The following is a 55,908-nucleotide window of genomic DNA, read 5'->3' as shown; positions in this document are numbered from 1 at the left end:
CGCTGGGCCGCGCTCGCCGGCGCGGTCGATTCGTCGCTGCTGGTCGGGCGGATGGAGGTCGACGGCCCGGAGCAGGCCGGCGCGGCGTTCGCCGCCGCGCTCGACGCCGGGCAGGAGGGCGTGGTGGTCAAGGCGCCGGACGCCCCCTACGACGCCGGCCGGCGCGGCGCCGCCTGGGTCAAGGTCAAACCCCGGCACACCCTCGACCTGGTGGTGCTCGCCGTCGAGTGGGGCAGCGGCCGGCGCAAGGGCTGGTTGTCCAACCTGCATCTGGGCGCCCGTGACCCGCGCACCGGCGACTTCGTCATGCTCGGCAAGACGTTCAAGGGGCTCACCGACGAGTTGCTGCGGTGGCAGACCGAGCGTTTCCTCGACCTCGCCGTGGAGCGGGGCGACTGGGTGGTCCGGGTCCGCCCGGAGCAGGTCGTGGAGATCGCCTTCGACGGGGTGCAGACGAGCACCCGCTACCCGGGTGGGATGGCGCTGCGGTTCGCCCGCGTGGTGCGCTACCGCGACGACAAGTCCGCCGCCGAGGCGGACACCATCGACGCGGTCCGCGCCATCCACGCCGGCCGGCGCAGCGGTTGAGCAGGCAGAGTCAGGCGGACGCGCTCGGCGTCGGCTCGGCCGCCCGGTCCAGCGGGGCCGTCGCTCCGTCGAGACCAGCGGCCCGGCGTGCCTCGCGGCGGGCCACCCAGCCGTAGCCGAAGAGCGCCATCGCGGCGAACAGCCACCACTGCACGACGTAGCCGAAGTTCTGCCAGTTGTTCGTGTGCCCGACCGGCACGGCCTTGAACACCGCGTCGGCGGCCGGGGTCTGGTCGTCCAGCAGCAGGTAGCCGCCGTAGACCGGGTAGGGCAGCTCGCGGGCCAGGCGCGGCACGGCGATCCGCCGCGTCTCCAGCCGGCCGCCGCGGCGATCCACCGTGCCGGCGCCGCTCTCGGTCTCGTGCAACCGGCCGCTGACAGTCACGTCGCCGCCCGGCGGGGTGGGCACCGACGGCTGGGCTGTCGCCCCGCCCGGCGCGGGCGGGATCCAGCCCCGGTCCACCAGCAGCGCGCTGCCGTCGGCGAGCACCAGCGGGGTGAGCACCTCGAAGCCGACCCGGCTGTCGACGGTCCGACCACGGACCAGGACCGTGTTCGACGGGTCGTACCGGCCGGTGGCGGTGATCCGGGTCCAGACCCTGTCCTTCGCGGGGGCCGGACCGGCGGTCCCGGGGCCACCGGTGGGCGCGCGGAACGCGTCGGCCAGGGGCACCGGGGACATCCGCTCGCCCGCGTCGATCCGCTCGTTGATCTCGGTACGGCCTCGGTAGCGGTCCAGCTGCCAGTTGCCCAACCACACCATGACGGCGGAGGCGACCAGGGTAAGCGCGAGGGCGCCCAACCAGCGTGGGCTCAGCAGGAACCGGTACACGGCACCGAGGCTACCCGTATGACCGGGGCCACTCACCGCGACCGGGCCGAGACGGTGCGCGCGGCCCCGGTTGGCGGTGCTCGCGCGTCGGGCCGGGCGGGTATCGTCACGCCGACGGATCGACCCCGGTCGGCCGTCGCGTCCCCGCCGCCGCCCGCGAGGAGTCGATGATGACCGTCGTGCCGCGCCTGGTGCTCAGCGCGCCGTCCTCCGGGCACGGAAAGAACGCGCTGGCGATCGGGCTGCTCGCCGCCCTGGCCGAGCGGGGTGTCGACGTCGCCGGGTTCAAGCTGGGCCCGGACCACGTCGACGCCGCGTACCTCGGTCTCGCCGCCGGCCGGCCCGGCCGGGTGATCGATCCCCGGCTGGTCGGCGTCGACCGGCTCGCCCCGCTCGTCGCACACGGCGCCGCGGGGGCCGCGCTCGCCGTCGTGCAGGGCAGCATGGGCCTGTACGACTCCGTCGGTGGCCGCCCGGAGCAGGAGTCCACGGCCGCCGCGGCCACCGCGCTGCGCAGTCCGGTGGTGCTGGTGGTCGACGTCGCGGCGATGGGGCAGTCGGTGGCCGCCCTGGTGCACGGTTTCCGCTCGTACGACGAGCAGTTGTGGCTGGGTGGGGTGATCCTCAACCGGGTGGCGTCGTCGCGGCACGAGGCGATGCTGCGCGAGGCGCTTGACGACGTGGGAGTGCCGGTCTACGGCGCGCTGCGTCGCCAGGACCTGCCGGCCGTGCTGCCGTCCCGCCGGCACGGGGTGGCGCCGGTGGTCGATGCCTCGGCCGACGCGGTTCGTGCGGTGCGCCGGTTGGGCGAGGCGGTCGCCGCCACAGTCGATCTGGAGCGGCTGCTCGGGCTGGCCCGTTCCGCTCCGCCACTGCCGGCGGTGGCCTGGTCGCCGCAGGAGGCGCTCGGCGAGCTTGTCGTTCCGGCGCAGCGCCCGCTGGTGGCCCTTGCCGGTGGGCCGGGCGGCAGCTTCAGCCACCCGGAGACCGCCGAGCTGCTGTCCGCCGCCGGCGCCGAGGTGGTGACAGTCGATCCGTTGCGCGACGAGGCGTTGCCTGTCGGCACCCGCGCGCTTGTCGTCGGGGGTGCGCTGCCCGAGTCGTACGCCGAGCAGTTGTCGGCCAACCGGCGGCTCTGCATCGCGGTGGCCGAGCTGGCCCGCACCGGTCGGCCGGTGGTCGCCGAGGGCGCCGGCCTGCTGTGGCTGGCCCGTGAGCTGGACGGGCTGCCGATGTGCGGTGTGCTGGACGCGGTGGGCGTGAGCCGCGACGGTCTCGTGGTGGGCTATCGGGAGGCGACTGCCCAGACCGACAGCGTGGTCGCCGCGCAGGGCACTGTGGTCGTCGGGCACAAGGAGCACCGGTCGGTGCTCACCCCGCGCGCCGGTCAGCGGCCGGCGTGGAGCTGGGACGGCGGCACTCCTGAGGGTTTCGTGTGGCGCAACGTGCACGCCTCGCAACTCACCCTGCACTGGGCGGGGCACGCGGCGACCGCCGCCCGGGTGGTTGCCGCGGCGGTCAGCGAGCCGGCCGCTGCCGAGGCGGCGCCCGCACAGCCTCCCGTGGTGCCCGCGTGATCGGTGAGTTGGCGGTCCGCCGGTTTCCGGCGTTGACAGTCTCCACCCCGCGTACTGAGGTGCGTCGGCTGACGGCGGCGGACGCGTCGGCGGCCGGGGAGATCTTCGCCGACAAGCTGACCCGGCGGTGGCTGCCGCTGGCCGACGACTCCGGCCCGATCGACGGGCACGCCTGGTGCACGGATCTGGCCCGGCAGCGGCGCGACAGCGGCGAGGGCGACCACTACGCGGTGGTCCGCCGGGAGGACGACCAGGTGGTCGGCTCCCTCTGGACGCGGCGTACCGACTGGGGCGCCCGGCTCACCGAGGTCTCCTACGCGATGGCACCCCACGCGCGGGGCTTCGGCCTGGCCGCCGAGGCGGTGGACGCGGTGGCCATCGCGCTGATCCTGGAGCACGGCTTCCAGCGGGTCGAGCTGCGGGTGGCCCCCGGCAACCTGGCGTCGCGCCGGGTCGCCGAGAAGGCCGGCTTCAGCTACGAGGGGCTGCTCCGCAACGCGGGTTTCGTCGGCGGTGGCCGGGTCGACCTCGAACTCTGGTCGTTCGTGGCGGCGGATCTGCGCTGACCCGCGCCGTCATCCGACGATGGCGTCCGACGGTGGCGTGAACTCACGGGTCGGCGTGCCCTTCAGGCCGTCGCGCAGGGTCTCGGCGACCGCCGCGATCGGGATCTGGGACTGCCCGTCACCGACGGCGTTGAACGGATTGTCCGGATCGGAGATGAAGCTCGCCGCTGCCAGCTCCGGCGTGTAGCCGACGAACCAGGCGGACCTGGTGCTGTCGGTGGTGCCGGTCTTGCCGGCGACCGGGCGGCCGACCGTACCCCGGACGCTGTCGGCTGTCGACCAGCCGCCGCAGCCGCCGCGTGCCGGCCGGTCGCCGGTCGGGCAGCGGGCGGCGTCGGTGGCCGCTCGGGCGGCGTCGGCGCTGACCACCTGGCGGCAGCGCGGCTTGGCGACCTCCCGGTGCAGACCGCCCGGAGTGGCGTACGTGGCAGGCGTGCCGTCCCGGTTCATGATCGCCTGCACGGGGATCGCCTCGCAGTAGCGGCCGTCGGCCGCGACGGCGGCGTAGGCGTTCGCCATCTCCAGCGGCGTCGCGTCGGAGACGCCCAGGGTGAACGCGCCCCATTTCTTGGCCTTGCCCGGGGACGCCTGCTCCCGGTCGACGTCGGTACGCCAGCGCAGTCCGAGCTGTTCGGCGAGCCGGACCGCCCGGTCCGCGCCCACCTTCTCCTCAAGCCACACGAAGTACGTGTTGACGGACTTGCCGAAGCCTGACCACATGGTCTGCTGGCCGGTCATCGCGCCGCTGGCGTTTGAGGGCGCCCACCCGTCGTAGACGTTCGACTTGTAGCGGTACGGGGCGTTGAACGAGGTGGACAGCGTCATCCCCGAGTCCAGCGCGGCAAGCATCGGGAACATCTTGAACGTCGATCCGGCCTGGTAGCCCGGCAGGTCACCACCGCCGAGCAGCGGCGCCACCGTGTTCGGGTAGTTGGCCTTCACCTTCGGCCCGGCCTCGGGGTTGGAGCTGGGCGGGTTGTCGGCCAGATCCAGGGAGTAGTTCCGGTTCACCGCCATCGCCTTCACCCGCCCGGTGCCCGGTTCGGAGACCACGATGCCGTTGGCGAACGGGCTGCCGGTGCCCTCCTTGGCGCCGACGTTCTTCTCCGCCGCGGCCTGGATCTTCGGGTCGACGCTGAGCACGATGCGGTAGCCGCCCCGGCGCAGCTTGTCCATCCGCTCCAGCCGGTTCGCCCCGAACGCGGGCTGTGCACTCCACCAGTTCTTCAGGTAGTCGCAGGCGAAGCCCCAGCTGTTGTACTTCTCGATGATCGAGGCGCAGTCGTTCGGCGGGTTGGTCAGCTTCAGCCGGATCGGCTCGGTCTTCGCCGCGGCCGCCGAGTCGGGGGAGAGGTAGCCGAGCTGGCTCATCCGGTCCAGCACGTAGTTGCGTCGCCCGGTGGCCTCCTTCTGGTCGGAGTCGGCCGGGTCGTACTCGGAGGGGGACTTGACCAGTCCGGCGAGGGTGGCCGCCTCGACCGGGGTGAGGTCCTTCGGGGTCTTGGAGAAGAAGATCTCGCTGGCCGCGTAGATGCCGTACGCGCGGTGACCGAAGTACGCCGAGTTCAGGTACCGCTCCATGATCTGTTCCTTGCTCATCTCCTTCTCCAGGTCCAGCGCCATCCGCATCTCCTTGACCTTGCGAATGCTTGTCTGCTGGGTGGCCTCCTGGACCTCCTTGGGCGTGGTCGCGCTGTCCCGCAGGGCCATCCGGACGTACTGCATGGTCAGCGTCGACGCGCCCTGGGAGCCGCCGGAGCGGGCGTTTGCCACGAAGGCGCGGGCCACGCCCTTCGGGTCGACGCCGTGGTGCTGGTAGAAGCGGGAGTCCTCGGCGGCGACGATCGCCTGCTGGATGTTCGGCGACATGTCCGACAGCTTCGTGTACTGCCGGTACTCCTCGTAGAACATGGTCAGCACGGTCTTGCCGTCGGCGGCGTAGACGTACGAGGTCTCGGCGGGCAGGGCGGTGGTCAGCAGTCTGGTCTTCTGTTCCACTGCGTGCGCGGTGGCCTTCGCTCCGAGCCCGGTGAAGGCGACAAGCGGGTACGCGGCGGCGGCGATCACGATGCCGGCGATGAGACCGGCGCGGAGTAGAGGAACGAGTCGACCAGCGGCAGCAAGGGGTCGGTTGCTCACGTGGCCAAGTTATGACATTTCCGATTCATACATGAGAAGAACTCATAAACCCGTGAGGTGGTGACATGGCTTACGCCGACATCGACTGTCCCGCCGGCCACCTTCCCGGCAGGATCGCGGACATGCGTGATCAGCCGAGCGGGCCGTCCCCGCTCGCCGTGGCCGAGCGGACGGCCACCGAGGAGCCGGATCTGGCGCACCACGGCGATTCCGAGGTGGGCGTCGGGCTTATCGACCTCGCCGTCAACGTCCGCCAGGCGCCGCCGCCGGCCTGGCTTGCCGGCCCGATCGCCGCCACCCTCACCGACCTGGCCCGCTACCCCGACCCGACGCCGGCCCGCGCCGCCGTCGCCGCCCGGCACCGGCGTCACCCGGACGAGGTACTGCTCACCGCAGGCGCCGCCGAGGGCTTCGTGCTGATCGCCCAGGCCCTGCGGGGCGTCCGCCGACCCGTGGTGGTGCACCCGCAGTTCACCGAGCCGGAGGCGGCGCTACGAGCCGCCGGCCACCGCGTCGAGCGGGTGCTGCTGGACCCGGCCGACGGGTTCCGGCTGGATCCGTCCCTGGTGCCCGTCGACGCGGACCTGGTGATGATCGGCAACCCGACGAATCCCACGTCCGTGCTGCACCCCGCGCGGACCGTGGCCGCGCTCGCCCGTCCGGGCCGGATACTTGTGGTCGACGAGGCGTTCGCCGACACCACCGCCGGGCACACCGGCGAGCCGGAGTCGCTGGCGCAGCGGCGGGACCTGCCCGGCCTGGTCGTCCTGCGCAGCCTCACCAAGACGTGGGGCCTGGCCGGGCTGCGGATCGGCTACCTGCTCGGCGCACCGGAGCTGCTGTCCCGCCTGGCCGCCGTCCAGCCGCTCTGGGCCGTCTCCACGCCCGCACTGGCCGCCGCCGCGGCCTGCGCCACTCCAGTCGCGGTCGAGGCCGAACGCGCGATCGCCGCCGACCTCGCCGCCGACCGCGACCACCTGGTCGCGCGCCTGACCGACCTGCCCGGTGTACGCGTCGCGGGCCGCCCGGCCAGCGCGTTCGTCCTGCTGCACCTGCCCGGTGCGAACCGGATCCGGGAGGCCCTGCGCGACAGGGGCTGGGCGGTACGCCGGGGCGACACCTTCCCCGGCCTCGGCCCGGACTGGCTGCGGGTGGCGGTACGCGACCGAGACACCACAGACGCGTTCATCGAGGTGCTGCGCGAGATCATGGAGGCATGATGCTGGAGACCACGATGTCGGCCATCCGGCCACTGGACGAGGCGTCCATGGCCGCCGCCCGTGAGCTGCACGGCCGGCTGACCAAGCCGGCGGGCTCGCTGGGCCTGTTGGAGGACCTGTCGGTACGCCTCGCCGGGCTGGCCGGGGCCTGCCCGCCGCCGATCCCCGAGCCGGCCGCCGTGGCGATCTTCGCGGGCGACCACGGGGTGCACGCCCAGGGGGTCAGTCCATGGCCGCAGGAGGTCACCGCCCAGATGATCGGCAACTTCCTGGCCGGCGGCGCGGTCGTCAACGCGTTCGCCCGGCAGGCCGGCGCCTCGGTCACCGTGGTCGACGTCGGGGTGGCGACCCCGCTGCCCGTCGCCGAGGTCCCCGGTCCGGCCGACCCGTCCGCGCCCCGACTGGTCGCCGCCTCCGTACGCCGGGGCACCCGGGACCTCACGGTGACCGCCGCGCTCACCCGCGACGAGGCCCTGGCGGCGGTGGAGACCGGCATCCGGATCGCCGACGAGCTGATCGACGCCGGGGCCGGCATCTTGCTCACCGGGGACATGGGCATCGGCAACACCACCCCGGCGGCGGCGCTGATCGCCGCGTTCACCGGCGCCGACCCGCTCGACACCACCGGCCGGGGCACCGGGATCGACGACCCGACGTACGCCCGTAAGGTGGCCGTGGTGCGGGCCGCGCTGGCCCGGCACACACTCGATCCGGCCGACCCGCTTGGCGTGCTCGCCGCCGTCGGTGGCCTGGAGCACGCCGCGCTGGCCGGACTGATCCTGGGCGCCGCGGCCCGCCGGACGCCGGTCCTGCTGGACGGCGTGATCGCGGTGTCCGCGGCGCTCGCCGCCGCCGCGTTCGCACCGGACGCGGTCGCGGCAATGGTCGCCGGACACCGTTCGGCCGAGCCCGGCGCGACGGTGGCGCTGCGCCACCTCGGCCTCGACCCGCTTATCGACCTTGGCCTGCGCCTCGGCGAGGGCACCGGCGCCCTGTTGGCGCTGCCGGTCGTCACCGGCGCCGTCCGCGTGCTGCACGACGTGGCCACCTTCGACTCCGCCGGGGTGGCCGAGAAGTGACCGCGCCCAGCGAACGCCCCGGTGGTGCGGCGTGAGCGCCAGCCCGTACCCCCTCGGTCTGCGGCTCGACGGGCGGCGCGTGGTCGTGGTGGGCGGGGGCGCGGTCGCCACCCGGCGGGTGCCGGCGCTGCTGGACGCCGGCGCGGACGTCCTGCTGGTGTCGCCGGAGCTGACCCCGGCGTTGCAGGCCCGGGTGGACGCGGGTCGGCTGCACTGGGTGCCGCGCCGGTTCGCGCCGGAGGACCTGGACGGGGCGTGGCTGGTCCAGGTGGCGATCGACGACCCGATGGCTGCGGCCGCGGTGAGCGCCGTCGCCGCCGAGCGGCGGATCTTCTGCGTCCGGGCCGACGACCGGACCGCCGCCACGGCCTGGACCCCGGCGGTGACCCGACACGGCCCAGTCACCGTGGCCGTGTTCGGCGGCGGGGATCCCCGGCGGGCGATGACCGTCCGCGACGCCGTCCGTGACCTGCTCGCGGCCCGCCTCGCTCCGGGCAGAGCCGCTCCGGGCGGTGTCGCTCCGGGCGGTGTCGCTCCGGCGCAGGGCGGGCCCAATGCTTCGACCGGGACGACCCGGACGACCGGGACGACCGGGACGACCGGCGGGCGGCAGGTCGGGCGGGTGGCGCTGGTCGGGGCGGGGCCGGGTGATCCGGAGCTGATCACCGTGCGGGGTTGGCGGTTGCTCACCGAGGCCGACGTGGTGGTGGCCGACCGGCTGGTGCCCGGCCTGCTCCTGGACGAGCTGCGCGCCGACGTCGAGCTGGTGGACGCCTCGAAAATCCCCTACGGCCCGTCCCGAGCCCAGGAGGAGATCAACCGGATCCTGGTCGACCGGGCCCTGGCCGGCGCCGTCGTGGTCCGGCTCAAGGGCGGCGACCCGTACGTCTTCGGTCGCGGCGGCGAGGAGCTGCTGGCCTGCGCCGAGGCCGGCGTGCCGGTGACCGTGGTCCCCGGGGTGACCAGCTCGATCGCCGCTCCGGCCGCGGCCGGTATCCCGGTCACCCACCGGGGGGTGGCGCACGAGTTCACAGTGGTCTCCGGGCACGTGGCACCCGACGCGCCGGCCTCGCTGGTGCGCTGGGACGCCCTCGCGGGCCTGCGCGGCACGTTGGTGATCCTGATGGGGCTGAAGAACCTCGCCGCCATCACGGCCACCCTGATCGCCCACGGCCGGTCGCCGCAGACACCCGCCGCCGTGGTCCAGGAGGGCACGACGGGCACCCAGCGGGTGCTGCGGTCCACGCTCGACGCGGTGGCCGCCGACGTGCTCACGGCGGAGGTGCGACCGCCGGCCGTGGTCGTGGTGGGCGACGTGGTGGGCGCGCTCGACGGGTGAGACAGCGGGCGCGTGCGGGTACCCGGCCGGCGTGATCCACTCCAGGTCGGCGATGTGGCGGTGTCTGGGCGGCGGGATGGCGCCACTTCGCGGATATCGTGTGGATCAGGACGGGGCCGGAAGCGCAAGCGCCTCCGGCCCCGGACGGTGCGGTGGTCCTACTGCTTGAGCATGTTGTCCAGCAGCAGGGCGCAGCGGATCAGCCCCAGGTGGCTGTACGCCTGCGGGTGGTTGCCCAGGCCGCGCTCGGCGAGCGGGTCGTACTGCTCGGGGAGCAGGCCGGTCGGGCCGGCGGTGAGCACCATCTGCGCGAACAGCTCCTCGGCGTCGGTGCGGCGGCCGGTGCGCAGGTACGCCTCGATCAGCCACGCCGTGCAGATGTGGAAGCCGCCCTCGCGGCCGGGCAGGCCGTCGTCCCAGTGGTAGCGGTAGACGACCGGGCCGCTGCGCAGGTCCGCCTCGATCTTCAGGACGGTGGACAGGAAGCGCGGGTCGTCGCCGGGGAGCAGGCCGGACAGCCCGATCCAGAGCGACGAGGCGTCCATGTCCTCATCCCCGTACGCGACGCTGTAGGCCTCGACATCGTCGTGCCAGCCGTGCTCCAACACGTTGGCGCCGATCCGGTCGCGCAGGTCCTTCCACTCCGACCGGTCCTCGCCGCCGTGCTGGCGCATCACGTGCAGCGCCCGGTCGACTGTCATCCAGCACATCACCTTGGAGAAGACGTGGTGCCGGGGTGGCAGCCGGGCCTCCCAGATGCCGTGGTCGGGCTCGTGCCAGCGGCGGCGGACCGCCTCGACCATGTTCTCCAGGACCCGCCACTCGTCGTCACGGACCGAGCCCCGCGCGTCGGCGACGGCCGCGATCAGGTCGGCGATCGGGCCGAACACGTCGAGTTGGAGCTGGTGGTTGGCGAGGTTGCCGACCCGGACCGGCCGGGAGCCGGCGTACCCGGGCAGCGTGTCGATGACCGCCTCGGCGCCCAGCTCGTACCCGTCGATGGTGTAGAGCGGGTGCAGCCGCTCCGGGTGGCCGCCGGTGCGCTCGATGCAGCCGTCGACCCAGCGCAGGAACGCCTCGGCCTCCTCGATTGACCCGAGGTCGACGAGCGCGCGGGCGGTCAGCGCGGCGTCGCGCAGCCAGCAGTAGCGGTAGTCCCAGTTGCGGACGCCGCCCAACTCCTCGGGGAGCGAGGTGGTGGCCGCGGCCAGGATCGAACCGGTGGCCTCGTGGCAGAGGCCGCGCAGGGTGAGAGCGCTGCGGGCCACCAGGTCGCGGGAGGTGGAGGGCAGCCGTAGCGACGCCACCCAGTCCTTCCACGGCTGCTCGGCGGCGGCCTGCCGCTCGTGGATCGGCACCCGGTGGTGCTCCAGGCTGTGCGTGCCGAAGCGCAGTTCCAGCACGACCTGCCCGCCGGCGGCGGAGAGGTCGACGACCGCCTTGGCGGTCTCGTACCCGCCGTCGTTGTTGACCTGCCACTCGACCCCGGGGGAGTAGAGGGCGACCGGCTCGTTGGAGCCGAGCACCAGCAGGCCGTCGCCGAGCGGCTGCATCTGCACGGCGACCTGACCGAACTCGGGTCGGGGCGCGAACTCCAGCCGCACCCGGCCGCTGCCGGTGAGCACCCGGACCAGTGTCGAGTCGCCGGTGATGACCGCCGGGCTGTCGTCCGGAGTGGTCTCCCGGGCCGGCTTGTCCAGCCAGTCGGTGACGGTGAGCCCGGACCACCGGGTCTCGACTGTCATCGTGCCGGAGCGGTAGCGCTGGCCCAGCGGGATGCCACCGCGCTCCGGGGCGACGCTGAAGTGTCCGGCCGGGCTGCCGCCGACCAGGTCGGCGAAGATCGCCGCCGAGTCCGGCTTGGGGTGGCAGAGCCAGCTGACCTTGGCCTCGGGCGTGAGCAGCGCGACCGTACGACCGTTGGCAAGCATGGAGTGCCGCTCGATGGGCACCGCCCGCTCGCCGAAGAGCCAGTGTCGGCGGGTCTCCAGCAGCAGCCCGAGCGCGCGGGCGGCCTCGATGGGCTCGGCCACCCGGAAGCCGGCCTTGGTCTCGCCAGTGCCGATCTTGATGCCGAGGTCCGGACCGTGCAGGTTGCCGAAGGCGTTCTCGTCGGTGACGTCGTCGCCGATGAAGAGCACCGCGCTGGCGGAGAGCTGGGTCCGGAGCTGGTCGACGGCGGTGCCCTTGTGGGTGGCCACCACGGACAGCTCGATGACCTCCTTGCCCTGCGTCACGGTGACGCCGTCGAAGCTGGCCGGACCGTTGCGGACCGCCTCGATGGCCGCGGCGGCGATGCGCGGGTCGACGCCCCGGGTGTGCACGGCGACGCTTGCCGGCTTGCGTTCCAGCCTGATGCCCGGGTGCTCGGCGGCGATCTCCCGCAGCGCGTTGCGCACCTGGGTGCGCACGGCGACCAGCTCGGGGGAGAGGCGCTCGACGAAGCCGATGTCGAACTCGGAGCCGTGACTGCCGACGAGGTGCACCTCGCTGGGCAGCCGGGAGAGCGCGGCCAGGTCCCGCAGCGCCCGACCGGAGACCACTGCCACGCTCGTCTGCGGCAGCGCGGCGAGCGCGCGGATCGCCGCCACCGACTCGGGCAGGGGTACGGCGGTGCTCGGGTCCTCCACGATCGGCGCGAGTGTGCCGTCGTAGTCGCAGGCGATCAGGAGCTGCGGAACCCGGGCGATCCGGCCGATGGCGGAGCGCAGCTCGGGGTCCAGCACCCCGGTGGCGATCGCCGCTCCGTCGCTGACGGATGTGTTCACGCGTCCTCCGCCTCGGGAACTCCGAGTTCGGAGAGGAAAGACTTGGCCCAGTGCCCCACGTCGTGGGTACGCAGGTGACGTTGCATTGTCCGCATCCGGCGGCGTGCCTCGGTTTTCTCCACGTGCACGGCCCGGAGCAGGGCGTCCTTGACCGCGTCCGGGTCGTGCGGGTTACACAGGAAGGCCTGGCGCAGCTCCGTTGCGGCGCCGGCGAACTCGCTGAGCACGAGCGCACCGCCCTGGTCGGCACGGGATGCGACGTACTCCTTGGCTACCAGATTCATACCGTCTCGCAGCGGGGTCACCATCATCACGTCCGCAGCAACGTACATCGCGGCGAGTTCACTGCGACTGTACGACTGATGGAGGTAATGCACGGCAGGCACGCCGACTCGGCCGAATTCGCCATTAATCCGACCAACTTCGCGCTCGACCTTGACCCGAAGTGCCTGGTAGTGCTCGACGCGCTCGCGGCTCGGCGTGGCCACCTGCACCATAACGGCGTCCGGAACTGTCAACTTTCCGTCAGCGAGCAACTCGCGGAACGCCTTGAGCCGCAACTCGATGCCCTTGGTGTAATCCAGCCGGTCGACGCCCAGGATGATCGTCTTCGGGTCGCCCAGCTCGGCGCGGATCTGCTTGGCCCGCGCCTGGATCGCGGGGTCGGCGGCCATCCGCTCCATCTCCTGGGTGTCGATGGAGATGGGGAAGGCGCCCGCCTTCACCTGCCGACCGTCGACCTGGATCATCTGCCCCTCGTAGCGCAGCCCGAGCAGGTGCCGGGCCAGCCGGACGAAGTTCTGTGCGGCCAGCCGCTGCTGGAAGCCCACCAGGTCCGCGCCGAGCAGACCGCGCAGGATCTCGGTGCGGAACGGCATCTGCATGAACAGCTCGATCGGCGGGAAGGGAATGTGCAGGAAGAACCCGATCCGCAGGTCCGGACGAAGCTCACGGAGCATCGCCGGGACCAACTGGAGCTGGTAGTCCTGCACCCAGACCGTCGCGCCCTCGGCCGCGACGTCCGCCGCGGCCTCCGCGAACCGGGCGTTGACCAGGCGGTACGCCTCCCGCCAACGCCGCTTGTACGCAGGTGTCTCCACGGCGTCGTGGTAGAGCGGCCAGATCGTCGCGTTGGACTGGCCCTCGTAGTAGCGCTCCAACTCCTCGGCGCTGAGCGGGACCGGATGCAGCCGGATGCCCTCCAGGTCGAACGGCTCGGGGGCGGCGCCGGTGCCGCCGGCCCAGCCGACCCAGGTGCCCTGGTGTTCGGCGAGCACGGGATGCAGCGCGGTGACGAGCCCGCCGGGGCTGCGTCGCCACTGCCGTCCCTCGGGTGTGCTCACCTCGTCGACCGGCAGACGGTTCGCCACTACGACAAAGGAGCTACGGACGGTCACGATCGGCCACCTCCGGGTACTGACGGGTCCACCGCGATGAGCGTACTGAGCGTAGCTGCGGCGTCTTGTGCCCCGTGCCGGAGTCTCCTACCCGCCTCGTACGCGCCGAAATCCCGAGGGTGATCTTGTCGACAGCCGCGCCCGCGTACTCCTGGGGCGGGGTGATGTGGGCGAAGCGCGCCGTACCTGTCAGGATTGACGATGGCGTGCGCGCGGCCGGCTTCCGGCCGGCGGCGGCGGGTGCAGGTCCCAGCCCGCGCCGCGCCGCCGACTCAGGCGACAGCAATCCGACGGAGGTAGCCCGCACCGTGGCCCAGTACATCTACGTCCTGGAAAAGGCGCGCAAGGCGCACGGCGACAAGGTCGTGCTCGACAACGTGACGCTGAGCTTCCTGCCGGGGGCCAAGATCGGTGTGGTCGGCCCGAACGGCGCCGGTAAGTCCAGCCTCCTCAAGATCATGGCAGGGCTGGACAAGCCGAGCAACGGCGAGGCCCGGCTGATGCCCGGCTACACAGTCGGCATGCTCGCCCAGGAGCCCCCGCTCAACGACGCCAAGACCGTCCTCGGCAACGTCGAGGAGGCGGTCGCCGAGACCAAGGCCAAGCTGGAGCGGTTCAACAAGATCGCCGAGCAGATGGCTACCGACTACTCCGACGAGCTGATGGAGGAGATGGGCAAGCTCCAGGAGGAGCTTGACCACGCCGACGCGTGGGACATCGACTCCAAGCTCGAACTCGCCATGGACGCGCTGCGCTGCCCGCCGCCGGACGCCGACGTGACCCAGCTCTCCGGCGGTGAGCGCCGCCGCGTCGCGCTCTGCAAGCTGCTGCTGGAGGCGCCCGACCTGCTGCTGCTCGACGAGCCCACCAACCACCTGGACGCGGAGAGCGTCTCCTGGCTGGAGCAGCACCTGGCCAAGTACGCCGGCACCGTCATGGCGATCACCCACGACCGGTACTTCCTGGACAAGGTGGCCGGCTGGATCCTGGAGCTGGACCGCGGCCGGGCGATCGGGTATGAGGGCAACTACTCCACCTACCTGGAGAAGAAGGCCGCCCGGCTGGCCGTCGAGGGTCGTCGCGACGCCAAGATGAAGAAGCGCCTCACCGAGGAGCTGGAGTGGGTCCGCTCCAACGCCAAGGCCCGGCAGACCAAGTCCAAGGCCCGCCTGGACCGGTACGACGAGATGGCCAACGAGGCGGAGAAGACCCGCAAGCTGGACTTCGAGGAGATCCAGATCCCGCCGGGCCCGCGCCTGGGCAGCACGGTGATCGAGGCGCAGGTCCTCAGCAAGGGCTTCGGCGACCGGCTGCTGATCGACAACCTGTCGTTCTCGCTGCCGCGTAACGGCATCGTCGGCATCATCGGTCCGAACGGCGTCGGCAAGACCACGCTGTTCAAGACCATCGTCGGGCTGGAGGAGCCGACCGGCGGCGAGGTCCGCGTCGGCCCCACCGTCTCGCTGTCGTACGTCGACCAGAACCGGCAGGGCCTCGACGGCGACAAGACCGTCTGGGAGGTCGTCTCCGACGGGCTGGACTACCTGATGGTCGGCAAGGTCGAGATGCCCTCGCGGGCGTACATCGCCGCGTTCGGGTTCAAGGGTCCGGACCAGCAGAAGCCGACAAAGGTGCTCTCCGGCGGTGAGCGCAACCGGCTCAACCTGGCGCTGACCCTGAAGATCGGCGGCAACGTCATCCTGCTCGACGAGCCGACCAACGACCTGGACGTGGAGACGCTCTCCAGCCTGGAGAACGCCCTGCTGGAGTTCCCCGGCTGCGCCGTGGTCATCTCCCACGACCGGATGTTCCTGGACCGGGTCGCCACGCACATCCTGGCCTGGGAGGGCGACGACCAGGACCCGGCCAAGTGGTTCTGGTTCGAGGGCAACTTCGAGGCGTACGAGAAGAACAAGATCGACCGCCTCGGCGCGGAGGCTGCCCGGCCGCACCGGGTGACCTACCGCAAGCTGACCCGCGACTGATGTCCGACCGGTTCGTCTACCACTGCACGCTGCGCTGGTCCGACCTGGACGCGTACGGCCACGTCAACAACTCGCGCTTCCTCACGCTCTACGAGGAGGCGCGGGTGGCGTTGATGTTCGCCGGCGGCCGGGCCTGGGGCGTGGGTTCGTTCGCCGACGGAGTGGTGATCCGCCGGCACGAGGTCGACTACCTGCGCCCGGTCGACTACGCGCTGGGTCGGGCCACCGCGGAGGCCGCGCCCACCGTCCGCATCGAGCTGTGGGTGGAGGAGATCAAGGCGTCGCGGTTCACCGTCGCGTACGAGCTGTACGACGGCGAGGTGCTGGCCAGCCGCGCCCGCTCGGTACTTGTGCCGTTCGACCTGACCCGCCAGGTGCCCCGGCGGATCACCGCAGAGGAGCGGGATTTCCTGCTCACGTACGCCCCGGGCGGCGGGGCGTGACGCGACCGGGCACCGTCGGCCCGGACCGGGCGGCGTCGCCGTCCGGGCACGGCGTGACAGGCGTGGCCGACGCGGGCGCCTTCCTGGCCCGGTTGGTCCGGCTGGACCCGGCGGCGCCGGTCCGGCTGCGGCCGGCCGGTGCTCCCGGCCGGGTCGCCCTGTTCGCCCGACTGCCGTGGCAGGTGCTGGTGGCCCGGACGGTCGCCGGTGGGGCCGCCGGAGACGTCACAGTGGGCGCCGCCGACCTGCTGGCGGAGCTGGAACGCGGTGGCGCGACGTTGCCGGCCCGCCGCGACGCGCAGTGGCGCTGGCCGCTGCCACCGACGCGCAGTGAGCCGGTCGAGGTGCTGCCCACAATTGAGCTGCGGCGGATCGCCGACGCGGCGGCGGGCACCCTGCGCACCGCGAGCGAGCAGGGGGTGGCGGGCCGGGCGGTGGGTCAGCGCGCGTTGCGCGACGCGCTGCTCGACCACGTGGCCGTGCTGGTCACGCCGGACGATCCGCCGGGCCCCGCCGTCGAGGTGCCGCAGCGGCTGGTGCAGGGGCTGGTCCGGATGGGCTTCCTCGGCGCGGTCGACGACCTGGCCGATCCTCCGGCGCGCTCCGGGGTGCAGGTGCGCGTGGCAGGCCGTTGGGTGGGCCTGGTGGCACCATACGGAGCGGCCTGGTTGCAGAAGGCCACCGATCTTTCCGTGACACCCCTCACTACTCATCCAAACGGGTGACCCCTGCTCATTCTTCTGGGCCGGTGCGGCCGTTGGGGGGATGCTTCAACCCGGCTGTCCGGGTACCGTCCATGCTCGGATCCAACGCACCGTAGGCGGCTGGATCCGCTGGGGAGTGAGGTGCGACGAGCGATGCCGTGGTGGTCATGGCGCCCCGGTCCCGCCGAGGGCGGCGATCCGGAAACCCGAAGCGGGATCACAGTGGAGAGCGCGGTCCGGGTCGGACCGCCGAGCCCTCGCCAGCCGGGGGACGACTGCCCGGGCAGCGACCGACCCGTACTGACCGAGATGCCGGCGACAATCGAGCCGGTGAGCCTGCGCCGCGTCTGTGACGCACTCGACCTGCTCGACGTGCGCTACCTGGCCGACGGCGACGGCAACCTGCTCGCCATGTGGGAGCGGCACGCGGTGCTGGTGACCCTCGAGGGCCCCGAGGACGAGATCCTGGTGATGCGGGCCCGCCCGCACGCCACGGTTCCGCCGGACTGGGCCGACCGGGCCTACCGGGTGGTCAACGAGTGGAACCACACCCGCCGCTTCTGCAAGGCGTACATCGGCGACCCGACCGAGCGCGGGCAGCTGCCGATCTACGCCGAGTTGCAGGTGCCGCTGGGCGCTGGCACCCACGACGCTCTGCTCGTCGAGATGCTCGACTGCGGCGCGGCAGTGGCCACCAGCTTCGTGGACTGGCTGCACGACGAGGGCGCGCTGCTCTGAGGCGGCTCGCGGCCCCCGTGCCGGAGCGCGCCGTCAGGCGCGCTCGGCCGGGTCCTCCATGGCGTTGACCATGAAGTACGCGGCCCGCTCCAGGTAGTCCCAGAGGGCGACGGCGAGCTGCGGCTCCAGGTCGAGCCGGTCCACCGCCTGGCGCATGTGCCGCAGCCAGGCGTCCCGCTCGGCCACGCCGATCCGGAACGGGGCGTGCCGCATGCGCAGCCGCGGGTGGCCGCGCTGAGCGGAGTAGGTGTTCGGCCCGCCCCAGTACTGCATCAGGAACAGGGTCAACCGGTCGGACGCCGGACCCAGGTCCTCCTCCGGGTACATGGGTCGCAGCAGGGGATCGGTGGCGACGCCGACGTAGAACTCGTCCACCAGCCGGCGGAAGGTGGGTTCGCCGCCGACAGCCTCGAAGAGGGTCATCGACGCAGCGGGACTGTCGGATTCACCTGCGGGGTTCACCGTTCCATCCTGCCAGGTGCGTCGGCCGCCGGACCGACCCGGAGGCCGTGCGTCGGCTCACGCCGTGGATCAGCTGACCGCGTGGCGGCGGTGGCCGTCGACGGGCCGGAGGTCGGTGCCCGTCGGTGTGCCGCCGGCGGCGGTGCCGCCCGGATCGGGGGTCGGCTCGGCGTTGGCCGCGGCGGCCGTGGCGATGGCGTCGTCCACCGTCTGCTTGTCCGGCCAGCGCACGGCGGCGATCGTCATCAGCAGCACCCCGGCGGCGCTCCAGACCCCGACCACCACCGGAATGGAGAACCGCTCGGCGAGCAACCCGGTGGCAAGCACCGCGAAACCCTGGATGATCTGGACGCCGGTGGCCATCACGCCGAATGCGCGGGCCCGGAACCCGTCCGGCAGCGCCCTGACGAAGAGTCCGTTGGCCATCGGCAGCATCCCGGCGACGGCGAACCCGCACAGGGCGGCCAGCAACGCCACCACCAGCGGCGGTGGGTCGAACAGCGCCGGCACCAGCACCAGCGGGGCGAGCACCGCGAGGGGCCGCATCAGGGCCAGCCGGCGGGTCGGGCCGAACAGTCGGCTCACCAGCAGCCCACCCAGGATGAAGCCCAGTGGATTGGCGACCATGATCACCGCTTGCGCGGTGCCCGCGTCCAGGCCACCGCGGAAGCCCTTGTTGGCCCACGCCGCGGCCAGCCCCTCCGGGACGATCGAGAACAGCATCGCGCTGAACACGAGCACCGCGATGGCCCGCAGCACAGGTGTGCCGAACACGATCTGGAACCCCTGGCCGGTCTCCCGGAGCAGGTGCGAGCGGTGCGCGCTGGTCATCGTCGCCGGCCGCTTCCGCACGCCGGAGCGGACCAACAGCGCCGACAGCCCGAAGGTGGCCGCGTTGAACAACAGCGCGACCGTCGGGTCGATCGAGGCGACGGCCGTGCCGAGCAGGTAGCCGACGACCTGGGCCGCCTGTCCGATGCTGGCGTTCAGCGACAAACCGACCACCAGCCGGTCCCCGGCGAGGATCTGCGGCATCAGCGCGGACTTCGCGGCCTGGCTCGGCGGGTTGGCCAGGGTGGAGGCGAAGAGGAGCACCAGCACCGCCGGAACGGGCAGGTCGGGGAGGGCGATGAGCAGCATCAGCGCCATGCGGATCACGTCGCACGTCACCATCACCCGGCGGTACGGGTGCCGCTCGGCCAGGGCGGCGAGCAGTGGGCCACCCAGCAACCACGGCAGGTAGCTGACCGCGAAAGCGGCCGCGGAGAGCGCGACGGACCTGGTCTCCTGGAAGACGAGGAGGGTCACGGCGGCCTTGGCGACGTAGTCACCGACCCAGGACAGAGTCCCGGCCGTGAAGACGGCCCGGAACTCGCGCTGGGCGAACACTTCGCGAAAAGTGGCCGGGCCTTCCGCGGAAGGTCGCTCGTCGGGCACCGTCGCCTCCATCGGCCCCCGGGTGCGGCAACTCGTGGCGGCCGGGCCGGGAACACTCGTCAGATCTACGGATCAGCGAGGATGTGACCACGCTCCGGCGGGAACGCGTGCTCCGGATTCTGCCCGATCGTCTGACAACTAGCTAGGGCGAACGGATCGTTCGTCGCATCCCCGACTGAACGAACGGACGATACCTGAGGGGCCAGGCGGCTCGCGACCCCTGTATGGCTGGCCAGTGTCGTCGGCGTCAGGTGGCACCACCCTGGCCGGTCTCACCCTCCGGCAACGGCCGACTCGACACACCGGGATAGATGCGGGCGGCGGCGATCTGCGCGGTGATCCCCGAGTTCTCCAGCGCCTCTGCCAGCCTGCGGCGCAGCTCACGACCCACCGCGAACTGGCCGTCGGCAGTCGTCTTCACCACCGTACGGATCACGGCGCCATCCACTGTCACCTGCTCGACGCCAAGCACCTCCGGCGCCTCCACGATCTCCGGCGACAGCTCCGGATCCAGAGCCACCGAGGCGGCGGCAGTCCGCAGCACGGCGTTGGCCTCCTCGGTGCCGCTGAAGCCGATCGGCAGGTCCACGACCACAAGCGCCCAGCCCTGGCTCTTGTTGCCGACCCGTACGATCTCGCCGTTGCGGATGTACCAGAGCACGCCGCGCCCGTCGCGGACCGTGGTGACCCGCAGCCCGACCGACTCCACGACACCTGTCGCCTCGCCCAGGTCGACGTTGTCGCCCACGCCGTACTGATCCTCGATGAGCATGAAGAGCCCGGCGATCAGGTCCTTGACCAGGCTCTGCGCGCCGAAGCCCAGGGCGACGCCGGCGATTCCGGCGCTGGCCAGCAGCGGAGCGAGGTCGAAGCTGAACTCGCGCAGGATCATCAGCAGCGCGATGCCGAAGACGAACGCGGTGGTCAGGCTGCGTAGCACCGAGCCGATCGCCTCGGCCCGTTGCCGGCGACGCTCCGGCACGAACTCGGCAGGGTCGACGGCGGCCGTGGGCACCCGCTCGCGCAGCGGCCGCAGCATGGTCGGCACCGCGCCGTCGGTGGTCGTCCGGACCAGCCGGTCGATCGTCCGGTGCAGCGCCCAGCGGGCCACCATCGCGAGCGCAAGTATCAGCAGCACCCGCAGCGGTTTGAGCAGGATCCAGTAGCTGCCCTCGGCGAACCAGGCCGACCTGGTGATCCCGTAGATCCACTCACAGGAGGTGCTGCCCTGGCAGTTCACCGATACGGCGTCGGGCAGGGCAAGGGGCGTTCCGCTGGCGGCACTCACCCTGTCTTCGTACCGCAACGTCCCGGACCTGCTGCCGCCGACCCACCGGCCGGGTGAGATGCGCCCGAGCGCCGGGTCGGACCGGGGCGAACCGGCCATCGTGACAGGTGCGGGAAAGAGCTTCATGTCCGACCCCGGATTAGTGCGTGCAATCCGGGGTCCGATCAGGGACTATTGGCGCAACGGACGTCGGTGATCGAACGGGCGTCGACGGTGCGGGCGCTCGTGCCCGGCGCCGATCGGCGGCGTTTTGCAGCAGCCGCTGAACCGGGAGGGTGAGCGCGATGCCTGACATACGACCCACGGTGGGCTCCGGCGCGCTGGTCCTCAACGCCACCTACGAGCCCCTGTGTGTCGTGTCGGTGCGTCGCGCCGCGATCCTCGTCCTCTCCGCCAAGGCCGTCTGCGTCGCCGACGGTGACGGCATCCTGCACAGCGCCCGCGACGCGCTGCCGGTGCCGTCGGTGGTCCGCCTGACCCGCTTCGTCCGGGTGCCCTACCGCACCCACGTCGGGCTGTCCCGCCGAGCGATCTTCGCCCGGGACGGATGGCGGTGCGCCTACTGCCGGGGGCCGGCCGAGACCATCGACCACGTCTTCCCGCGCAGCCGGGGCGGCCGGCACGCCTGGGAGAACGTGGTCGCCGCGTGCGCCCGGTGCAACCACACCAAGGGCGACAAGACCCCGGCGGAGCTGGGCTGGCGGCTGCACGCCCTGCCGGCCGCGCCGAAGGGCACCGCCTGGCGGGTCCTCGGGCACCGCGCTCCGGACCCCCGCTGGGCCGACTGGCTCGACCTGCGCGAGCCCGAGGCAGCCGCCTGACCCCGAGGCAGCCGCCTGACCCCGAGGCAGCCGCCTGACCCCGAGGCGGCCGCCTGACCCCGAGGCGGCCGCCTGACCCCGAGGCAGCCGCCTGACCCCGAGCCCCGACGGGGCTGAAGCGCCGGCCGGCTCAGTCCCTCCGCCCGCTCAGTCCCTCCGCCCGCTCAGTCCCGCCGCCCGCTCAGTCCCGCTGGTCGGCTGCCCGCCGGGTCGCGCGTTCGTGCCGGTCGACAGCCCGGCCGTGGGCGATCGCGAGTAGCCGGTCGACCTCGGGCAGCATCTGCGGACCCGGCATCACGATGCTGGCGAAGCCGTGCAGCGCGTACCCCGGATGCGGCGTGACCGTGTCCAGCCGGGCGAAGTCGAAGGCGTCGCGGTGCTCCTCGAACGCCTTCGGTGGGAAGCCGAACAGCCTCTCGAACTCGGCCCGCCCCAGGTCCAGGTTGAGGCGGAAGACGCCGGGGCGGTCCAGTTGCGCGGCCTCGTCGAAGCCGGGCACGTCGTGCTCGACGATTGTCGCGAACGGCCGGCGGTGGTCCGAGCCGACGGAGAAGAACCTGTCGCCCCAGGCGCCCTCGGGTGACCCGTTCGCCGCGCTCGCCACCACCTGCTCGACGCCGGGCAGAGCGAGGATCCGGTCGGCGAGCACTGGCGCGTCGACCCCGGTCGGGATGTGCAGCACCGCGTCGGCGTGGTCGACGGTGGCCTGGTCCAGCGGGAAGTAGCGGTAGTCGTGCGTTCTCCGCTCGGCCGGACCGATCTCGGCCGTGGGGACGTACCCGGGGAGGGTGACCTGCCGCTGGAGCCTGCCCTCGTAGGTCGACGCGGCGGGCGCGGAGATGCCGAGGGCGGGGCTCGCGCCGAGGCTGCCGACGATCACCGCGTACCGCTCGCCGAGCAGCGCTCCGACTATCGCCCCGGCGCCGGCCCACGACACCTCCGTCGCGCCCAGAGTCATCGTGCTCGGGTGGCGCTGGAGGTGCGCGTTGTGCGCGAAGACGAGCGTGGGTCCACGGTCCGCCTCGACCGCCCGGATCGCGAGCAGGTTCTCGGCCATCAGGGCGTCCCGGACAGCGGCCAGGCGGGCGAAGCGTTCCCCCTGGGCCAGTGGCGCAGCGGCCGCCGCGTGGTAGCGCAGCAGCGCGACCGCCGACGTGGCATGGACGAAGGCCGCCGCCCAGCCGTCGGACCGTCGGTGTGCCTGCAGGTACAGCTCGGTCAGCAGGTCGTCGGCGAGCACCCGCAGTCGCTGGGCGTCGGACGAGCGTCCGATCGACCGGCCCGGCTCCCAGATCGCGGCCGTGTCGCTCCACCGGGCCTCGTCCCCGACGAGATCGTCGATCTCCTCCGATCGGTCCAGGTCGAGGAAGTCGCACACCCGCATCAGGTGGCGGCGCGGGCTCGGGGCGCCCTCGATCTCCAGCGGGGCGTCGAAGCCATGAAGGCTCAGGCGCTCGGCGGCGGGCCGGCCGTCGTTCCACTCGCGCATCCGCAGCAGCAGGTCACGATTGGCCGGCGCGGCGCCGAACCCGTGGCTGAACCCCTCGGCGAGCACGCGGTCGAGCGGCACGGCCGCGCCCCGCACGAACTCGTCGGCGAGCAGTCCCGCGGCCCGGTCGCTCTCCAGGGCGATCGACCGGTAGCCGTGCTCGGCCAGCGTCAGGAAGGCGTCGTTGCGGATCTGGAGGAAGGCGGATTCGCCGTGCGTCGGCTCACCGAGCGCGAGCAGTGTCGGCGAGTCGGCGAGCAGGTCAAGAAGGGTGGTCATTGCATCAACCGTATCGTTGCACCAGCGGTGGAGACTTCAGAGCGAGGGAGCGCGGTGACAACCCCAAAACCCTCAAACCCGGGGGTACGCCGACCGGTCGACCTCGCCCGCCGACACGGGCTGTCGGCGCAGGCCGTCCGCAACTACGAACGAGACGGCGTGCTGCCGCCGGCCGAGCGCACCGCGACCGGGTACCGCCGGTTCACCGAGGTGCACGCCAAGGCCCTGAGCGCCTACCTCGCGCTCATCGTGGGTCATGGCCACGCGGCCAGCGGCGACATCATGCGCGCCGTCAACCGGGGCGAGATCGAGACGGCGTTGCGCACGATCGACAACGGTCATGGGCTGCTGCAGCGTGACCGGGAGACCCTGGACGCGGTCGAGGCAGCGGTCACGACTCTCACCGCGACTGCGCCCGCGCCGCAGGGCCGCGGCGCCGTGCCGATAAGCGTGCTCGCACACCGCCTCGGCGTACGACCCGCGACCCTGCGCAAGTGGGAGTCGGCCGGGATCCTGCGGCCGGAGCGCGACCGGGTGACAGGCCACCGCGTCTACTCGCCCGACGACGTCCGGGACGCCGAACTCGCGCATCTGCTGCGTCGGGGCGGATACCGGCTGGACCACATCGCCGACGTGCTGCGCCGGGTGCGTGACGCCGGTGGCGCCGGACCGCTCGCCGCCTCGCTCGGCCAGTGGCGTCGACGGCTGACCGAGCGCGGCCGGGCGATGCTCACCGGGGCCGCCCGGCTCGCCGAGTACCTCGACGCCGACGATCAACCGTCGCGGGTCTTGACCAGCGAGGCGAAGACCACCAGGTTGTCCGAGTAGCCCCGCTCACCGCCCACCCACCGGCCGCCGCAGGTGATCAGCCGCAGGCTGGGGCGGCTGAAGTCGCCGTACACCTCGTCCACCGGCAGCCGGTCCTTGTCGAACCGCTGCACCGAGTCCACCTCGAAGACCGCGACCCGCCCGTCGGAGCGGGTGACCTCGATCTGGTCGCCTGCGCGCAGCTCCCGCAGTTGGTGGAAGACGGCCGGGCCGGTGGTGGTGTCCACATGGCCGACGATCACCGCCGGCCCGTACTGGCCGGGGGTGGGGCCCTGGTCGTACCAGCCGGCCTCCTGGGCGCGGGCCACGTCGGGCACGGCGATGGTGCCGTCCGGGGCGATGCCCACGTCGTGCAGCGGCGCCCGCAGGTCGATCTTGCCGATGGCGAGCGCCGTGGGGCGGCTGGCAGGCAGCACCGGGAACTTCTTCGGCGGCGGTCGCAGGCCGGCGCTGATCCGCTCCGGCAGCAGACTCACCCCGGTCACCTGCTCGACGCCCAGCATCGCCACGATCAGCACCATAAGCGTGGCCACGGCCAGGACCGGCAGTCCCGGGCCGGTGCCGAGCCGACGCCGCGTCGACCCGACCCGACGGCTCGGTGGCAGCGGCCGGGCGTCCGGATCAGTGGTGGCGACGCTCGCGGACCCCGCCTGCCCGGCGACCCGGCGCAGCCGACCCGAGGCCCGAGCCACCAGCCGTCCGGAGGCGCGCAGGGCCGCCGCGGCCCGGAGGCGGGCACGGTGGTCCGACCGCGCACGCGCGGATCTGCGGGTCATGGCAGGTCCGGCTCAGGAGCCGGCTCCGCTCCGACGCCGGCCGCCGGCCATGCCGAGCGCGACCGCTGCGGCCACCAGGGCCACGCCGCCGACGACCAGGACCGAGCCGGTGCCCCGGCCACCCGCGGTGCCGCCGCCCCCGGTCGCCGGACCCTTGCTGGGCGAGGCCATGTTGAGCACGGTCAGCATCGTCTGGGCCGTCTGGTTGTTCTGGCAGCGCAGGTCGACCTGGTAGTCACCGGGTTCCTTGTTGCCCGGAACGGTGACCTCCCCCTTGAGGAAGCCGTTGTCCGGCCTGAGCATCACGTGCCCGAACGCGTCGGAGTGCACGTTGGCCTGTCGATCGTTGTTGTTGTCGCAGCTCGCGCGGATCGTGACCCGGCTGCCCGCCGGGACGCTGTTCGGTGTCACCTCGATGAAGGTGTTCTCACCGGCGCGCGCCGGCGCGACCGACAACAGGACGAACGCCCCGATGAGCCCCACAAGTGTCAGTACGGACGAGAGCGCGCGGTTGATCGTGCGAAGTCCCTGCATGATTTCCCCCCAACCGGCGACGACCGCCGGAACCCTCCCCTGGGCACGGGCGCTGAGTTCCCGCTGGTGCGGAGGCAAACCAGCGGCGGGGCGGAGCCAGCGGTGGGGCGGACTCAGCGGCGGGGCGGAGTCAGCGGCGGCGGGAGGCGGCGTCGGCGGGCGGGAGCGGGGTGATCGGCCGCCAGTCCAGCGGTGACGACAGGACCATGGTGCTCGACGGCTGGCCGTACGGGGCGAGCCTGTCGATGACGGCCTCGAAGTCGCCGATCGAGCCGGCGGCCACCTTGAGCATGCTGCACGCGTCGCCGGTGATCCGGTGGATCTCCAGGATCTCCGGCCAGCCGGACACCTCCGGATCGTGCAGGATGCACCGCGCGCCGTAGCAGGACATCCGGATCAGGGCGACCACAGTACGGCCGGCCCGGGTCAGGTCCACGTGGGCGTGGTAGCCGGTGATCACCCCGGCCTCCTCCAGCCGGCGGACCCGCTCGGCGACCGCTGGTGGGGACAGGTGCACGCGCCGGGACAACTCGCTGAAGGAGAGCCGGGCGTCGGCCTGCAACTCGCGCAGCAGCGCCCAGTCCATGTCGTCCACGCTCGAACCTTACTTTCGTGAACCGAATTCGCCTAGCTGCCTTCAGTTCGTCAGGTCAGGCCCACAAGTGCCGTTGATCCGGCATTCCGCAGGCCGATCCCACCGCGAGATCATGACGTCGGTTGGTCCGGGGGAGGGAGACGAGATGATGGATCAGACGGAGCGGCGGGCGCCGAACCGCGTCGCCACGGTGCAACCGGTGACCCCCGGGCAGCGCGCGGCGCAGGCGGAGCGCACCGGCGGCGAGCCGACCCTTGAGTTCGCCGACATGGTGCCGTACGACGCGTACGTGCAGGCCAGCGCTCTGCACAAGATGCAGCACCCGCTCAGCAACGACCCGGGCGAGATGTCCTTCCTGATGGTCAGCCAGATCATGGAGCTGTACTTCGGGCTGACCTGCCACGAGCTGCGGGAGACGCAGCGGCTGATTCGCGCCGACCAGATCTGGGAGGCGCTGGCCCCGCTGGGCCGCGCGAAGCTGCACCTGGAGGGGCTCAACGCGGCGTGGCAGGGCCTGCGCTGGATGAGCCCGGCCGACTTCAACCGGTTCCGCAATCTGCTCGGCGAGGCCTCCGGCTTCCAGTCGGCGATGTACCGACAGCTGGAGTTCCTGCTCGGGCTGCGCGACCCGACGCTGATCCGCCCGTTCCGCCGGCAGGCCGAGGTGCACGCCGAGCTGAGCGCCGCACTGGCCACCCCGAGCCTCTGGGACGATGTGCTCGCGCTGCTCGCCCGACGCGGTTTCGACCTTCCCGCCGACCTGCTCGACCGGGACGTGGCCGTCGAACACGACCCGCACCCGTTGGTCGAGGCGGCCTGGGTGCGGATCTACGACGACGGCGGCCCGGACAACCACCTGCGGCTGCTCGGTGAGGCGCTGAGCGGCGTCGCCGAGGAGTTCGGCGACTGGCGGTGGAACCACGTCAAGGCGGTGCAGCGGACGATGGGCGCCAAGGTCGGCAGCGGCGGTTCCGCAGGCCTGGCGTGGCTTCAGCGCAGCATGTCCCGGGTGGTCTTCCCGGAGCTGTGGTCGGCCCGTACCGCGATGTGACCGGAGAGCGAGACATGCACATCCCAGAGAGCGAGGCCCTCCGCCTCGACCAGGCCGACCCGGGTCACAGGCACCTGTTCCACGTGCCGCCGGCCGATGGCGGCGACCACCCCGAGTCGGCGTACCTCGCCGGCAACTCGCTCGGCCTGCAACCCCGGGCCACCCGCGAGGAACTCCTCGCCGACCTGGACGCCTGGGGGCGGCTCGGCGTCGAGGGGCACCTGGAGGCGGAGCGCGCCTGGCTGCCGTACCACGAGCTGTTGACCGGGCCGGCCGCGCGACTTGTCGGCGCCCGGCCCGCGGAGGCCGTGGTGATGAACTCCCTCACGGTCAACCTGCACCTGCTGATGGTCAGCTTCTACCGGCCGGCCGGCGTCCGGACCCGCATCGTCATCGAGGACAGCGCGTTCCCCTCGGACAGCTACGCGGTGCGCAGCCAGGCCCGCTTCCACGGGCTGGACCCGGACGACACGGTGGTCCGGCTGCGGCCGCGCCCCGGCGAGGACGCGTTGCGCACCGAGGACGTCACCGACTACCTGGCCGCCGAGGGTGACCGGGTGGCGCTGGTGCTGCTCGGCGGGGTCAACTACCTCACCGGTGAGCTGCTGGACATCCCGGCGATCACGGCGGCCGGTCGGGCGGCCGGCGCGGTGGTCGGCTGGGACCTGGCGCACGCGGTGGGCAACGTGCCGCTGGCCCTGCACGACTGGGACGTCGACTTCGCGGCCTGGTGCTCCTACAAGTACCTGAACTCGGGGCCGGGCGCGCTTGCCGGCGTCTTCGTGCACGAGCGGCACCTCGGCGATCCCGACCTGCCGCGCTTCGAGGGGTGGTGGAGCACCGCGGCGGCCACCCGGTTCGAGATGACGCCGGTGTCCCGGCCGCCGTCCACAGTGGAGGCGTGGCAGATCTCCAACCCGCCGATCTTCGCGATGGGTCCGGTGCGGACCTCGCTGGAGCTGTTCGACGCGGTAGGCATGCCGGCGCTGCGAGAGCGCAGCCTCCGGCTCACCGGTTGGCTGGAACTGCTGCTCGACGAGGTCACCGCCGACCGGCCGCTGCGCGTGGTCACCCCGCGCGACCCGGCCCGCAGGGGTTGCCAACTGTCGGTACGCGTCGGCGCCGGCAACGCCGCCGAGCTGACCAAGCGACTGCGGCACGAGCACGGCGTCATCGCCGACGCCCGCGAGCCGGACATCGTCCGCTTCGCCCCGGTGCCGCTCTACTCCACGTACCTCGACTGTTGGCGGGCCGCCGCCGCGTTGGCGGCGACGGTGGGGCAGGTGACCTCTGTGAGCGCGAGGAGTGAGCCGGGGTTGCGAGCCCCGCAGTCGGGAACGAAAGGCGGCTCAGCATGACCGCGCGGCGGGACGAGATCGCGATCATCGGCGCCGGCCTGGCCGGCTGTCTGGCCGCCTGCTTCCTGGCCCGGCGTGGCTACCCGGTGGCCCTCTACGAGCGTCGGCCCGACCCGCGTGTCGGCACGGCCGAGCGGGGGCGCTCGATCAACCTGGCGCTCTCCGAGCGCGGGTTGGACGCGTTGCGCCGGATCGGTCTGGCCGAGCAGGTGATGACGGACGCGCTGCCGATGCGCGGCCGGATGATCCATCCGGTCGAGGGGGAGCCGCAGTTCCAGTCGTACAGCGCTGCCGGTGACCGGGCGATCAACTCGATCAGCCGGGGCGCGCTGAACAACGCCCTGCTGGACGCGGCGGCCGCGCTGCCCGGGGTCCGGGTCGTCTTCGACCACCGGCTCGTCGGGCTCGATCCGGCCGACGGCGCCCTGAGCTTCGACACCCCGCAGGGCACGGTGGGCGCGAAGGCGTCGGTCGTCCTGGGCGCCGACGGCGCAGGCTCCGCGGTCCGCGGGCAACTGCTGGCGTACGGGCTGCTGCGCGAGAGCGTGGACTTCCTCGACTACGGCTACAAGGAGCTGACGATTCCGCCGCTGGGCGGGGACTTCGCCTTGGACCCGGACGCCCTGCACATCTGGCCGCGGGGCACCTCGATGATGATCGCGCTGCCGAACCCGGACCGGTCCTTCACCTGCACGCTGTTCTGGCCCAACGACGGCGCCGGCAGCTTCGCGGCCCTGGACAATCCGCTGGCGATCGAGCGGCACTTCACCGAGCACTACCCGGACGTGGTGCCGCTGGCCCCGAACCTGGTCGACGACTACAAGCACAACCCGGTGGGCGTGCTCGGCACGGTGCGCAGCACCCCCTGGCAGGTCAACGGCACTGTCGGCCTGCTCGGCGACGCGGCGCACGCCATCGTGCCGTTCTACGGCCAGGGTGCGAACTGCGCCTTCGAGGACGTCGTCGAGCTGGACCGCTGTCTCGACGAGTGCGACGACGAGTGGTCGGCGGCGTTGCCGCTGTTCCAGCGCCGCCGCCAGGAGAACGCCGAGGCCATCGCGCAGATGGCGCTCACCAACTTCGTGGAGATGCGGGACAGGGTCGCCTCCCCGGTCTTCCAGACCCGGCGGCGGGTGGAGCACGCACTGGAACGGGCACTGCCCGGCCGGTACGTTTCCCAGTACGAGCTGGTGTCCTTCACCACCACCCCGTACGCCGAGGTGCGCCGCCGGGTCCGCCGGCAGCACCGGGTGCTCGGCGCGGTCGCCTGTGGTGCCGCGCTGCTGCTGGTGGGCGCGATCACGGCGGCGCTCGGCCGAGGGAGGCGCGCATGACAGGCACCTGGGACGCCACGCTGATGACCGGCCGCGCGCCGGCCGGGCCGTCGCGGCTGCGCAACTTCGTGGGCGGCGAGTTCGTCGACGGCGGGTCGACGTTCACCAAGGTGAGCCCGGTGACCGGCGAGCCGGTCTTCGAGGTGGCCGAGGCAGCGCGTTCCACTGTGGACGACGCGGTCGCCGCCGCCCGCGCGGCCCTGCGGGGGCCGTGGGGGCGGATGGGGGAACGGGAACGCGCCGAGGTGCTGCGCCGTGTCGCCGACGAGCTGGAACGTCGCTTCGACGACCTGGTCACCGCCGAGGTGGCCGACACCGGCAAGTCAATCGCCCAGGCCCGCACGCTCGACATCCCGCGTGGGGCGGCGAACTTCCGGGCGTTCGCCGAGATCGTGGCGACCGCGCCCACCGAGTCGTTCACCACCGTCACCCCGACCGGCGGTCGGGCGCTGAACTACGCGCTGCGCAAGCCCGTCGGCGTGGTCGCGGTCATCGTGCCGTGGAACCTGCCGCTGCTGCTGCTCACCTGGAAGGTCGCCCCGGCGCTCGCCTGCGGCAACGCCGTCGTGGTCAAGCCCAGCGAGGAGACGCCCGCCTCGGCGACGGTGCTCGCCGAGGTGATGGCCGCCGCCGGCGTACCCGACGGGGTGTTCAACCTGGTCCACGGGTTCGGCCCGGACTCGGCCGGCGAGTTCCTCACCCGTCACCCGGGCGTCGACGCGATCACCTTCACCGGCGAGTCGGCCACCGGCGGGGCGATCATGCGGGCCGCCGCCGACGGCGTGAAGGCGGTGAGCTTCGAGCTGGGCGGCAAGAACGCCGGCCTGGTCTTCGCCGACGCCGACCTGGACGCTGCGGTGGCCGGCTCGATGCGGTCCAGCTTCACCAACGGCGGGCAGGTGTGCCTGTGCACCGAGCGCATCTACGTGCAGCGCCCGGTCTTCGAGGAGTTCACCGCCCGGCTGGCGAAGCGGGCCGGCGAGCTGGCGTACGGCTGGCCTACCGACGAGGCCACCGCAACCATGCCGCTCATCTCCCCGCAGCACCGGGCGAAGGTGCTCGGCGCGTACGAGCTGGCTCGGATCGAGGGCGCCGAGGTGCTCACCGGCGGCGGCACGCCCACCTTCGGTGACGCCCGCGACGGCGGGTCGTACGTGCAGCCGACGGTGCTCACCGGCCTCGGCCCGGACGCCCGCACCAACCGGGAGGAGATCTTCGGCCCGGTGGTGCACGTCGCGCCGTTCGACACCGAGGACGAGGCGTACGCCCTGGCGAACGGCACCGAGTACGGCCTCGCGGCGACCGTGTGGACCCGGGACGTGGGCGTCGCGCACCGGGCCGGCGCCCGACTTGACGCAGGGATCGTCTGGATCAACACGTGGTTCCTGCGTGATCTGCGGACCCCGTTCGGCGGGGTGAAGGCGTCCGGCATCGGCAGGGAGGGCGGCGTGCACTCCTTGAACTTCTACTCCGAACTCACGAACGTCTGCGTGGACCTGTCGTGAGCCGTAGCGAGGGAGCGGGCATGGAAGCCGACATCGAGGCCGCCAACCGGGAGTTGGCCGACGCCCGCAGCACCGGCAAGCCGTGTCCGCCGCTGCGTGGGCGGCTGCTGCCGGAGGGCGACGTCGAGTCCGCGTACCGCGTGCAGCAGCTCCAGGCGCGGGCCTGGCAGGGCCGCGGCGAACGCCGGGTCGGTGCGAAGATCGGGTTGACCTCCCGTGCGGTGCAGGAGACCTTCGGGGTGTTCCAGCCGGACTTCGGGATGCTCACCGACGCGATGGCTGTCGGCGACGGGGTCGAGGTGCCGATCGACAGGCTGCTCCAGCCGCGGGTCGAGGCGGAGATCGCGTTCGTGCTCGACAAGGATCTCGCCGATCCGCAGATCACCACAGTCGACCTGATCCGCGCTGTCGACCACGTGCTGCCGGCCATCGAGATCGTCGACTCACGGATCGCCGGCTGGGACATCTCCATCGTGGACACCGTCGCCGACAACGCCTCAAGCGGGCTCTTCGTGCTCGGCACCACGCCGCGCCGCCTCGCCGACGTCGACCTGCGGCTGTGCGGAATGGTGCTGGAGCACGCCGGTGAGCCGGTCTCGGTGGGTGCCGGCGCTGCCTGCCTGGGCAACCCGCTGCACGCCCTGGCGTGGCTGGCGAGCACTCTCGCCCGCGCCGGTGACCCGCTGCGGGCCGGGGACGTGGTGCTCTCCGGGGCGCTCGGCCCGATGGTGCCTGTCACCCCGGGCGCCGCGTACGAGGCGCGGATCTCCGGCCTCGGCTCGGTGCGCACGTGTTTCAGCAGTGGAGGCGACAAGTGACAGGCGTGGCGGTGCTCGGTTCCGGCAACATCGGCACCGACCTGATGATCAAGGTGTTGCGGCTGAGCGACAGCCTGCGGATGGTGGCGATGGCCGGCATCGACCCGGCCTCCGACGGACTGGCGCGCGCTCGCCGGCTCGGCGTGGCCACCACCGCCGACGGCGTTGACGGGCTCGTGGCGATGCCCGAGTTCGCCGACGTCGAGCTGGTCTTCGACGCCACCTCTGCGGGGGCGCACCGCCGTCACGACGAGGTGCTGCGCGCGCACGGCCGCACGGTTGTCGACCTGACCCCGGCCGCGCTCGGCCCGTACGTGGTGCCGCCTGTCAACCTCGACGAGCACCTGCACGAACGCAACGTCAACATGGTGACCTGCGGCGGGCAGGCGACAGTTCCGATCGTCGCCGCCGTCCGCCGGGTAACCCCTGTGGCGTACGGGGAGATCGTCGCGTCGATCGCGTCGAAGTCCGCCGGGCCGGGCACCCGGGCCAACATCGACGAGTTCACCGAGACCACGGCTCGGGCCATCGAGGTGGTGGGCGGGGCCGAGCGGGGCAAGGCGATCATCGTGTTGAACCCGGCGGACCCGCCGCTGCTGATGCGCGACACCGTCTACTGCCTCTGCCCGGACGCCGACGCCGACACCGCCGCCGTCGCCGCCTCGGTGGCCGAGATGGTGGCGACGGTCCAGGAGTACGTCCCCGGCTACCGGCTCAAGCAGGACGTGCAGTTCGACAGGGTGCGGGCGTACGTGCCGACGCTCGGGCGGCAGCTCACCGCGTTGCAGGTGTCGGTCTACCTGGAGGTCTCCGGTGCGGGGCACTACCTGCCGGCGTACGCCGGGAACCTGGACATCATGACCTCCGCCGCGCTGCGCACCGCGGAGCGGCTGGTCGCCCTGCGCTCAACGGGAGCGGTGGCATGACCGACCTGTACATCCAGGACGTGACGCTGCGCGACGGCATGCACGCCATCGCCCACCGGTACACAGTCGAGCAGGTGCGCACCATCGCCGCCGCGCTGGACGCCGCCGGGGTGGCCGCCATCGAGGTGGCGCACGGTGACGGGCTCGCCGGTTCCAGCGTCAACTACGGCCACGGCGCCGCCAGCGACGCCGAGTGGATCTCCGCGGCCGCCGAGGTGCTGACCACGGCGAAGCTGACCACCCTGCTGCTGCCCGGCATCGGCACCATCGCCGACCTCAGGGCCGCGAAGGCGCTCGGGGTGACGAGCGTCCGCATCGCCACCCACTGCACGGAGGCGGACATCTCCGCCCAGCACATCTCCTGGGCTCGGGAGAACGGCATGGACGTGGCCGGGTTCCTGATGATGTCGCACATGAACGATCCGGCCGGGCTCGCCGGGCAGGCCAAGCTCATGGAGTCGTACGGGGCGCACTGCGTCTACGTCACCGACTCCGGCGGCCGGCTGCTGATGTCCGACGTGGCCCAGCGGGTCGACGCGTACCGGCAGGTCCTCGCGCCGGAGACGCAGATCGGCATCCACGCGCACCACAACCTGTCCCTCGGGGTGGCCAACAGCGTGCTCGCCGTCGAGCACGGCCGCATCCTCGGCGCCGGACCGCTCGGCTCGCCGTCCGGCCGGACCGTCCGCGTCGACGCCTCCCTCGCCGGCATGGGTGCGGGCGCCGGCAACGCGCCGTTGGAGGTCTTCGTGGCGGTCGCCGAGCTGCACGGGTGGAAGCACGGCTGCGACGTGTTCGCGCTGATGGACGCGGCCGACGACATCGTCCGCCCGTTGCAGGACCGGCCGGTCCAGGTGGACCGGGAGACGCTCTCCCTGGGGTACGCGGGGGTCTACTCCAGCTTCCTGCGGCACGCCGAACGGGCCTCCACCAAGTACGGCGTGGACGTCCGCTCGATCCTTGTCGAGCTGGGCCGACGTCGGATGGTCGGCGGCCAGGAGGACATGATCGTGGACGTGGCACTCGACCTGGCAAGCAAGGATGGCGCAGCATGATCGGACCGGACATCGCCGGTATCGCCGAGACGTTGGGCGCGGCGGCCGACACGGCCCGCGCGATCCCGCAGCTCGCCGCCGAGGCCGGTCTGGACGTGGACACCGCGTACGGCGTGCAGGCCGCGTTGGTGCGGCGCCGGCTGGAACGTGGCGAGCGGCTGGTCGGGCTGAAGATGGGGCTGACCAGCAGGGCCAAGATGGCCCAGGTCGGTGTGGACGAGGTGATCTGGGGGCGGCTCACCGACGCGATGCGGGTGCCCGACGGCGGTGCCGTGGACCCGGCCGCGTACATCCATCCCCGGGTCGAGCCGGAGGTCGCGTTCCTGCTGGACCGGCTGCCCGAGCCGGGCGAGCCGGTCGGCGACTTCGCCACGGCCGTCCGCGCTGTCGCGCCGGCCATCGAGCTGATCGACTCCCGGTACGCGGACTTCCGCTTCTCGCTGCCCGACGTGATCGCCGACAACACCTCGGCCGCCGCCTTCGTGATCGGGCCGTGGTCGCCGCTGCCGGACGGGCTGGACAACCTGGGTGTGCTGTTGGAGGTCGACGGGCGGGTGGCCCAGGTCGGCTCGACGGCGGCGATCCTGGGTGATCCGCGCCGGGCGCTCGACGAGGGCATCCGGCTGGCCGGCCGGCACGGTGTGCGGCTGGAGTCCGGCTGGGTCTTCCTCGCCGGCGCGGCCACCGCCGCTGTACCGCTGCGTCCCGGCGCCCATGTCCGTGCCGTCGTCGAGAAGCTCGGCACGGCGTCCCTGCGGGCGTCGTCGTGACCGCACGGGTGGTGGCGGGGAAGGCCGTCCCGCGCGGGGCGTTTCCGCACGTCAAGGTGGCGGGTGGGTTCGTCTTCGTGTCCGGTACGTCGTCGCGGCGCGCGGACAACAGCTTCGCCGGCGTCGAGGTGGACGAGTTCGGGACGACGAACCTCGACATCCGGGCGCAGACCCGGGCCGTCATCGAGAACATCGGCGATCTGCTGCGGTCGGTCGGCGCGGACCTCGCCGACCTCGTCCAGGTGAGCACGTACCTGGTCAACATGAACGACTTCGGTGGTTACAACGAGGTGTGGGCGGAGTTCTTCGACGCGTCCGGGCCGACCCGCACCACCGTGGCGGTGCACCAGTTGCCGCACCCGCACCTGCTCATCGAGATTCAGGCCGTGGCACTTCTTCCCTCGGGAGGTCAGTCGTGAGTGAGATCGCCGAGCCGTTCAGCTTTCCGGGCTGGATCGCTGACAACCAGCACCTGTTGAAGCCGCCGGTGGGCAACAAGGAGATGTACCCCGGCGGGGACGACTTCATCGTCATGGTGGTGGGCGGTCCCAACCAGCGCACCGACTTCCACGTGGACCCGTACGAGGAGTTCTTCTACCAGGTCAAGGGCAACATGCACATCAACCTGATGACTCCCGAGGGGCCGCGTACGGTGCACGTGCGCGAGGGTCAGATGTGGATGCTGCCGCGCAACACCCCGCACTCGCCGCAGCGGCCGGAGGCCGGTTCGATCGGTGTGGTCGTCGAGCGGGTCCGCGAGGAGGGCACGCTGGAAACCTTCAGGTGGTACTGCCCGGAGTGCGGAAACCAGGTGCACGAGGTGGAGTTGCAGGTCCGCGACATCGCGGCCGACCTGCCGCCGGTGTTTCAGGCGTTCTACGCCGACGAGGCGTCGCGTACCTGCGCGAACTGCGGCACGCTGCACCCGGGCAAGGGCTGATGCCCACTGGTGCTGTCGATGTGCACACGCACGTCGTACCGAAGGGATGGCCGGACCTCGGCGCGACGTGCGGCGGGTCCGGTTGGCCGTGGTTGCGTGTCGACTCCGAGCGCGCCGCCATGATCATGGTGGGGGAGACCGAGTTCCGCCCGGTCGGCGCCGAGTGCTGGGACGCCGCGACGCGACTGGCCGACATGGACGCCGACGGCATCGACGTGCAGGTGGTCTCGCCGACGCCTGTCTTCTTCAGCTACGACCGCCCGGCCGACCAGGCGGTGAAGGTCGCCCGGATCTTCAACGACCTGACCCTGAAGGTCACCGCGGCCGGCGGTGACCGGCTGGTGCCGTTCTGCCAGGTGCCGCTGCAGGACCCGGACGCCGCCTGCGCCGAGCTGGATCGCAGCCTGGCCGCCGGGCACGTCGGCGTGGAGATCGGCAACCACGTCGGCGACCGGGACCTGGACGACGCGGGCGTGGTCACCTTCCTGCAACACTGCGCCGAGGTGGGCGCGCCGGTGTTCGTCCACCCCTGGGACATGCCGGGTGGTCCCCGGCTGGACCGCTGGATGGCTCGCTGGCTCGCCGGAATGCCTGCCGAGACACACCTGTCGGTGCTGGCGATGATCCTGGGCGGCGTCTTCGACCGGGTGCCGGACACGCTGCGGATCTGCTTCGCGCACGGCGGCGGCAGCTTCCCCTTCTGGCTCGGCCGCGCCGACAACGCCTGGCACCGTCGCGGCGACCTGGTCCGGGGCGCGTCCGTGGCCCCGCCCAGCAGCTACGTCGACCGCTTCAGCGTCGACTCGGTGGTCTTCGCGCCGCCCGCGCTGCGGCTGCTCGTCGACACGATGGGGGAGGACCGGGTGCTTGTCGGCAGCGACTACCCGTACCCGCTGGGCGAACGCCCGGCCGGCGCGGTGGTCCGGGCCGCCGACTTCCTCACCGCCGACCAACGCGACAAGCTCCTGTCCACGAACGCCCTGCGCTTCCTCGGCCGGTCCCGCCCCTGACGGAGCAGATCGTGGACACTTCCGTCATCCGCGAACGGGAACTGTCCACGATCTGCGGAGTGGGCGGGTGGAGCGTGGCGGGTCGGGCCGTCGTGTCGGAGGCCGACGGCCGACCGCAGCGGGCAGGATGAGGAGATGGCCGAGCCGCACGACCTGACCGCGTTGGAGCAGGCCGCCGCGATCGCCCGCGGCGAGCTGACAAGCGTCGACCTGGTCGAGCACTGCCTGGGCCGGGTGGCGGCCCTCGGCGACACCGTGGGCGCGTTCGTCACCGTCACACCGGACCTCGCCCGGCAGGCCGCGCGCGCCGCCGACGCCGCGCCCGTCGAGGAGCGCGGCCCTCTGCACGGGGTGCCGACCGCGATCAAGGACCTCACCCTCACCGCCGGGGTGCGCACCACCTTCGGCTCCGCGGCGTTCGCCGACTTCGTCCCGCCTGTCGACGCCGACGTGGTCCGGTTCATCAAGGCCGCCGGCCTCGTCAATCTCGGCAAGACGACCACCTCCGAGCTGGGCTGCTCGCTCTACTCCGAGGGCCGCGTCGCGCCGCCGGCCCGTAATCCGTGGCAGCTCGCGTACACCGCCGGTGGGTCCAGCGGCGGCGCGGCGGCGGCGGTCGCGGCCGGGCTGGTGCCGATCGCCCAGGGGTCCGACGGCGGCGGCTCCCTGCGCATCCCGGCGTCGCTCTGCGGTCTGATCGGCTACAAGCCCAGTCGCGGCCTGGTCTCCGGCGGGCCGCTCGGCTCCGGCGCGTTCGGGCTGCCCACCAGCGGCCCGCTCGGGCGGACCGTCGCCGACGTCGCCGCGCTCCTCGACGTCATGGCCGTGCCGGTGCCCGGCGAGCCCTACCTGCCGCCGCCCGCGCCGCCCGGGGGATACCTGGCCGCCGCCCGCCGGGCCGAGCCCGGCCGGCTGCGGATCGGCCGGTTCACCACGCCGATGCTCGCCGACGAGCCGGTGCACCCCGACTGCGTGGCTGCCGTCGACCGAGCCGCCGCCCTGCTCACCGCCGTCGGCCACGAGGTGGTCGAGGTGCCGCCGCCGCTCGGGCCCCAGGCGTGGCCGCTGTTCGAGATCATCTGGTACGTGTTGGCGCTGGCCCCCGTGCCCCCGCACCGCGAGGCGGAGCTGCTTCCGTTGACACAACTGCTCCGGGCCCGGGGCGCGACGGTCTCCGCGGGCGCGCTGGCCGCCACCCTCGGCGAGCTGCAGGCACAGGTCCGCCTCGGCGCCGCCCGCACCGCCGGCTGCGACCTGCTGCTCTGCCCTACCCTGGCCACACCGCAGGCACCAGTCGGCTGGTTCACCGCAGACGGCGACCCGGCGGCCGATTTCGACAGGCAACGCCGCTTCTCGCCCTACTGCGCCATCTTCAACGTCACAGGCGATCCCTCCGTGTCCCTGCCAGTGGGCGCGACGACCGACGGGCTGCCCGTCGGGGTGCTCCTCACCGGCCGGTACGGCGACGACGCGCGGCTCATCGCGACCGCTGCGCAACTGGAGCACGCCAGTGACGGATGGGATCGGCACCCCGCAATCTGGCGGGCCGTCGACTCCGCTAACGTGAATGGTGACGGAGCTGGCCGGTCGCCATCATGATCGTCCATCCGACCCGATTGTTCGAGGTCCTTCTTCCGCCTGGGGGCGTTGGGATTGTCTGTTACCGAGACGTTGCTGGTCTTCGTCGGCATCCCGGTGGCCGCGGTGCTGGTGATCGCCGGCCTGGCGTACGCGGGTAGCCGTGGTGGTAGCGCCGGTGGCGGTGGTGGCGCCAAGCGCTACCGGCCGGGCCGGCCCTTCGACTTCACTCCGGTCTGGTTCCTTGGCCGCCCGGAGCAGCTGGCCGACTCGGCCGGCACCGCGCTGGCCGCGGGAGCGCAGGCACCCGCGCTGACCAGCCACAAGCTAGAGCAGGCCAGCGTCGAGGCGCCGGCCGGTGGAACCGGAGGCGCAAGTGACCGTTGGTGAGAAGCAGACCGGGACGGACAATCCGCCCGAGGTGCTGGACGGGCCGTTCTCGACCCGCCAACTGCTGCGCATCGACGAGGCCCTGCGCCTGGCCGACCAGGGCACCGGCCTGGTCTTCTCGGTGTTCGTCGGCGGCCTCGACGAGCCGATCCGTGAGCACGCCCAGCGGCTGCACCGCCAGCTCGCCGAGCCCGACAAGTCGGTGCTGATCGCCGTGTCGCCCAACCAGCGCCAGTTGGAGATCGTCACCGGGCGGCACGCCCGCAAGCGGATCCCCGACACGTACGCCAAGCTGGCGGCGCTCTCCATGGTCGGCGCGTTCAGCGGCGGCGACCTGGCCGGCGGCATCATCAACGGCCTCGACCAGTTGGCCAGCCACGCCGGCAAGGGCTGACCCCTCGTACGACGAAGCCCGGCCCGCTCTTCAGCGGGCCGGGCTTTCACGTGTCAGCGGGGCCAGGCGCTCGGGTCCAACCTCATCGTCCATGGCTCGTCCACGGTCACCGCGTCGTCTGGACCGATGGTGCCCAACAGCTCGTAATGGTCGCCCTCGCCGAGCCGATAGCGGTAGATGATCGGGCCGAAGTCGCCCCGTTCCACCCGCCAGTAGTGCGGGATGCCCTTCACCTCCTTCCGCAACATAATGGCCCGGGCCGGCGTGGGCTCGCACCCACGCCGGCCCGGGCCGCGTACTCGCTGGTCAGCTCTGCTCGGCGTCCTTCGCGCGGGCCTTGAGCGCCCGCAGCACACCGTCGCGGCCCTCGGCGACCAGTCGGCGCAGCGGGCCAGGGTTGCCGTCGCCTGCCAGCCACGCGTCGGTGGCCGCCACCGTGTCGTCCTCCACCAGGTAGGTCGGGTACGCCAACTGGGCGAACTCCTGCGCCGGCTCGCTGTCCCGCGTGGCCCACACCTGGCCGATCGCCGCGAAGTACTTCTCCCGGTACGGGGTGACCAGCTCCACCTGCGCCGGGTGGGCGAGGCCCTGCAACAGGGCCCGGTGCCGCCAGTTCGGCAGCGCGTCCGGGCCGGTCAGCAGCGCCCACACGGCAGCCTTGTTCTCCGCGGTCGGCACCAGCGCGTGGGCGTACGCGGCCTCCCGCTCGCCGCTGGCGGTGCGGTCGCCGGCCAGTTCCGCCTCGATCTCGGCGGCGCCGGCCGCGCCGTTGGCCACCAACGCCCCGAGCACCGTCCAGCGCAGCTCGGTGTCCACGGTCAGCCCGGCCGGAGCGCCGGTGCCGTCCAGCCAGCCGCGCAGCGTGGCCAGGTCCTCCTCGGACCGGGCGGCCGAGGTGTACGCCCGGGCCCAGGCCAGCTGGAAACCGCTGCCCGGTTCGGCGGCGGCGAGCGCGTCCTTCGCCGTGCGGGCCACCCCCGCCCAGCCGGTGGGCGCCCAGGCCGGGTCGGCGTAGAGGGTGAGCGCGGTGGTGGCCTGGCGCAGGGTGGCGGTCACCAGGTTGATGTCGGTCTCCGCGGACAGCCCGGCCAGCACCAGCGCCACGTAGTCGCGGGTCGCCAGCTCGGCGTCGCGGGTCATGTCCCACGCGGCCGTCCAGCACAGGGCACGGGCCAGCGACGAGTCGAAGCCGCCGATGTGCTGCACCACAGTGGCCATCGACCGGTCGTCGAGGCGCAGCTTGGTGTAGCTCAGGTCGTCGTCGTTGAGCAGCAGCACATCGGCCGCCCGGACACCGCGCAGGTCGGCGAGGTCGGTCCGCTCGCCTGTCACGTCCACCTCGTACCGCTCGCGGCGGACCAGCCGCCCGTCGGTCAGGTCGTACAGGCCCACGCCGATGCGGTGGGTGCGCAGCGTCGGGTACGCCGTCGGCGCCTCCTGCCGGACGACCACCTGCTCGTACGTGCCGTCGGCGCCGATCGTCACCTCCGGCCGCAGCGTGTTGACCTGCGCGGTCTCCAGCCACTGCGCCGCGAACTTGCGCAGCTCCCGGCCCGAGGCCGTCTCCAGCTCGGTGAGCAGGTCGTCGAAGGTGGCGTTGCCCCAGGCGTGCTTGCCGAAGTACGCCCGCAGCCCGGCCACGAACGGCTCCTCGCCCACGTACGCGACGAGCTGCTTGAGCACGCTCGCGCCCTTGGCGTACGTGATGCCGTCGAAGTTGACCTCGACGGCCTCCATGTCCGGCATCTCGGTGTAGACAGGGTGCGTGGAGGAGAGCTGGTCCTGGCGGTAGCCCCAGTTCTTGCGGATGGACAGGAACGTCGTCCACGCCTCGGTGAACCGGGTGGCGTTGGTGTTGCACCAGTGGCTGGCCCACTCGGCGAACGACTCGTTGAGCCACAGGTCGTTCCACCAGCGCATGGTGACCAGGTCGCCGAACCACATGTGGGCCAGCTCGTGCAGGATCGTGTTGGCCCGCTGCTCGTACTCGAAGTCGGTGACCTGCGAGCGGAACAGGTAGTGCGACTCGGCGTGCGTGACGCAGCCGAAGTTCTCCATCGCGCCGGCGTTGAAGTCGGGCACCCACAGCTGGTCGTACTTGGGCAGCGGGTAGCGGACCCCGAACTTCTCGTGGAAGAAGTCGAAGCCCTGCTTGGTGATGAGGAACAGGTCGTCGGAGTCCAGGTACTGCGACATGGACGCCCGGCAGAACACGCCCAGGTCGATGCCGTCGTGGCTGTCGCGCACCTCGTGGTACGGGCCGGCGCACAGCGCGGTGATGTACGTGCTCATCCGGGGCGACTCGGTGAAGTGCAGGGTCTTGAGCCCCTCGTCGGCCGGCTCCTCGCGCTGCACGGGCATGTTGGACACGACCCGCCAGTGCCCCGGCACAGTCGCGTGCCAGGTGTAGACGCTCTTCAGGTCGGGCTGGTCGAAGCAGGCGAACACCCGTTGCGCGTCGGCCGTCTCGAACTGGCTGTAGAGGTACGTCTCGCCGTCCACCGGGTCGACAGTGCGGTGCAGGCCCTGCCCGCTGTTGGAGTAGGCGAAGTCCGCGTCGACGACCAGGGTGTTGTCAGTGCCCAGCCCGGACAGGGTGAGGCCCTTCTCGGCAGACCAGTCGGACAGGTCCACCGCGGCGCCGTTAAGCGTCGCGGACCGCACCGACTCGGCGGCCACCTCGATGAACGTGCTCGCTCCCGATTCGCCGCAGCGGAACCGGACCTCGGTCGTCGACCGGAAGGTGCGGTTGTCGGCCGCCAGCACGGCGGTCGACAGGTCCAGACTGATGTCGTACCCGGTCACCTCGAGCAGGCGGGCCCGCTCGGTCGCCTCGACCTGCGTCAGGTTACGCACTCCCGGCACTGTTCGTCTCCATCCCACGTCTCGCCGTACGCCCGGCGGCGCCCGTCTGCCGACCGCTCGTGACGTCCGGCCCGATCCGAGTCTTCCACGGACGGGCAGCAAGCGGTGGCCGAGGTCACGCTCTCATTCAGGTGCCGGTCGATGGGCCGCGGGGTGAGGATCGGAGGAGACGTCGGACGTCCGGCGTCACCCGTCGCGAAGGGACCTCACCGTGACCGATCGTGTCACCGCCGACATGTGGTTCGACCCGGCCTGCCCGTGGGCGTGGATCACGTCCCGCTGGCTGCTCGAGGTCGAGCAGGTCCGTGACGTGGACATCCGCTTCCACGTGATGAGCCTGGCCGTGCTCAACGAGGGCCGGGACGAGTTGCCCGAGGATTACAAGACGTTCCTGAGCACCGCCTGGGGTCCGGTACGGATCTGCATCGCCGCCGAGCAGCGCTACGGCAACGACGTGCTCCGCAAGCTCTACACGGCCCTCGGCACCCGCATCCACCTCGGCAAGGAGGAGCGGGGTCAGGAGCTCTACGTCGCCGCGCTGACCGAGGCCGGGCTGGACCCGGCGCTTGCCGACGCCGCCGAGAGCACCGAGTACGACGAGGCGCTGCGGGCCAGCCACGAGGCAGGTATGCGGCCGGTGGGCCAGGACGTGGGCACCCCGGTCATCCACGCGCCCGGCCCGGACGGCACGCCTGTCGCCTTCTTCGGCCCGGTGATCACGCCGCGACCGAAGGGCGAGGCCGCGGGCCGGCTCTGGGACGGCGTGCTGCTGGTCGCCGGCACGCCGGGCTTCTACGAGCTCAAGCGCACCCGCGACCTGGGCCCGATCTTCGACTGAGCAACTAGCGCACGCGCCCCCGTCCGGCCACCGTCTCGTGGACCGGGCGGGGGCGCGTCTCGTCGGCGGCGGGTACGCCTCGCGGTCACTGCGTCACCGCTGGGCGGGGGGCGTCGTTTCCCTCGGTGTCCGCCGCAGCGACCCGCTGGGCCGCACCCGCAGCTCGTGGAGGCAATCCCGATGGCCAAGCACCGTGCGTCCGGTGACGATCAGTCGACCCGACAGGGGGTGATCGAGACTCCCGGCGCGGCGTACTGGTCGGTCGACGACTCCCGCTGGCCGACGGTCCGCCCGGACCTTCCCGCCCACGTGGTGGACCTGCTCGCCCCGCCCATCGTGGTCGGCGTGGCCCGGGTGCCGGTCACCTCGCGCCTGACGCCCACACCTGTCACACCGGTGACGACGACACCTGCCGTGTCGGCGACGACGCCCGTCGTACCGATGCCTGTCGTACCGATGCCTGTCGTGCCGATGTCTGTCGTACCGACGCCTGTCGTGCCGATGGCGCCGGCCGTGTCGACGGCAGAGGACCCGGTCGTACCGCCGTCCGTGGAACCCGTCGCGGTGTCGGCGGCCGCGCCGGCCGAGCCAGCCCCGCCCCCGCCGGCGCCCGCCGCCCCGCGTCCCGTGCCGACGCCGCCGCTGAACCCGCGACCCGTTCCGGCGCCACCGCCGGAACCGCGTCCCGTGCCGGGACCGCCCGCCGCGCCCCGGCGCAACGCCGTCACCGGACCCGCAGTGAACGGCCGGCGCGGCAACTCCGGACCGGTCGTCGCCGGCCGGCACCGGCGGCACAACGGCGCGTCCGGTCGCGCCGGCTGACCACCACGCCGCGGCCCGACACTTTCATCTGGTGGACGCCGCGCGGGTCCCCGTCGCCCGCGCCGTCGCCGCCGGTAGCGTCAGTGGGCATGACTGTCGTGCATCCGATCGCCCGGGCCTGGATCACCACTGGCGGCACCGGCGCGCAGAACTACGACGAGTTCGCCGACGACGCGGAGATCACCGCGATCATCGAGGCGAACCCGCACAGCGCCCTCGGCATCGAGATGCCGCATCGGGCGCCCGGCAGCCTGGGCACGTCCTTCCTCGACGCGTTGCCGGACTCGGTGGCGCGCCTCGCCGAGGCCAAGGCCGACGGCAGCTACACCCCCGCCGAGCAGGTGGTCGTGCTGTACCGGATCAGCGCCCCGGGCGAGGAGACGGCGTACGGGCTGTTCGCGATGGTGGACACCGACCAGATCTCCACCCGCGCCGACGAGCCGGGCCTGGTCATCCGCAACGAGGACGTCTTCATCGCAAAGGTGCGCGAGCGCGTCGCGCTGGCCGAGGCGCTGGGTCACCTGCTCTCACCCGTACTCCTGCTGCAGACCGGGAGCGGCGACGAGCTGCACGCCGCGCTCGCGGCGGCGACCGACGCGGCCGGGGCGCCCGCCGCGACCGACACCGACCAGGCGGGGCGCACCCACGCCATCTGGCTGGTCGGCCCCGGTCCGGAGCAGGATGCGTTGACAGGTCTCGCCGGTGGCGGCGAGCTGGTCGTCGCCGACGGCAACCACCGCAGCCTGGCCGCCCAGACCGGCGGGTTGTCGCGCTTCCTGGCCGTGGTGACCACGCCCGCGTCGGTGGCCATCCAGCCGTACAACCGGCTGGTCAGCGAGCTGACCACCACGCCTGGCGAACTGCTCGACCGGTTGCGCGCGGCGGGGGCCGAGGTCGAGCCGATCGACGGGCCGGTCGAGGTCCCGGCGGCCGGCGGCACCGTCCACCTGCGGCTGGCCGGCGAGGGGTACGCGGTGCGCCTGCCCGCCACCGCCGACGCCCGCCTGGAGAACCTGGACCACGCCCTGGTCGAGCGGCTGCTGCTGCGCGACGCCCTGGGACTGGACCCGGGCGACAAGCGGATCACCTACGTGGGCGGCGACTACCCGGCGAGCTGGCTCACCGGTGAGGTCGACGCCGGGCGGGCCGAGCTGGCAGTCCTCATCGCGCCGGTGACCGTGGCCGACTTCGTCGCGGTGAACCTGGCCCGGGAGAAGATGCCCCGCAAGAGCACCTGGTTCACCCCGAAGGCGCGCGGCGGCCTGGTGGTCGCCGAGCTGCCGCGCTGAGTGACCTCCCCGCACGACCGTGTGACGAACCCGGCTCTCCGACGCCGCCCCTGCGGCGTCGGAGAGCGCGGCCTGACAGACTGCCCGGTATGCGCGTCTACCTGGGATCCGATCACGCCGGTTTCGAGTTGAAGGTGCACCTGGCCAACCACCTGGCCAAGCAGGGGTACGACGTGGTCGACGTCGGCCCGCACAGCTACGACCCGGACGACGACTACCCGACGTTCTGCCTGCACACGGGTGACCGGGTGGTAGCCGACGAGACCTCCCTGGGGGTGGTCATCGGCGGGTCCGGCAACGGCGAGCAGATCGCCGCGAACAAGGTCGCCGGCGTCCGCGCCGCGCTGGCCTGGAGCGTCGAGACGGCTCAGCTCGCCCGCCAGCACAACGACGCGAACGTCGTCGCGGTGGGCGCCCGTCAGCACACCCTGGACGAGGCCACCGGCATCGTCGAGGCGTTCCTGAACACGCCGTTCTCCGGCAACGAGCGGCACGCCCGCCGGATCATCCAGGTCGCCACGTACGAGCAGACCGGGGAGCTGCCCGACCTGCCCTGACCCGGGCTGCCGCCCTCAGCGCGGCGAGCGGGGCAGATCCTCGCGGGGCACCCAGTTGCGGCGGACGACCACCACCCGGGCCTCCGCCTCGGCGAGATCGTCGTCGGTGGGCCGGGCGGCGTCCCGGGCCCGCAGCGCGGCGGTCAGCCCCACCTGGGACGAGCCGGAGCCGACAAGCCCCCGCAACCCCCGCTCGCCGTCGCGGTCGTCGCCGCCGGGCCCCCGACGTCGTGGCGGCGGCTCCACGCCGTCGTGTACGCCGGCCGTGCTGACCGTCGAACCGTCGGCGGTCGCCGCCTGGTCGGAGTCGGGCTGGTGGCGTAGTCGTCGCCTGCGTCGCTCCGGATCACCCATCAGCCGACCGTACCTCGCCAGGTGTGGATTTCGGCACGTCGTGCCGGGTTCGCGCCGGACGGCGGTCGGCGACCGATTTGCCGGCTGGCTACCCTCGGATTCGGGCGGTGGTGTCGCCGCCGGTCAGGGGGAGGACGAGATGGCAGACCAGACGCAGCCGTGGGCGGAGCGAACCGTGGAGGTCCCACCGCAGGCAGGCGTCGGGGTGCCGCCGCAGCGGGACGGCTTCCGCCGGGGTGTCGCGCCGGTGGGTCAGCCGCGCACCCCGCGGACCGAACCGTTCCCGGTGGTGCAGCAGGAGCCGACCGGCACCGGCTGGCCGGACGAGCCGGCGCCGCGGCGGCCGTTGAGTTGGCGGCTGGCCCAGCTGCGTCGCGGCGGCGAGTGGAGCGCGGCCGGTGGCCTGTTCGCGTTCGTCTGCTGGGGGATCTGGGCGCTCTCCGGCGGGGGCAACCTGTCCGGCCCGCTGCTGGTGCTCGTGTTGAGCCTGTTGGTGGCGGTCGGCCTGTTCGCGCTGGCCCGGGTGATCGGCCGGCTGGTGCTGGAGCGGCAGCTCGGGCGGGTCCGGCGCAGCGCGTGGGGCGCGCACCTGGCCACCGCAGTCTTCCTCGTCGGTCTCGGCGTCGCCTGGCTGCAGCAGACCGAGTGGGTCGTCTCGGCCTGGAACTGGGTCACCTCGAACTGACCGGGGCGCGCACGGGCGGGCCGGCCAGCGCCGCCCGCCCGTGCGTCCGTCGCGGGACACCGCGACACCGGTCGTCTCCCCACCAGGCAAGGCCGCTGCTTACCCGGCCGGCCACGGATCATCCGTGGCCGGCCGCCGCGTCCGCCGTTCGGGTCTGCCCGACCCGCGGTGGTCAGCGGTCGCTGGCATGCCCCGCGGCGTCGGCCCGGGGCGAGACGACCCGGGCGGCAGGCTCCTCGGCGGCGGCGTGGTCGCGGGGCGGAGTTGCCGGAAGCGGAGTACAGCACGTCGGCGACCGGGCCGGTCTGCGACGGCCACGAGGTGCGGTACCTCGGGTCGCGGGCCGCCCCGGCGCAGTGGTTGACAACGTATCGATGCCTGTCAAGGAATCTGATCGGTAAGGGTGACGTAAGCCCCTGGACCCCGTTGGCCGACATCATTGCCACAGACGCCACCAACGAGGGGACTGGTCGATGAGTCGACTGCGGAGAAGTCTGGGCTTCCTGATCGTGTTGACGACCGGTCTGGCCACCGTGCCGGCCGCCGCGACGGCAGCCGCCGCGCTGCCCACGTACACCTTCATCGACCTCGGCACACTCGGTGTGCCGAGCACCGGGGAGCCGCCCAGCAGCGACGGATCCGCCCTCAACAACGCCCGCACCGTGGTGGGCCACTCCACGATCGACGGAATCTACAACTTCCACGCGTTCGCCTGGTCCGACGGGGCGATGAGCGACCTGGGCGCGCTCTACGTCAACACGTACAGCGCGAGTTCCGCCGAGGCCATCAACGAGCAGGGTGTCGTCGTGGGGGCGACCCATGTCAACGCGACGGACCCCCCCACACGCCTTCCGGTACTCCGGCGGCGGCATGACCGACCTCGGCACCGGCTACGGCGCGGGCAGCGGAAGCGCGGCGTACGACATCAACGAGGACGGCGTGGTGGTCGGCAGCCGGTTCGAGAGGCAGGGGGCGCCGACCCGGGCGGTCGTCTGGCGTGACGGCAGGGTCATCGACCTGGGCACGCTCGGTGGCCAGGCAGGGCCGTGGGGCACGGACAGCATCGCCTACGGGGTGAACGGCTCCGGGCACGTCGTGGGCGGTGCCGCTGTGCCGAGCGGCGGCCTGCACGCCTTCGTCTGGAAGGGTGGCGCGTTGACGGATCTCGGCACCCTGGGCGGCGTCACGGAGTCCACGTACGCCCGGGACATCAACGACCGGGGCCACGTCGTCGGTGTCTCGCAGAACACCAGCGGCGAGATGCACGCGACGCTCTGGCGCAACGGCACGATCCGCGATCTCGGATCCCTCGGCGGCAACTACTCCGAGGCGCGCGCTGTGAACGAGGCCGGCCAGGTGGTGGGCCTCGCCCGGACCAGCAGCGACCAGTTCTACAACGAGCGGGCGTTCCTCTGGCAGGGCGGCCGGATGATCGACCTGAACAAGAGGGTCAGGAACCTCCCCCCGACGGTGACGCTCCGCTCCGCCGAGGACGTCAACGACGACGGCGTCATCGTCGGCTTCGCCTGTCCCATCGCCTGTGACGAGGGTGGCGACGCCGCGCGGCGGGCCTACCTTCTCGTGCCAACGAGCTGACCGACGGGTCTTCGTCCTGCCTGGGGGCTACATCTGCAGCGGGCGACGACAGCGCGTCGCTGGTGCGGGCCCATCGCCAGGGCGGCCGTGCGGCGCGTCGACACCGACGCACGGGCGCACCACCGGGCGGCGGTCACCGGCTACCGATCCCCGCACCGGCGGTCGTCCGCGACGCCACCACGGCGCTACGGCCCGTCGCGGCAACGTCGCCGGCGGAGCTGCCCTGGCGGCTGCTCGCTGAATCGCGGGTGAACTGCGACGCGCGAGCTATCGGCTGCCCGCCAGGGGACCGGTACCGGTGCTCACGACCGTGGACGAGACCGTCGCCGCCGCCCGACGCGCCGTCGCGGCGTTCGCCGAGCACCACTCACTCTTCGACGACATCGGCTTCCCGAGCCGGCAGTGGGCATGACCTGCCGGCTCGAAACGCGGGCGGCACGTGGATCGAAGATGAGGAAGGCCCAGGTGCCGCGACGCGGTCTGCCTGGGCCTTCGTCGGTGGAGCGGGCGACGAGAATCGAACTCGCGTAGTCAGTTTGGAAGACTGAAGCTCTACCATTGAGCTACGCCCGCGTGCACCCCGCCGAGCGGGACGCCCTACAGCGTACCCAATGCCGGTTCCCGACGTGTAACCGCGCCACCGCCTGGCGACGGCCCGGGGCGGTGGCGTCGCGTCCCACCGCCCAAGATCCGCACAACGTCGGGGAAACAGTGGCGTCCCGGCTCGCCGATACCCCTACATCCCCGACGTTGCGCGGATCTTGGAGCGAGGGAGCGAGGGAGCGAGCCGCGAGTGCCTCTTTCGGTATTTCCGGGTGATCTGTCCGGGTGGGGGACGCCCCGACACTGCCTGGGGCGCGGCGACGGCATAGACTGCACGTCGCCACGGGGTGTGGCGCAGCTTGGTAGCGCACTCGCTTTGGGAGCGAGGGGCCGTGGGTTCAAATCCCGCCACCCCGACTGTCGTCAGCGTCCGGGTCGCCCCGGGCGCTAGCAGCCGGCCGCGCCGGCTCGCCTACACTCGATGGGCCAATCGAAGGCCCAGAATCACAACCCAGATCCGTCAAGGAGTACGCCTGTGAAGAGCACCGTCGAGACTCTGAGCCCGACGCGCGTGCGGCTCGCCATCGAGGTGCCGTTCGTCGAGCTCGAGCCGAGCCTCAAGAAGGCGTACCGGGAGATCGGTTCGCAGGTCCAGGTCCCGGGCTTCCGCCGGGGCAAGGTGCCGACCGCGGTGATCGACCAGCGGGTGGGCCGGGGCACCGTCCTCAACGAGGCGGTCCAGGACGCCATCCCGGAGAACATCCTCGCCGCGGTGCGCGAGCACGACCTGAAGACGCTGGGGCGCCCCGAGGTCGAGATCACCGAGTTCAACGACGGTGACTCGCTGAACTTCACCGCCGAGGTCGACGTCCGCCCGGAGATCACCCTGCCCGACGCGAGCACCATCGAGGTGACAGTCGACGAGCTGCAGATCGACGAGAGCGAGATCGACGAGCAGGTGAAGAACCTGCGGGAGCGGTTCGCCACCCTCAAGACTGTCGAGCGGGCCGCCGCCGAGGGCGACTACGTGCAGATCGACCTGAACGCCACAGTCGACGGCGAGGACGTGCCGGGCGGCCAGGCGAGCAACATCTCCCACGAGGTGGGCAGCAAGCAGCTCCTGCCGGGCCTGGACGAGGCCGTGGTCGGTCTCGCCGCAGGCGACGACACCACCTTCACCACCCAGCTGGTCGGCGGCGACTTCGCCGGCCGGGACGCCGACGTGGCGGTGACCGTGCGCACGGTCAAGGAGAAGGAGCTGCCGGAGCTGAACGACGAGTTCGCCCAGATGGCAAGCGAGTTCGACACGATCGAGGAGCTGCGCGGCGACCTGCGGGGGCGGGTCACCCAGGGCAAGCAGGTCGAGCAGATCTACGCCGCCCGGGACAAGGCCCTCGCCCAGCTGGTCGAGGCCGCCGAGGTGCCGGCGCCGGAGGGTGTCGTCCGCGAGGAGGTCGAGAGCCGCAAGCAGGCGATGGTCGACCAGCTGGAGCGGATCGGCGCCTCCCTCGAGGAGTACCTGGCCGCCGAGGAGAAGACCGAGGAGCAGATCGACGCCGAGCTGACCGAGGCGGCGACCGAGGGCGTCAAGGTGCAGCTCCTGCTGGACACGCTCGCCGACGCGGAGGACGTGCAGGTCTCCGACGACGAGTTCGGTCACGAGATCGTGCACCGGGCGCAGCGCGCCGGGATGGCCCCGCAGCAGTACTACGACCAGCTGGTGCGCTCCGGCGCGGCGGCCGCGGTCTTCGGCGACGTGCGGCGGGGCAAGGCCCTCGCTGCCGTCATGGAGCGCATCTCGATCAAGGACTCGGCCGGCAACGAGGTCACCCTTGACGCGCTGCGCGCCGCCAACGAGGCAGAGCACAACCACGAGCACTGATTCGTCGGGTGCGGCCGCCGTCCGCCGCTGCGCGGTGGGCGGCGGCCACACTCTTTCCCGGGTACGCCCGGAAGCCCGCGCCGCGGGTGCGCCCGACGCAACTGCGCTGAGAGCGAACAGTGCCCCGACCGGGACTCTGCCGCCCCGCACAGCGGTTAGTGTCGGGAAAGACGGTACGGAGAGCGAAGGGCTGCCATGACCGACATGCACATCCCCAAGAAGTCGCTCCGGGCGATTGACGCGCGCGGTGGCGACTCCATTGGCAACCTCGACGACTCGGTCTACAACCGGTTGCTCAAGGAACGCATCATCTTCCTGGGCAGTGAGGTGACCGACCAGGTCGCCAACCGCATCTGCGCGCAGCTGCTGCTGCTCGCCGCGGAGGACCCGGACCGCGACATCAACCTGTGGATCAACTCGCCGGGTGGCTCGGTCTACTCGGGCATGGCGATCTACGACACCATGCAGTTCATCGACAACGACGTGTCGACAGTGGCGATGGGCATGGCTGCCTCGATGGGGCAGCTGCTGCTCTGCGCGGGCACCAAGGGCAAGCGTTACGCCCTGCCGCACGCTCGGATCATGATGCACCAGCCGTCCGGTGGTCTGGGTGGCACGGCGTCCGACATCGCCATCCAGGCGGAGCAGATGCTCTACACGAAGCGGATGTTCCAGGAGCGCGTCGCGCACCACACCGGCCAGAGCCAGTCGCAGATCGAGGCGGACTCGGACCGGGACCGTTGGTTCACCGCCCAGGAGGCCATGGACTACGGCTTCATCGACAAGGTGATCATCGGGGCCGCTCAGGTTCCGGATGGCGCCGGGACCCTGAGCTGAGGAGCTGACGATGACCGATCTGAGCTTGCCGCCCCAGTTCGCGGCCGTGCACAACCGCTACGTGCTGCCGTCGTTCGTCGAGCGCACGTCGTACGGGGTCAAGGAGTCGAACCCGTACAACAAGCTCTTCGAGGACCGGATCATCTTCCTCGGTGTCCAGGTGGACGACGCGTCGGCCAACGACGTGATGGCCCAGCTGCTGACGCTTGAGGGCACCGACCCGGACCGCGACATCATCATGTACATCAACTCGCCGGGTGGCTCGTTCACCGCGATGACGGCGATCTACGACACCATGCAGTACGTCCGTCCGGACATCCAGACGGTCTGCCTCGGGCAGGCCGCCAGCGCGGCGGCGGTGCTGCTGTCGGCGGGCACCGCTGGTAAGCGGATGGCTCTTCCGAACTCGCGGATCATCATCCACCAGCCGGCCACCGAGGGCGGCTACGGGCAGGGCTCGGACATCGAGATCCAGGCCCGGGAGATCCTGCGGATGCGGACGCAGCTGGAGGACATGCTCTCCCGCCACTGCAACCGCCCGATCGAGCAGGTTCGCAAGGACATCGACCGTGACAAGATCATGACGGCCGAGGAGTCCAAGGAGTACGGGTTGGTCGACACGATCCTGACCAGCCGCAAGAAGGGTCTGCTGGCGACCCACTCCGCCAGCTGAGCAATACCGGGTCAGAGGTTGGCCGGGGCGCCCGTTCCCGGCCGACCTCTGACACACCCGTTTTGGGGGTCGGAGAATGCCCCGCCAGCGGGTAACGTCGGGTCCGTACCGCTTCGCCGGTTGAGCCGGCGGGGTGAAACAAGCCGGGCGGCGCGCAGCGCCCGCAGGTCAGGGCCGGGTCTCCGGCCGATGAGTGCAGGGAGAACGTAGGTGGCACGGATCGGTGACGGCGGCGACCTACTGAAATGCTCCTTCTGCGGCAAGTCGCAGAAGCAGGTCAAGAAACTCATCGCGGGCCCAGGGGTCTACATCTGCGACGAGTGCATCGATCTCTGCAACGAGATCATCGAAGAGGAGCTGGCCGAGTCCGGCGAGGTGAAGTGGGAAGAGCTTCCCAAGCCGATGGAGATCTGCCAGTTCCTCGACAACTACGTCGTGGGGCAGGACCAGGCCAAGAAGGCGCTCGCCGTCGCGGTCTACAACCACTACAAGCGGATCCAGGCAGAGGCGGCCAACGCGCCGGGCTCCGGCAGTGACGCCGTCGAGCTGGCCAAGTCCAACATCCTGCTGCTCGGCCCGACGGGCTGCGGCAAGACCCACCTCGCGCAGACCCTCGCGCGGATGTTGAACGTGCCGTTCGCCATCGCCGACGCCACCGCGCTCACCGAGGCGGGCTACGTCGGCGAGGACGTGGAGAACATCCTCCTCAAGCTGATCCAGGCCGCCGACTACGACATCAAGCGCGCCGAGACCGGCATCATCTACATCGACGAGGTCGACAAGATCGCCCGTAAGTCCGAGAACCCGTCGATCACGCGGGACGTCTCCGGCGAGGGCGTGCAGCAGGCTCTGCTCAAGATGCTCGAAGGCACGGTGGCCAACGTGCCGCCGCAGGGCGGGCGCAAACACCCGCACCAGGAGTTCATCCAGATCGACACGACAAACGTGCTGTTCATTTGTGGTGGCGCCTTCGCCGGTCTCGATCAGATCATCGAGTCCCGCACCGGTCAGGGCGGCACCGGCTTCGGCGCCCGACTCCGGTCGGTCTCCGACCGGTCGACCGATGACATCTTCAGCCAGGTCATGCCGGAAGACATGCTCAAGTTCGGGCTCATCCCCGAGTTCGTCGGCCGACTGCCGGTGATCACCAATGTGCGCAGCCTGGACCGGAGCGCCCTCGTGCGCATCCTCACCGAGCCACGCAACGCCCTGGTCCGCCAATACCAGCGTCTCTTCGAGCTGGACGGCGTCGAGCTGGAGTTCGACCAGCCGGCGCTTGAGGCGATCGCCGATCAGGCCATGCTGCGCGGCACCGGGGCCCGTGGCCTGCGGGCCATCATCGAGGAGGTCCTGCTCTCCGCGATGTACGAGGTGCCGAGCAACCCCGACGCCGCCCGGGTGCTGATCACCCGTGAGGTCGTCCTGGAGAACGTCAACCCGACAATCGTTCCGCGCGAGTTCACCGGGCGTCGGGCCCGGCGGGACCGCGAGGAGAAGTCGGCCTGATTCTTCCCCGCGTCACGCCGGCCGTTCACTACTGACGCGGCCGGCGTGACCGTGTGCGGCGGTCCCACTCGCCCGACGGGGTGACAGTGACCATCATCAGCCGGGTCGGTTCCGCCGCGTCGTTGCGGTAGCCGTGCTCCCGGTCGGCGTGGAACTCGATCGTGTCGCCGGCCCGGATGGCGTGGTCCTGCCCGTCGACGGTGACGATCACCGCGCCGGTGAGGACGTGCAGCACCTCGCGGGTCCCGCGGGGATGGTCGGCGGAGCGGTGCCCTTCCCCGGGCTCCATCCGCCAGTCCCACAGCTCGACCAGGTCGGGCTCGCCCAGCCCGCTCAGCAGGTGGCCGGTGCCGCCGTGTTCGCCCTGCCAGAGCACTGGTGCCTCGGCCGTGGAGCTGATCCGCACCGTCCGCTCCTCGTCCGGCTCCAGGAGACGGGCGATGTTGACGCCGAACGCGTCGGCGACCCGGCACAGCGTGCCGACGCTGGGGTTGGTGCGCGCGCTCTCGATCTGCACGAGCATCGCCTTGCTCACCCCGGAGCGGCCGGCCATCTCCTCGAAGGACCAGCCCCGGGCGGCGCGCAGTTCCCGTACCTGCCGGGCCACGGCGGCGGTCACCGCGCCCACCCGGCCACCTGTGTCGGTCATCAAACTATCCCTTGCGGTCACTATTGTGGTACGACAGTGGCATGCTACCCATCCTCCTGGCAGCGGTTTCCGCGATCGCGTTCGGCACCGCCGACTTCTCCGGAGGCAAGGCGTCCCGCCGGGCGGACCCGATCGCGGTGACAGTGGTCTCCCAACTGCTGAGCGTCCCCCTGCTGGTCGCTCTGGTGCTTGTGGTGCCCGGGACGCCGACAGTCGCCGACATCGCCTGGGGGCTGCTCGCCGGGGTGGCCGGCGCCGGCGGCGTCATGCTGCTCTACCGGGCCCTCGCCGGCGGAATGATGGCAGTGGTGGCACCGGTCACCGCGATCACCGCCGCGGTGGTGCCGATCGTCGCCGGCCTGTTCACGTCGAGCTTCCCCGGCGGGCTGGCGCTCACCGGCGCCGGCCTGGCAGTGGTGGCGATCGCCCTGGTCAGCCTGGGCGAAGGGGGCGGCGGTTCTGGCGCTTCCGGGCGGCTGGTGGGCCTGGCCCTCGCGGCCGGCGCGCTCTTCGGCGTCTTCTTCACGCTGCTCGGCCAGGCCGGCGAGAGCGCCGGCATGTGGCCGGTGGCGGCGGTCCGAGCCAGCTCGATCGCCTTCGGCCTCATCCTCGCCGCCGGCACCGGGGTGCGGCTCCGGCTCGACCGGCGGGTGCTGGGTTGGGCGGCCGTCGCCGGCCTGCTCGACAGCGCCGCCAACGCGCTGTTCATGGCCGCCGCCGCGCGGGGTCACCTCAGCATCGTGGCGGCGGTCGCCGCGCTCTACCCCGCCAGCACGGTGCTGCTCGCGCTCGCCGTCGACCGGGAACGACTGCGGCCGGTCCAGATCGCCGGCCTCGGGTTCGCCGTGGGGGCGCTGGTGCTGGCAAGCATCTGACGCTGTCCGCGCCGGCCGTCCCGGCCGTACTCTGGGCCCATGCGCGTCGCCGTCTGCCAGCTCAACGCCCGGGATGACCGCAAGGCCAACCTGGCCGCCGCCGAGGTGCTGCTGGAACGCGCCGCCGACGGCGGCGCGGACCTCGCCATCCTTCCGGAGTACGTCGACTATCTCGGCCCCGCGGCCGGTCTGCCCGAGCCGGAGCCGGTCGACGGGGAGGTGGGCGGCTTCTTCGCCGGCGTCGCCCGACGGCTGGGCATGTGGGTGGTGGCCGGGTCGTTCCACGAGGCCGGCCCGGACCGGGAGCACACCTGGAACACGTCGCTGGTCTTCGACCGCGCCGGCAGCCTGGCCGCGAGCTACCGCAAGATCCATCTGTACGACGTGGAGATCCCCGGCCGGGTCTCCTACCGGGAGTCGGCGACCGTCGCGCCCGGCGTCCAACCCGTCGTCGTGGACGTGGAGGGTCTCCGGGTCGGGCTGTCGATCTGTTACGACCTGCGCTTCCCGGAGCTGTACCGGCGGCTCGCCACCGAGGGCGACGCCCACCTGCTGGTGGTTCCGGCGGCGTTCATGCTGCACACCGGGCGGGACCACTGGGAGGTCCTGTTGCGGGCCCGGGCCATCGAGAACCAGTGCTTCGTGGCGGCGGCCGGTCAGACGGGCGACCACGAGCCCGGCCGCACGTGCTTCGGACGCAGCATGGTTGTCGACCCCTGGGGGACGGTCCTCACGCAACTGCCGGACGGCTCCGGGGTGGCCGTCGCCGACCTGGACCTCGACCGGCTCGCCGCGATCCGGGCCGAGCTGCCCAGCCTGGCCAACCGCCGGCTCTGAGCGCTCAGCCCTCCAACAGGACGCCTATCGTCGCGAGGCCGGCGATGACCACGGCGGTGACCAGCAGAGCGGTGGTCATCCGGGATC

General features: G+C 72.0%; 54 protein-coding genes, 2 tRNA genes and 1 pseudogene (2 of these 57 running past the window's edge). 40 read left to right on the top strand and 17 right to left on the bottom strand.

Annotated features, from left to right (window positions below; genetic code table 11):
* A protein-coding gene (locus tag OOJ91_RS15040; protein ID WP_266245550.1) for an ATP-dependent DNA ligase crosses the window boundary here: on the top strand, nt 1–588 show its 3' portion. Its footprint begins 1,005 nt before the window's first position; 588 of the gene's 1,593 nt are visible here — the last part of the coding sequence; its start codon lies off the left edge, out of view; the stop codon is at nt 586–588.
* 10 nt (nt 589–598) lie between these two features.
* Here the strand turns inward: OOJ91_RS15040 and OOJ91_RS15035 are convergent, their stop codons facing one another.
* On the bottom strand, nt 599–1,420 hold the full coding sequence (locus OOJ91_RS15035; protein ID WP_266245548.1) for an SURF1 family cytochrome oxidase biogenesis protein: 822 nt from the start codon (nt 1,418–1,420) through the stop codon (nt 599–601).
* Nucleotides 1,421–1,590: 170 nt separating this feature from the next.
* Here OOJ91_RS15035 and OOJ91_RS15030 point away from each other — a divergent pair, with 170 nt between their 5' ends.
* Nucleotides 1,591–2,997, top strand: a complete 1,407-nt coding sequence (locus OOJ91_RS15030) for a cobyrinate a,c-diamide synthase (protein WP_266245547.1) — start codon at nt 1,591–1,593, stop codon at nt 2,995–2,997.
* On the top strand, nt 2,994–3,563 hold the full coding sequence (locus OOJ91_RS15025) for a GNAT family N-acetyltransferase (protein ID WP_007464236.1): 570 nt from the start codon (nt 2,994–2,996) through the stop codon (nt 3,561–3,563). Before OOJ91_RS15030 ends, OOJ91_RS15025 begins: the two co-directional genes overlap by 4 nt.
* Nucleotides 3,564–3,572: 9 nt before the next feature.
* Here OOJ91_RS15025 and OOJ91_RS15020 read toward each other — a convergent pair whose 3' ends face one another.
* Nucleotides 3,573–5,702, bottom strand: a complete 2,130-nt coding sequence (locus OOJ91_RS15020) for a transglycosylase domain-containing protein (RefSeq protein WP_266245545.1) — start codon at nt 5,700–5,702, stop codon at nt 3,573–3,575.
* A 122-nt stretch (nt 5,703–5,824) separates the two neighbouring features.
* Between OOJ91_RS15020 and cobC the strand changes: the two genes are divergently transcribed.
* The 3 genes from cobC to cobA are packed head-to-tail and all read left to right on the top strand — an operon-like array spanning nt 5,825 to nt 9,340.
* Nucleotides 5,825–6,922: an Rv2231c family pyridoxal phosphate-dependent protein CobC gene (gene cobC, locus OOJ91_RS15015; RefSeq protein WP_266245544.1), complete on the top strand. Its 1,098-nt coding sequence runs from the start codon at nt 5,825–5,827 to the stop codon at nt 6,920–6,922.
* Nucleotides 6,922–8,001 carry a nicotinate-nucleotide--dimethylbenzimidazole phosphoribosyltransferase gene (cobT, locus tag OOJ91_RS15010; protein ID WP_266249692.1) on the top strand — a complete coding sequence of 360 codons (1,080 nt, stop codon included), beginning with the start codon at nt 6,922–6,924 and terminating at the stop codon, nt 7,999–8,001. The genes cobC and cobT overlap by 1 nt, the downstream gene beginning before the upstream one ends.
* A gap of 31 nt (nt 8,002–8,032) precedes the next feature.
* The gene (gene cobA, locus OOJ91_RS15005; protein ID WP_266245543.1) at nt 8,033–9,340 is read left to right on the top strand and encodes a uroporphyrinogen-III C-methyltransferase; all 1,308 of its coding nucleotides are present in this window, start codon (nt 8,033–8,035) and stop codon (nt 9,338–9,340) included.
* Nucleotides 9,341–9,498: 158 nt separating this feature from the next.
* Here the strand turns inward: cobA and otsB are convergent, their stop codons facing one another.
* On the bottom strand, nt 9,499–12,108 hold the full coding sequence (gene otsB, locus OOJ91_RS15000) for a trehalose-phosphatase (protein ID WP_266245541.1): 2,610 nt from the start codon (nt 12,106–12,108) through the stop codon (nt 9,499–9,501).
* Nucleotides 12,105–13,505 carry an alpha,alpha-trehalose-phosphate synthase (UDP-forming) gene (locus tag OOJ91_RS14995; RefSeq protein WP_266245539.1) on the bottom strand — a complete coding sequence of 467 codons (1,401 nt, stop codon included), beginning with the start codon at nt 13,503–13,505 and terminating at the stop codon, nt 12,105–12,107. Before OOJ91_RS14995 ends, otsB begins: the two co-directional genes overlap by 4 nt.
* A 308-nt stretch (nt 13,506–13,813) precedes the next feature.
* On the opposite strand from OOJ91_RS14995, the gene ettA reads away from it, so the two are divergent.
* The 4 genes from ettA to OOJ91_RS14975 all read left to right on the top strand — a co-directional run bounded on the left by ettA (nt 13,814) and on the right by OOJ91_RS14975 (nt 17,375).
* On the top strand, nt 13,814–15,490 hold the full coding sequence (gene ettA, locus OOJ91_RS14990) for an energy-dependent translational throttle protein EttA (RefSeq protein WP_266249690.1): 1,677 nt from the start codon (nt 13,814–13,816) through the stop codon (nt 15,488–15,490).
* Nucleotides 15,490–15,933 carry an acyl-CoA thioesterase gene (locus tag OOJ91_RS14985; protein ID WP_266245537.1) on the top strand — a complete coding sequence of 148 codons (444 nt, stop codon included), beginning with the start codon at nt 15,490–15,492 and terminating at the stop codon, nt 15,931–15,933. Before ettA ends, OOJ91_RS14985 begins: the two co-directional genes overlap by 1 nt.
* Nucleotides 15,930–16,658, top strand: a complete 729-nt coding sequence (locus OOJ91_RS14980) for a hypothetical protein (protein WP_266245535.1) — start codon at nt 15,930–15,932, stop codon at nt 16,656–16,658. The genes OOJ91_RS14985 and OOJ91_RS14980 overlap by 4 nt, the downstream gene beginning before the upstream one ends.
* A 132-nt stretch (nt 16,659–16,790) precedes the next feature.
* Nucleotides 16,791–17,375, top strand: coding sequence for a YbjN domain-containing protein (locus OOJ91_RS14975; protein WP_266245534.1), 585 nt, complete (start codon nt 16,791–16,793; stop codon nt 17,373–17,375).
* Nucleotides 17,376–17,408: 33 nt separating this feature from the next.
* Here OOJ91_RS14975 and OOJ91_RS14970 read toward each other — a convergent pair whose 3' ends face one another.
* From OOJ91_RS14970 to OOJ91_RS14960, 3 genes are all read right to left on the bottom strand, one after another.
* Entirely contained in the window at nt 17,409–17,837 is a 429-nt protein-coding gene (locus OOJ91_RS14970) for a globin (RefSeq protein ID WP_439117067.1), read from the bottom strand.
* 69 nt (nt 17,838–17,906) lie between these two features.
* Nucleotides 17,907–19,286: an MFS transporter gene (locus OOJ91_RS14965; RefSeq protein WP_266245533.1), complete on the bottom strand. Its 1,380-nt coding sequence runs from the start codon at nt 19,284–19,286 to the stop codon at nt 17,907–17,909.
* A 235-nt stretch (nt 19,287–19,521) separates the two neighbouring features.
* The gene (locus OOJ91_RS14960) at nt 19,522–20,688 is read right to left on the bottom strand and encodes a mechanosensitive ion channel family protein (protein ID WP_266245532.1); all 1,167 of its coding nucleotides are present in this window, start codon (nt 20,686–20,688) and stop codon (nt 19,522–19,524) included.
* 158 nt (nt 20,689–20,846) lie between these two features.
* Here OOJ91_RS14960 and OOJ91_RS14955 point away from each other — a divergent pair, with 158 nt between their 5' ends.
* Nucleotides 20,847–21,383, top strand: a complete 537-nt coding sequence (locus tag OOJ91_RS14955) for an HNH endonuclease (RefSeq protein WP_074313833.1) — start codon at nt 20,847–20,849, stop codon at nt 21,381–21,383.
* 181 nt (nt 21,384–21,564) lie between these two features.
* Here OOJ91_RS14955 and OOJ91_RS14950 read toward each other — a convergent pair whose 3' ends face one another.
* Complete coding sequence (locus OOJ91_RS14950; RefSeq protein WP_266245524.1) at nt 21,565–23,151, bottom strand: DUF6194 family protein; 1,587 nt, start codon at nt 23,149–23,151, stop codon at nt 21,565–21,567.
* Between the two features lie 54 nt (nt 23,152–23,205).
* Here OOJ91_RS14950 and OOJ91_RS14945 point away from each other — a divergent pair, with 54 nt between their 5' ends.
* Nucleotides 23,206–23,979: a TioE family transcriptional regulator gene (locus OOJ91_RS14945; RefSeq protein ID WP_266245521.1), complete on the top strand. Its 774-nt coding sequence runs from the start codon at nt 23,206–23,208 to the stop codon at nt 23,977–23,979.
* On the opposite strand, the gene OOJ91_RS14940 is transcribed toward OOJ91_RS14945, so the two are convergent.
* The 3 genes from OOJ91_RS14940 to OOJ91_RS14930 form a co-directional block, all read right to left on the bottom strand.
* Nucleotides 23,925–24,692: a class F sortase gene (locus OOJ91_RS14940; RefSeq protein WP_266249688.1), complete on the bottom strand. Its 768-nt coding sequence runs from the start codon at nt 24,690–24,692 to the stop codon at nt 23,925–23,927. The two genes, OOJ91_RS14945 and OOJ91_RS14940, sit on opposite strands and share 55 nt — an antisense overlap.
* A gap of 75 nt (nt 24,693–24,767) precedes the next feature.
* Nucleotides 24,768–25,289 (bottom strand): hypothetical protein, encoded by a 522-nt coding sequence (locus tag OOJ91_RS14935; protein WP_266245518.1) that lies wholly within the window; start codon nt 25,287–25,289, stop codon nt 24,768–24,770.
* 130 nt (nt 25,290–25,419) lie between these two features.
* On the bottom strand, nt 25,420–25,884 hold the full coding sequence (locus tag OOJ91_RS14930; RefSeq protein ID WP_266245517.1) for an Lrp/AsnC family transcriptional regulator: 465 nt from the start codon (nt 25,882–25,884) through the stop codon (nt 25,420–25,422).
* 148 nt (nt 25,885–26,032) lie between these two features.
* On the opposite strand from OOJ91_RS14930, the gene OOJ91_RS14925 reads away from it, so the two are divergent.
* The 14 genes and pseudogenes from OOJ91_RS14925 to OOJ91_RS14860 all read left to right on the top strand — a co-directional run bounded on the left by OOJ91_RS14925 (nt 26,033) and on the right by OOJ91_RS14860 (nt 39,013).
* A complete protein-coding gene (locus tag OOJ91_RS14925) occupies nt 26,033–26,935 on the top strand; it encodes a tryptophan 2,3-dioxygenase (RefSeq protein WP_266249685.1) in 903 nt (300 codons plus the stop codon).
* Nucleotides 26,936–26,949: 14 nt separating this feature from the next.
* Nucleotides 26,950–28,212 (top strand): annotated as a pseudogene (gene kynU, locus OOJ91_RS14920) (kynureninase); the annotation flags it as partial.
* A 77-nt stretch (nt 28,213–28,289) separates the two neighbouring features.
* Nucleotides 28,290–29,627 carry an FAD-dependent oxidoreductase gene (locus OOJ91_RS14915; RefSeq protein ID WP_266245514.1) on the top strand — a complete coding sequence of 446 codons (1,338 nt, stop codon included), beginning with the start codon at nt 28,290–28,292 and terminating at the stop codon, nt 29,625–29,627.
* Nucleotides 29,628–29,650: 23 nt separating this feature from the next.
* Nucleotides 29,651–31,132, top strand: coding sequence for a 2-hydroxymuconic semialdehyde dehydrogenase (locus OOJ91_RS14910; RefSeq protein WP_266249683.1), 1,482 nt, complete (start codon nt 29,651–29,653; stop codon nt 31,130–31,132).
* A gap of 20 nt (nt 31,133–31,152) precedes the next feature.
* Entirely contained in the window at nt 31,153–31,950 is a 798-nt protein-coding gene (locus tag OOJ91_RS14905; RefSeq protein ID WP_266245511.1) for a 2-keto-4-pentenoate hydratase, read from the top strand.
* Nucleotides 31,947–32,876, top strand: coding sequence for an acetaldehyde dehydrogenase (acetylating) (locus OOJ91_RS14900; RefSeq protein ID WP_266245509.1), 930 nt, complete (start codon nt 31,947–31,949; stop codon nt 32,874–32,876). Before OOJ91_RS14905 ends, OOJ91_RS14900 begins: the two co-directional genes overlap by 4 nt.
* Nucleotides 32,873–33,931 carry a 4-hydroxy-2-oxovalerate aldolase gene (gene dmpG / locus OOJ91_RS14895; RefSeq protein WP_266245508.1) on the top strand — a complete coding sequence of 353 codons (1,059 nt, stop codon included), beginning with the start codon at nt 32,873–32,875 and terminating at the stop codon, nt 33,929–33,931. Before OOJ91_RS14900 ends, dmpG begins: the two co-directional genes overlap by 4 nt.
* Complete coding sequence (locus OOJ91_RS14890; RefSeq protein ID WP_266245505.1) at nt 33,928–34,701, top strand: 2-keto-4-pentenoate hydratase; 774 nt, start codon at nt 33,928–33,930, stop codon at nt 34,699–34,701. Before dmpG ends, OOJ91_RS14890 begins: the two co-directional genes overlap by 4 nt.
* Complete coding sequence (locus OOJ91_RS14885) at nt 34,698–35,120, top strand: RidA family protein (RefSeq protein WP_266245504.1); 423 nt, start codon at nt 34,698–34,700, stop codon at nt 35,118–35,120. The genes OOJ91_RS14890 and OOJ91_RS14885 overlap by 4 nt, the downstream gene beginning before the upstream one ends.
* Complete coding sequence (locus OOJ91_RS14880; protein WP_266245501.1) at nt 35,117–35,641, top strand: 3-hydroxyanthranilate 3,4-dioxygenase; 525 nt, start codon at nt 35,117–35,119, stop codon at nt 35,639–35,641. The genes OOJ91_RS14885 and OOJ91_RS14880 overlap by 4 nt, the downstream gene beginning before the upstream one ends.
* Nucleotides 35,641–36,651 carry an amidohydrolase family protein gene (locus OOJ91_RS14875; protein WP_266245499.1) on the top strand — a complete coding sequence of 337 codons (1,011 nt, stop codon included), beginning with the start codon at nt 35,641–35,643 and terminating at the stop codon, nt 36,649–36,651. Before OOJ91_RS14880 ends, OOJ91_RS14875 begins: the two co-directional genes overlap by 1 nt.
* Nucleotides 36,652–36,786: 135 nt before the next feature.
* Nucleotides 36,787–38,250, top strand: a complete 1,464-nt coding sequence (locus tag OOJ91_RS14870; RefSeq protein WP_266245497.1) for an amidase — start codon at nt 36,787–36,789, stop codon at nt 38,248–38,250.
* A 48-nt stretch (nt 38,251–38,298) separates the two neighbouring features.
* Nucleotides 38,299–38,619, top strand: coding sequence for an aa3-type cytochrome oxidase subunit CtaJ (ctaJ, locus tag OOJ91_RS14865; RefSeq protein ID WP_439117066.1), 321 nt, complete (start codon nt 38,299–38,301; stop codon nt 38,617–38,619).
* The gene (locus OOJ91_RS14860; RefSeq protein ID WP_266245495.1) at nt 38,606–39,013 is read left to right on the top strand and encodes a DUF5130 family protein; all 408 of its coding nucleotides are present in this window, start codon (nt 38,606–38,608) and stop codon (nt 39,011–39,013) included. The genes ctaJ and OOJ91_RS14860 overlap by 14 nt, the downstream gene beginning before the upstream one ends.
* Nucleotides 39,014–39,066: 53 nt before the next feature.
* Here OOJ91_RS14860 and OOJ91_RS14855 read toward each other — a convergent pair whose 3' ends face one another.
* Together OOJ91_RS14855 and pepN are read right to left on the bottom strand one after the other, a co-directional pair.
* Complete coding sequence (locus OOJ91_RS14855) at nt 39,067–39,246, bottom strand: hypothetical protein (RefSeq protein ID WP_266245492.1); 180 nt, start codon at nt 39,244–39,246, stop codon at nt 39,067–39,069.
* A 73-nt stretch (nt 39,247–39,319) separates the two neighbouring features.
* Complete coding sequence (gene pepN / locus OOJ91_RS14850) at nt 39,320–41,869, bottom strand: aminopeptidase N (protein WP_266245489.1); 2,550 nt, start codon at nt 41,867–41,869, stop codon at nt 39,320–39,322.
* A 220-nt stretch (nt 41,870–42,089) separates the two neighbouring features.
* Here pepN and OOJ91_RS14845 point away from each other — a divergent pair, with 220 nt between their 5' ends.
* From OOJ91_RS14845 to OOJ91_RS14830, 4 genes are all read left to right on the top strand, one after another.
* The gene (locus OOJ91_RS14845) at nt 42,090–42,716 is read left to right on the top strand and encodes a mycothiol-dependent nitroreductase Rv2466c family protein (RefSeq protein ID WP_266245486.1); all 627 of its coding nucleotides are present in this window, start codon (nt 42,090–42,092) and stop codon (nt 42,714–42,716) included.
* Between the two features lie 180 nt (nt 42,717–42,896).
* Entirely contained in the window at nt 42,897–43,538 is a 642-nt protein-coding gene (locus tag OOJ91_RS14840) for a hypothetical protein (RefSeq protein ID WP_266245485.1), read from the top strand.
* 89 nt (nt 43,539–43,627) lie between these two features.
* The gene (locus tag OOJ91_RS14835; protein ID WP_266245482.1) at nt 43,628–44,827 is read left to right on the top strand and encodes a DUF1015 family protein; all 1,200 of its coding nucleotides are present in this window, start codon (nt 43,628–43,630) and stop codon (nt 44,825–44,827) included.
* An 89-nt stretch (nt 44,828–44,916) separates the two neighbouring features.
* Entirely contained in the window at nt 44,917–45,384 is a 468-nt protein-coding gene (locus OOJ91_RS14830) for a ribose-5-phosphate isomerase (RefSeq protein WP_266245480.1), read from the top strand.
* Nucleotides 45,385–45,399: 15 nt separating this feature from the next.
* On the opposite strand, the gene OOJ91_RS14825 is transcribed toward OOJ91_RS14830, so the two are convergent.
* A complete protein-coding gene (locus OOJ91_RS14825) occupies nt 45,400–45,738 on the bottom strand; it encodes a hypothetical protein (RefSeq protein ID WP_266245477.1) in 339 nt (112 codons plus the stop codon).
* A 139-nt stretch (nt 45,739–45,877) separates the two neighbouring features.
* Here OOJ91_RS14825 and OOJ91_RS14820 point away from each other — a divergent pair, with 139 nt between their 5' ends.
* From OOJ91_RS14820 to OOJ91_RS14810, 3 genes are all read left to right on the top strand, one after another.
* Nucleotides 45,878–46,423, top strand: coding sequence for a hypothetical protein (locus OOJ91_RS14820; protein WP_266245475.1), 546 nt, complete (start codon nt 45,878–45,880; stop codon nt 46,421–46,423).
* Between the two features lie 473 nt (nt 46,424–46,896).
* The gene (locus OOJ91_RS14815; RefSeq protein WP_266245472.1) at nt 46,897–47,424 is read left to right on the top strand and encodes a hypothetical protein; all 528 of its coding nucleotides are present in this window, start codon (nt 46,897–46,899) and stop codon (nt 47,422–47,424) included.
* Nucleotides 47,363–48,019 carry a hypothetical protein gene (locus tag OOJ91_RS14810; RefSeq protein WP_266249680.1) on the top strand — a complete coding sequence of 219 codons (657 nt, stop codon included), beginning with the start codon at nt 47,363–47,365 and terminating at the stop codon, nt 48,017–48,019. The genes OOJ91_RS14815 and OOJ91_RS14810 overlap by 62 nt, the downstream gene beginning before the upstream one ends.
* 499 nt (nt 48,020–48,518) lie before the next feature.
* Here OOJ91_RS14810 and OOJ91_RS14805 read toward each other — a convergent pair.
* Nucleotides 48,519–48,592: transfer RNA gene (locus tag OOJ91_RS14805), tRNA-Gly, on the bottom strand.
* Between the two features lie 313 nt (nt 48,593–48,905).
* On the opposite strand from OOJ91_RS14805, the gene OOJ91_RS14800 reads away from it, so the two are divergent.
* The 5 genes from OOJ91_RS14800 (at nt 48,906) to clpX (ending at nt 53,460) form a co-directional block, all read left to right on the top strand.
* Nucleotides 48,906–48,979, top strand: a tRNA-Pro gene (locus OOJ91_RS14800).
* A gap of 118 nt (nt 48,980–49,097) precedes the next feature.
* The gene (tig, locus tag OOJ91_RS14795; RefSeq protein WP_266245469.1) at nt 49,098–50,444 is read left to right on the top strand and encodes a trigger factor; all 1,347 of its coding nucleotides are present in this window, start codon (nt 49,098–49,100) and stop codon (nt 50,442–50,444) included.
* Between the two features lie 195 nt (nt 50,445–50,639).
* Entirely contained in the window at nt 50,640–51,281 is a 642-nt protein-coding gene (locus OOJ91_RS14790; protein WP_007464111.1) for an ATP-dependent Clp protease proteolytic subunit, read from the top strand.
* 10 nt (nt 51,282–51,291) lie between these two features.
* Complete coding sequence (locus tag OOJ91_RS14785; protein ID WP_007464109.1) at nt 51,292–51,954, top strand: ATP-dependent Clp protease proteolytic subunit; 663 nt, start codon at nt 51,292–51,294, stop codon at nt 51,952–51,954.
* A 210-nt stretch (nt 51,955–52,164) separates the two neighbouring features.
* Nucleotides 52,165–53,460 (top strand): ATP-dependent Clp protease ATP-binding subunit ClpX, encoded by a 1,296-nt coding sequence (clpX, locus tag OOJ91_RS14780; protein WP_266245456.1) that lies wholly within the window; start codon nt 52,165–52,167, stop codon nt 53,458–53,460.
* Nucleotides 53,461–53,488: 28 nt separating this feature from the next.
* Here the strand turns inward: clpX and OOJ91_RS14775 are convergent, their stop codons facing one another.
* Nucleotides 53,489–54,109, bottom strand: a complete 621-nt coding sequence (locus tag OOJ91_RS14775; RefSeq protein ID WP_266245453.1) for a helix-turn-helix domain-containing protein — start codon at nt 54,107–54,109, stop codon at nt 53,489–53,491.
* A gap of 41 nt (nt 54,110–54,150) precedes the next feature.
* On the opposite strand from OOJ91_RS14775, the gene OOJ91_RS14770 reads away from it, so the two are divergent.
* Complete coding sequence (locus tag OOJ91_RS14770) at nt 54,151–54,984, top strand: DMT family transporter (protein WP_266245451.1); 834 nt, start codon at nt 54,151–54,153, stop codon at nt 54,982–54,984.
* Between the two features lie 39 nt (nt 54,985–55,023).
* Nucleotides 55,024–55,821 (top strand): carbon-nitrogen hydrolase family protein, encoded by a 798-nt coding sequence (locus tag OOJ91_RS14765; protein WP_266245450.1) that lies wholly within the window; start codon nt 55,024–55,026, stop codon nt 55,819–55,821.
* Between the two features lie 4 nt (nt 55,822–55,825).
* Here OOJ91_RS14765 and OOJ91_RS14760 read toward each other — a convergent pair whose 3' ends face one another.
* A protein-coding gene (locus OOJ91_RS14760) for a hypothetical protein (RefSeq protein WP_007464098.1) crosses the window boundary here: on the bottom strand, nt 55,826–55,908 show its 3' end. The gene runs 142 nt beyond the window's last position; only the last 83 of its 225 coding nucleotides appear in the window; its start codon lies off the right edge, out of view — the gene reads right to left on this strand; it ends in the stop codon at nt 55,826–55,828.

The sequence above is a fragment of the Micromonospora lupini genome (genome assembly GCF_026342015.1).
GTDB classification, from domain to species: domain Bacteria; phylum Actinomycetota; class Actinomycetes; order Mycobacteriales; family Micromonosporaceae; genus Micromonospora; species Micromonospora lupini_B.
This window is presented reverse-complemented; position numbering and strand designations above follow the sequence as displayed.

What these genes read in the sequence shown, in the direction of transcription:
- OOJ91_RS15030 (WP_266245547.1), top strand. Translation starts at nt 1,591, where the DNA reads ATGACCGTCGTGCCGCGCCTGGTGCTCAGCGCGCCGTCCTCCGGGCAC.
- cobC (WP_266245544.1), top strand. Translation starts at nt 5,825, where the DNA reads ATGCGTGATCAGCCGAGCGGGCCGTCCCCGCTCGCCGTGGCCGAGCGG.
- cobT (WP_266249692.1), top strand. Translation starts at nt 6,922, where the DNA reads ATGCTGGAGACCACGATGTCGGCCATCCGGCCACTGGACGAGGCGTCC.
- OOJ91_RS14985 (WP_266245537.1), top strand. Translation starts at nt 15,490, where the DNA reads ATGTCCGACCGGTTCGTCTACCACTGCACGCTGCGCTGGTCCGACCTG.
- OOJ91_RS14975 (WP_266245534.1), top strand. Translation starts at nt 16,791, where the DNA reads ATGCCGTGGTGGTCATGGCGCCCCGGTCCCGCCGAGGGCGGCGATCCG.
- OOJ91_RS14965 (WP_266245533.1), bottom strand. Translation starts at nt 19,286, where the DNA reads ATGGAGGCGACGGTGCCCGACGAGCGACCTTCCGCGGAAGGCCCGGCC.
- OOJ91_RS14960 (WP_266245532.1), bottom strand. Translation starts at nt 20,688, where the DNA reads ATGAAGCTCTTTCCCGCACCTGTCACGATGGCCGGTTCGCCCCGGTCC.
- OOJ91_RS14955 (WP_074313833.1), top strand. Translation starts at nt 20,847, where the DNA reads ATGCCTGACATACGACCCACGGTGGGCTCCGGCGCGCTGGTCCTCAAC.
- OOJ91_RS14950 (WP_266245524.1), bottom strand. Translation starts at nt 23,151, where the DNA reads ATGACCACCCTTCTTGACCTGCTCGCCGACTCGCCGACACTGCTCGCG.
- OOJ91_RS14935 (WP_266245518.1), bottom strand. Translation starts at nt 25,289, where the DNA reads ATGCAGGGACTTCGCACGATCAACCGCGCGCTCTCGTCCGTACTGACA.
- OOJ91_RS14925 (WP_266249685.1), top strand. Translation starts at nt 26,033, where the DNA reads ATGGATCAGACGGAGCGGCGGGCGCCGAACCGCGTCGCCACGGTGCAA.
- OOJ91_RS14915 (WP_266245514.1), top strand. Translation starts at nt 28,290, where the DNA reads ATGACCGCGCGGCGGGACGAGATCGCGATCATCGGCGCCGGCCTGGCC.
- OOJ91_RS14910 (WP_266249683.1), top strand. Translation starts at nt 29,651, where the DNA reads ATGACCGGCCGCGCGCCGGCCGGGCCGTCGCGGCTGCGCAACTTCGTG.
- OOJ91_RS14905 (WP_266245511.1), top strand. Translation starts at nt 31,153, where the DNA reads ATGGAAGCCGACATCGAGGCCGCCAACCGGGAGTTGGCCGACGCCCGC.
- dmpG (WP_266245508.1), top strand. Translation starts at nt 32,873, where the DNA reads ATGACCGACCTGTACATCCAGGACGTGACGCTGCGCGACGGCATGCAC.
- OOJ91_RS14890 (WP_266245505.1), top strand. Translation starts at nt 33,928, where the DNA reads ATGATCGGACCGGACATCGCCGGTATCGCCGAGACGTTGGGCGCGGCG.
- OOJ91_RS14875 (WP_266245499.1), top strand. Translation starts at nt 35,641, where the DNA reads ATGCCCACTGGTGCTGTCGATGTGCACACGCACGTCGTACCGAAGGGA.
- OOJ91_RS14870 (WP_266245497.1), top strand. Translation starts at nt 36,787, where the DNA reads ATGGCCGAGCCGCACGACCTGACCGCGTTGGAGCAGGCCGCCGCGATC.
- OOJ91_RS14840 (WP_266245485.1), top strand. Translation starts at nt 42,897, where the DNA reads ATGGCCAAGCACCGTGCGTCCGGTGACGATCAGTCGACCCGACAGGGG.
- OOJ91_RS14835 (WP_266245482.1), top strand. Translation starts at nt 43,628, where the DNA reads ATGACTGTCGTGCATCCGATCGCCCGGGCCTGGATCACCACTGGCGGC.
- OOJ91_RS14830 (WP_266245480.1), top strand. Translation starts at nt 44,917, where the DNA reads ATGCGCGTCTACCTGGGATCCGATCACGCCGGTTTCGAGTTGAAGGTG.
- OOJ91_RS14825 (WP_266245477.1), bottom strand. Translation starts at nt 45,738, where the DNA reads ATGGGTGATCCGGAGCGACGCAGGCGACGACTACGCCACCAGCCCGAC.
- OOJ91_RS14820 (WP_266245475.1), top strand. Translation starts at nt 45,878, where the DNA reads ATGGCAGACCAGACGCAGCCGTGGGCGGAGCGAACCGTGGAGGTCCCA.
- OOJ91_RS14815 (WP_266245472.1), top strand. Translation starts at nt 46,897, where the DNA reads ATGAGTCGACTGCGGAGAAGTCTGGGCTTCCTGATCGTGTTGACGACC.
- OOJ91_RS14790 (WP_007464111.1), top strand. Translation starts at nt 50,640, where the DNA reads ATGACCGACATGCACATCCCCAAGAAGTCGCTCCGGGCGATTGACGCG.
- OOJ91_RS14785 (WP_007464109.1), top strand. Translation starts at nt 51,292, where the DNA reads ATGACCGATCTGAGCTTGCCGCCCCAGTTCGCGGCCGTGCACAACCGC.
- OOJ91_RS14775 (WP_266245453.1), bottom strand. Translation starts at nt 54,109, where the DNA reads ATGACCGACACAGGTGGCCGGGTGGGCGCGGTGACCGCCGCCGTGGCC.
- OOJ91_RS14770 (WP_266245451.1), top strand. Translation starts at nt 54,151, where the DNA reads ATGCTACCCATCCTCCTGGCAGCGGTTTCCGCGATCGCGTTCGGCACC.
- OOJ91_RS14765 (WP_266245450.1), top strand. Translation starts at nt 55,024, where the DNA reads ATGCGCGTCGCCGTCTGCCAGCTCAACGCCCGGGATGACCGCAAGGCC.